Raw genomic sequence first — 57,671 nt, forward strand, 5'->3', positions numbered from 1 at the left:
ACGTCGCCCTGACGTACGGCGCGGTGGTGGTCAAGTATGAGGTCTATGCCATCGCGCCCTACTCCATGGGCCACGTCGAGCTGAAGATCCCCTACCCGCGCCTGAACGGCGTGATCAAGCCTGAGCTGTTTCCCGGCCGCGGCTGAAGCTCAGTAGCGCATGCAGCACACCTGCCAGCACCAGCGCTGGCAGGGTCGCCCCCAGGTCCGGCGCTTGCGCGGCGATCAGATGATAAGCCGCCACCCCCGCGGCCCAGGCCAGCAACGCCTGCCAGTGCAAGCCATCGACCTGCGCCGGCAAGCGGCGGCGGCGGATCACGTAATGGTCCATCAGCACCACGCCGAACAGCGGTGCGAACACCGAACCGATCAACAGCAGGAAGTTTTCGTACTGGGCCAGCGGCGCCAGCAGGGCGATCAGGGTGCACAGCACGCCGATGGCCAGCGCCAGGTGCTCGACCTTCAGTGGCAAAAGCACACCGGTTGAAACCGCTGCCGAATGGATGTCGGCGAAGGCCTTTTCCGACTCGTCCAGCAGAATGAGCAGCAGCGGAATACCCATGCCGGCGCCAGCCAGGGCCAGCAGCAAGGCATTGACTTCGCCACTGGCGGCAAAGGCCAGGGTGTAGGCCACGCCCAGGCTCATCAGCCAGGTGTTGCCGATAAAGTACCCAACTACCGTGCCGCCGAACACATGCTTGCCATTGCGGGCGAAGCGCGAGTAGTCGGCGATCAACGGCAACCAGGACAGCGGCATGGCGATGACGATGTCAAAACCCACCGCCAGCGACATAGAGCCATCCCCGGCGCGGCCCCACAGCTCAGCCAGGTCGGCCTTGGCAAACAGGTTCCAGGTCAGCCACAGGCAAGCGCCCATCAACAACCAGATACCCCAGGCGCGCAGCACCTTGCGCACGAAAGCCAGTGGCCCGCTGACGGCCAACACAGTGGCCAGCGCACCGAAGCACAGGGTCCACAGCACCGGGCTGTTCCAGGCACTGTCTTCACCGAAGGCCCGCGCGCCCAGCAGGCTGGCGGCATCGCGCATGACGATGATTTCGAAGGCGCCCCAACCGACCAGTTGCAACAGGTTGAGCAGTGCCGGCAAACGCGCGCCATGGCTGCCCAGGCTCAGGCGCAGGGTGCCCATGGCAGAAAGGCCGGTGTCGCTGCCGATAACCCCGGCAGCCCCCAGCAACAACACACCCACACCGGTGCCCAGCGCGATGGCCAGTACCGCGCCGGCAAGGCCCAGGCCTGGGGCCAGCATGGCGCCGACCTGCAGCACCATCAGGCCGATGCCGAGGGAGAACCACAGCGCGAACAGGTCACGTGCGCCAAAGATGCGTTGCGGGATGGGGACCGGGTGGTCGGGGGAGAATTGGCTGGGGGTGGTCATGCTGGCAGACACTCGGCATTAAAGGAGGTTGAACACGGTCGCTGTAGGAGCGGCCTTGCGTCGCGAAAGGGGCGCGAAGCGCCCCCCCGGCTTCAGCTTCGCCGCTGATCGTGCCGGGGCCGCTTCGCGCCCCTTTTCGCGACGCAAGGCCGCTCCTACAGAGGGCAGTTTTGCAGTCAGACTTTTTTGTACAGCTGGCTGCCTTCCTGGCGGAACCGCTCGGCCTGCTCACGCATGCCATCTGCAACCGTCACGTCCACGGTTTCGATCTTGGCGGCGTATTCACGCACTTCCTGGGTGATCTTCATCGAGCAGAACTTCGGCCCGCACATCGAACAGAAGTGCGCGACCTTGGCCGACTCCTTGGGCAGGGTTTCGTCGTGGTACGCGCGAGCGGTGTCTGGGTCCAGGCCAAGGTTGAACTGGTCTTCCCAACGGAACTCGAAACGCGCCTTGGACAAGGCGTTGTCACGAATCTGCGCGCCCGGGTGGCCCTTGGCAAGGTCGGCGGCATGGGCGGCGATCTTGTAGGTGATGATGCCGGTCTTGACGTCGTCCTTGTTCGGCAGGCCCAGGTGCTCCTTGGGCGTCACGTAGCAGAGCATGGCGCAACCGAACCAGCCGATCATCGCCGCGCCGATACCCGAGGTGATGTGGTCGTAACCCGGCGCAATGTCGGTGGTCAGCGGGCCGAGGGTGTAGAACGGCGCCTCGTCGCAGCATTCCAGCTGCTTGTCCATGTTCTCCTTGATCAACTGCATCGGCACGTGGCCTGGGCCTTCGATCATGCACTGCACGTCGTGCTTCCAGGCGATCTTGGTCAATTCGCCAAGGGTTTCCAGCTCACCGAACTGTGCAGCGTCGTTGGCGTCGGCAATCGAGCCCGGGCGCAGGCCGTCGCCCAGCGAGAAGCTGACGTCGTAGGCCTTCATGATTTCGCAGATTTCGTCGAAGTGGGTGTACAGGAAGTTTTCCTGATGATGCGCCAGGCACCACTTGGCCATGATCGAGCCACCCCGGCTGACGATGCCGGTGACACGCTTGGCGGTCAGCGGTACATACCGCAGCAGCACGCCAGCATGGATGGTGAAGTAGTCCACGCCCTGCTCGGCCTGCTCGATCAGGGTGTCGCGGAACAGCTCCCAGGTCAGGTCTTCGGCGACGCCGCCGACTTTTTCCAGGGCTTGGTAGATCGGCACGGTACCGATCGGCACCGGCGAGTTACGGATGATCCACTCGCGGGTTTCGTGAATGTGCTTGCCGGTGGACAGGTCCATGACCGTGTCCGAGCCCCAGCGAATGCCCCAGGTCAACTTGGCCACTTCTTCCTCGATCGAGGACCCCAGCGCACTGTTGCCGATGTTGCCGTTGATCTTCACCAGGAAGTTGCGGCCGATGATCATCGGTTCCAGCTCGGTGTGGTTGATGTTGGCCGGGATGATCGCGCGGCCGCGGGCGATTTCTTCGCGGACGAATTCGGGGGTGATTTCTTTCGGGATGTTGGCGCCGAAGCTGTGGCCGGCGTGCTGCTGGTCGAGCAGGCCGGCAGCGCGGGCTTCCTGCAGCTTCATGTTCTCGCGGATGGCCACGTATTCCATCTCGGCGGTGATGATGCCCTGGCGGGCGTAGTGCATCTGCGAGACGTTGACGCCAGCCTTGGCGCGGCGCGGGTTGCGCACGTGGTTGAAGCGCAGCTTGGCCAGCTCTGCATCGTTCAGGCGCTGTTGGCCGAAGTTCGAGGTCAGGCCGCCCAGGCGCTCAGTGTCGCCGCGGGCGTCGATCCAGGCCGAACGGACGTCGGCCAGGCCCTTGCGCACGTCGATGATGACGTCAGGGTCGGTGTAAGGGCCGGAAGTGTCGTAGACCAGCACCGGGGCATTGGTTTCGCCGCCGAAGTCGGTCGGGGTGTCGTGCAGGCTGATTTCGCGCATGGGCACGCGGATGTCCGGGCGAGAGCCCTCGACATAAACCTTGCGCGAACGGGGGAACGGTTGCACGGACTGCTGATCGACTTGTGCCGATTCGCTGAGGTTGATCGTTTTTTCTTGTTTGCTCATCACGGGCTCTCCAGACAGCTTCCTAGCGGATGGAATGTCGGGGAGAACCTGAAAGACGCGGACGCACCCAGAGATGGATGCAGTGCCGGACATGGGGGTGCCTAGCGCTTTTTACAGCGGCGACAATCCCGGACCTGGCACAAGAGGCTCACCGGGAAAGCGAGCAATCTTGTTCCCTACGCAGGCGCTAACCTGATCAGGTTCAACGGGATCCGGAACTTCCGATCTCAGCCTTTGCAACAAGGCACCCCGACAAGAACATGCGCAGTCTAGACTGGAGTGGCCGGCAAAGCCAAGCGGGTAAATGCGGGGATGATGAAAGGCGCACTGAGCGATTGTTGCCAGGGGCGCATGGCACTACACTGGCCCATCGCTCGATACTCAACAGTTCAGTAATTAAATTTCGTACAAGGATTGCCTCTATGCTGCGCAAACTCTCACTGGCGATAGCCGTGTCTTGTGCGTCCAACGGAGTGGTCTGGGCAGCGGATGTGCCCATGACGGTGAAGACCGACCTGGTCAGCGTCTACCAGGAGGCGGTCGACAACAACGCCGACCTTGCAGCGGCCCGCGCCGATTATGGCGCCCGCCGCGAGGTGGTACCGCAGGCCCGCGCCGGCCTGCTGCCGAACCTGTCGGCCGGTGCCGAAATGTTGAACACCCGTACCAAGCTCGACGAACCGTCGATGACTTCCAACCGCAGCGGCAACGCCTGGAGTGCGACCCTGGCGCAGCCGGTGTTCCGTGCCGACCGCTGGTTCCAGTTGCAGGCCGCCGAGGCGGTCAACGAGCAGGCAGCGCTTGAGCTGTCGGCCACCGAGCAGAACCTCATTCTACAGACGGCGCAAAACTATTTTGCGGTGCTGCGCGCCCAGGACAACCTGGCCGCGACCAAGGCTGAAGAATCAGCCTTCAAGCGCCAGCTCGACCAGTCCAACGAGCGTTTCGACGTGGGCCTTTCCGACAAGACCGACGTCTTGCAGTCCCAGGCCAGCTACGACACCGCCCGCGCCAACCGGATCATCGCCGAGCGCCAGGTACAGGATGCCTTCGAAGCCCTGGTGACCCTGACCAACCGCGAATACGCGTCGATCCAGGGCGTTGTCCACACCCTGCCGATTCAGGTGCCCACGCCCAACGATGCCAAAGCCTGGGTCGAGACCGCCGGGCGGCAGAACCTCAACCTGCTGGCGACCAACTACGCCGTCAGCGCCGCTGAAGAAACCCTGCGCCAGCGCAAGGCCGGCCATGCCCCGACCCTGGATGCGGTGGCCAAGTACCAAAAGGGTGACAACGACAGCCTCGGCTTCACCAACCCTTCGCAGCTGGGCGTGCGTTACAGCGGCGACGTCGAGCAGACCAGCGTCGGCCTGCAGCTGAATATTCCGATCTACAGCGGCGGCCTGACCAGTTCGCAAGTGCGCGAGGCCTACCAGCGCCTGAGCCAGAGCGAGCAACAGCGCGAAAGCCTGCGCCGCCAGGTGGTAGAGAACACGCGCAACCTGCACCGTGCGGTGAATACCGATGTGGAACAGGTGCAGGCGCGCAAGCAGTCGATCATTTCCAACCAGAGCGCGCTGGAAGCCACCGAAATCGGCTACCAGGTCGGTACCCGCAACATCGTCGACGTGCTTGACGCCCAACGCCAGCTGTACACCTCGGTGCGTGACTACAACAACAGCCGCTATGACTACATTCTCGACAACCTGAGCCTCAAGCAAGCGGCCGGCACCCTGAGCCCGCAAGACCTGCAGGACCTGGGGCGGTATCTGAAACCGGACTACAACCCGGACAAGGACTTCCTGCCACCAGACCTGGCGGCAGCTGCAGCGAAGAACTTCGAACGCAGGCCTTGAGATGCGTAGGGCTTCTTCGCGGGTAAAACCGCGAGGAAGCCAGAACCAGAATCAGCGAATAAGTGCACCCAGCCCATCCAGCAACCGCTGCAAGGCCCCCTGATTGGCCTGCATCACCGCCCTGCCCGCCTCGCCCATGCGCTGACGATCCTGCGGCAATTCGATCAGCCGCCGTACCGCCTCGGCCAGCCCTTCGACATCCTCGACCTGCTGCAACGCCCCGGCTGCCTTCAGCATCGCGCTGATTTCAAGGAAGTTGAACACATGTGGCCCCATGATCACCGGCAATGCCAGCGCTGCCGGTTCCAGCGGGTTGTGCCCGCCAGTGGCAACCAGGCTGCCGCCGACGAAGGCGATGTCGGCCAGCGCATAGAGGAACAGCAACTCGCCCATGGTATCGCCGAGCAATACGCGGGTCTGGCCATCGACTGCGGCATCGGTTGAACGGCGCACGGTGGCGAACTGCTCGGCACACAGGGCATGCACCGAGTTGAACCGCTCAGGGTGGCGCGGCACCAGGATCAGCAGGGCATCGCCGTGCACCTGCAGCAACGCCCGATGGGCCTGCAGGATCAAGGCATCCTCACCCTCATGGGTGCTGGCGGCGATCCACACCGGGCGCTGGCTTGCGCCCCATTGCTCGCGCAGCGCCCTGGCGCGCGGCAGCAGTTGGTCATCGACCTTCAGGTCGAACTTGATCGAACCGGTCACCTGCACACACGCAGGCAGCGCGCCCAGGTTGCGAAAGCGCTGCGCTTCGGTGTCGGTTTGCACCGCGATCAGGCTCATCTCGGCGAGCATCGGCCGGGTCAGCTTGGCGAAACGCGCATAACCACGGGCGGAGCGCTCGGACAACCGGGCATTGGCCAGCGCCACCGGGATGCCCCGCTTGGCACACTGGTTGATGTGGTTAGGCCACAACTCGGTTTCCATGATGATGCCCAGCTTCGGCTGCACATGGTCGAGAAAACGCCCGGCGGCCCATGGCAGGTCGTAGGGCAGGTAGCAATGCTGCACGCGCGGTTCATCGGCAAACATGGCGCGAATGCGTTCGGAACCGGTCGGCGTCATGCAGGTAAGCGTGATCGGCAGGCCTGGGTAGGCCTTGAGCAGCGCCCGCACCATGGGTGCGGCGGCGATGCTTTCACCCACCGACACGGCATGCACCCAGATGCCGCCCCGCTGCATGGCTGGCAGGTTGAAGGCGAAGCGCTCGCCGATGCGCTGGCCGTAGGCCGGTGCCTTGCGCGCCCGCAGGAACAGGCGCAGCGCAACCAGTGGCAGGCCCAGGTGAAACAGCAAGGTATAGAGAGTTCTGTTCATGGCGGCGAAGTTTACCCGATCGCGCGCAGGTGCACCGCAAAGCGCTCGGCCAGCCATTGCGCGGCCGGCCCCAACGGCTCGTCACGGCGCCAGGCCAGCTCGACGACCAGCGCCGGCGGCCGCCACTCGCTGGCAAGCTCGACCATTTGCGCCTGGTAGGTGGGGTACTGCACCACATGCCGGGGCAGCCAGGCCCACCCCAGGCCGCGCATCAGCAGTTCAGCCATGGCGTAGAAGCTGTCGGCGCGCCAGACCTGCGGGCTGATCGCTTCGCCGCCGGGGTAGCCACTCTGCTGCGGGGTGATCAATAACTGCCGGTGGCGTGCCAACTGCTGGCAGCTGACCCTCGCCTGCTCCGCGAGCGGATGGCCGACCGCGCACACCGTGACCATTTCCACACTGCCCAGGGCACGGCGCTCCAGCGACGCCGGCATGCTTTCATGATGAAAAAACAGGCCAAGGTCGGCGCGCCGCTCCACCAGCTTGCGCGCCACATCACCCTGGGCGGCGCTGGCCAGTTGCACTTCCAGGTACGGGTAGCGACTGGCCAGCTCGTCCAGGCTGTCGATGACGGGCTGATAAGGCATCGCCTCGTCCTGGGCGACCCGCAACAGGGCTTCCTGCCCGCGCATCAGGGCCAAGGCGCGCCCGTCCAGGCGTTCGCATTGGCGCAGCAGTTCACGGGCGTCCTCCAGCAGCGCGGTGCCGTTTTCGGTCAGCTTGGGCTGGCGGCCGCTGCTGCGTTCGAACAGGGTTACGCCCAGGTCCGCCTCCAGCAGGGCGATGGCGTTGCTCACCGCCGACTGGGCCTTGCGCTGTTCACGGGCAACGGCGGAGAACGAGCGCAGTTCAACAACGCGCACGAAAGTGCGTAGTTGCTCGAGGTTCCACTGTTCGGCCATCAACCTATCTCCATGGGTGATAGGTAATGACTTTACCCCATCCCGGCAACGCCTAGAATGCCCGACCAGTCACCGGAGAATCGCCATGAACGCCTACACCTACCTCGCCATCGCCATCTGCGCCGAAGTCATCGCCACTGCCTCCATGAAAGCGGTGAAGGGGTTCAGCACGCCTCTGCCGTTGCTGCTGATGGTGGTCGGCTACGGCATCGCGTTCTGGATGCTGACCCTGGTGGTGCGCAGCATTCCGGTGGGGATCGCCTATGCCATCTGGTCGGGGCTGGGCATTGTGCTGATCAGTGTGGCGGCACTGGTGATCTATGGGCAGAAGCTGGATGTACCGGCAATGCTGGGCATGGCGATGATCGTCGGTGGGGTGGTGGTGATTCAGCTGTTCTCGAAGACTGCCGGGCATTGATACGGGCTGTATACTTGCCAGCTGTCCCAGTCTTCGAGGTACCGCCATGCCAACCGCCATTTCCACTGACGTACTGATCGTCGGCGCCGGGGTCGCAGGCCTCTGGCTCAATGCCCGGTTGCGCCGTCAGGGCTTTTCGACCGTGCTGGTGGAGCGCGCCAGCCTCGGTGGCGAGCAGACCATCAAGTCTCAGGGCATCATCCACGGCGGCACCAAGTACGCCCTGCACGGCGCCCTGACCGGCGCCTCGGAAGCCATCGCCGACATGCCGCGGCGCTGGCGCGAGGCTTTGGCGGGCAATGGCGAACTGCCGCTGGGCAACACCCGCCTGCTGTCCGAGGCACACTACCTGTGGTCCCCCGGCACCCTGGCCGGCAACCTCACCAGTTTCTTCGCCAGCAAGGCCGTGCGCGGCCGGGTCGATCAGGTCAAGGGCGAGCAACTGCCGCCGGCCCTGCAGGACCGCGCCTTCAAGGGCAAGGTCTATCGCCTGGCGGAACTGGTCATCGACGTGCCCAGCCTGCTGGCCAACCTGGCCGAACTGGCCGGCGACAGCCTGCTCGCCGGCGAGCGCATCGAACCCCTGCGTGACGGCGATGAGCTGGTGGGTTTGCGCGTGGACGACCGTGAAATCCGCGCGCAGCGTATCGTGCTCAGCGCCGGCGCCGGCACCGAAGACCTGTTGCATGCGCTAGGCCTGAGCCAGCCGGCCATGCAGCGCCGCCCCTTGCACATGGTCATGGCCAAGGGGCCGAACCTCAAGCCGCTGTATGCGCACTGCCTGGGCGGCGGGCCCAAGCCACGGGTCACCATTACCACCCACCCGGCGGCCGATGGCCAGTGGGTCTGGTACCTCGGCGGCGACCTGGCCGAGGCCGATGGCGTGGCCCGCGAGCCGGCCGCGCAGATTGCCGCGGCGCAAAAGGAAATCGCCAACCTGCTGCCCTGGGTCGACCAAGGTCAGGTCCGCTGGGCAACCCTGCGCGTGGATCGCGCCGAGCCCGCGCAGTCGGGCCTGGTGCGCCCGGACAACGCCTTTATCGCCGACCAGCAACGCCTGCTGGTGGGCTGGCCGACCAAGCTGGCGCTGGCACCGGACTTCAGCGACCGGGTAATCGCCATGTTTGAACGCGACGGCATCCGCCCAGGCGCCCAGCCCGACCTCAGTGGCCTGCCGCGCCCTGCGCTGGGCGTGCCTGCCTGGGAGCGACTGCTGCCATGAGCCTGCCGACCCTGCACGACTTCCATCGCCCCCTGGGCAGTACCGGCCTCAAGGTCTCGCCCCTGGGCCTGGGCACGGTCAAGCTTGGCCGCGACCAAGGCGTGAAATACCCCACCGGCTTCACCATCCCCGATGATGACGAAGCCCGCATGCTGCTGGCCCAGGCCCGCGAACTAGGCATCAACCTGATCGACACCGCGCCGGCCTATGGCCGCAGTGAAGAGCGCCTTGGCCCGCTGCTGCGCGGCCAGCGTGATGCGTGGGTGATCGTCAGCAAGGTGGGTGAAGAGTTCGACAACGGCAGCTCGCACTTCGACTTCAGCGCCGCCCACACCCGCCGCTCTGTGGAGCGCAGCCTGCGCCGCCTGGAAACCGACCACATCGAGCTGGTGCTGGTGCATTCCGACGGCAATGACCTGGCGATCCTCGAGCAGCAGGAGGTCTACCAGACACTTGCGGCCCTTAAGCAAGAAGGCAAGATCCTTGGCTTCGGGCTGTCGGGCAAGACCGTCGCAGGTGGCCTCAAGGCCTTGGAACAGGGCGACTGCGCCATGGTCACCTATAACCTGAACGAGCAGGCAGAACGCCCGGTGCTGGACTACGCTGCCGAACACGGCAAGGCGATCCTGGTGAAGAAGGCCCTGGCCAGCGGGCACATCTGCCTGGCACCCGGGGTCGACCCGGTGCAGGCCAGCTTCGAGCTGCTGTTTTCCCACCCGGGCGTCAGCAGTGCTATCGTCGGCACCATCAATCCGTTGCACCTGGCCCATAACGTGGCCACCGTCGCCCGAATTCTGGGCCAGCATTGAGCCGCCCTCGCGGGCGTCCGACAGGAGGAGGGACCTCGTGCCGCGAACGCTGATCCGCAAGAACCCGAGCAACTTCAAGACACTGCCGCTGCATGTCGAGGCCACCGCCGAAGGCCTGGTTTACCAAAGCATCGGCATGCCGCTGAACTTCGCCCAGACCCAACAGCGGCGCCGTGCCATCCAGCTGCCCGACACGCAGCGCTTCGTGGCCGAGCTTGCCAACCTGGGTGTCTCGGTACGCCTGACCCTGCACTGGCAAAACCGTGACTACTGGGTATTGGTGCGTCAGCGGCGCCAGGACCGCGGCGACGTGGTGCTGAAGCTGATTTCTGGCTATGTCCCCGCCCAAGAACTCAACTTGCCACTGCACACCGCCGTGCAGGAAGTGGCCGAAGAATGCCTGCTGGAAACCCCGGAAGGCTGGCTGGGTGGGCGTTTCAATGACACCTGGCTGCCGGCCCCCTACGCCGCCGCTCTGCACTACCGCGAAGCGCTGCCGTTTGTGCTGACGCCGGAGTCTGGTGCCGCACGGCCGGTGCACTGCGCCAACCTGATGCTGCTCGAACGGCCACGGGCCTATGTGCACTTGCCGACCGCCTCGTTGCAGCTCATCTATGACATGCGCCTGCAGGTGCCCAGGGACGCCAAGAAGCTCAGCCTGTTCCATGTCGATGAACGCCTGGAAGGCGACCAGTTGGTGGCCCGGCTCAATCGCAAACGGCCGGACCTGTACCTGATGCCCTTGAAGGACGGGCAACCGTTGGCCGAACTCTACACGCTGAAAAAGGACGAGCTGGTGCCGGCGAGCACACGCGGGCTGTACCTGGCCGAGAGCTTTGCCCGGCAAGAAGGTTGGGTGGTCAGGGATGAGCGGATTCGCTGGCGGGATTGGGTGAAGCAGCAAGGGTTGGTGGAGGCCAAGCCCGGGCGGGCTTCACATCTGCAGCGGTTTGGCGACAAGGCGCGGGCATTGCTGGCCAAGGCGCGGACTTCGTTGCACAAGTAACACTGGGGCCGCAACGCGGCCCCAGTTACATCAGTTTTTGCGGATCTTCTCGACAATGGCCGTGGTCGAGCTGTTCTCGACGAGCCCCAGCACCTTCACGGTGCCGCCATAGGCCTTGACGATGTCGGCACCCACCACCTGGTCGATGCCATAGTCGCCGCCCTTGACCAGCACATCCGGCTTGACCTGGCTCAGCAGGTTTTCCGGCGTACCCTCGGGGAAGCTGATCACCCAATCCACCGCCCCCAGCCCTGCCAGCACCGCCATGCGGCGGTCGACGCTGTTGATCGGGCGGCCCGGGCCTTTGAGGCGGCTGACCGACGCATCGTCGTTGACCGCGACGATCAGCCGGTCGCCCTGGGCACGCGCCTGCTCCAGGTAGGTGACATGGCCGGCATGCAGAATGTCGAAGCAGCCGTTGGTGAAGACGATCTTCTCGTTGTGCGCACGCGCATCATCGATCGCCAGCAGCAACTGCTCGAGGCCCAGCACCCCGCGCTCGGAGCCCTCTTCGCGCTGGATCGCCCGGCGCAGCTCAGGGGCGCTGATGGCGGCGGTACCCAGCTTGCCGACCACGATACCCGCCGCCAGATTGGCCAGGGCCACCGCGTGCGGCAGATCTTCACCGGCCGCGATGGCTGCCGCGAGGGTGGAGATCACCGTGTCGCCGGCACCGGTGACATCGAACACTTCGCGGGCGCGGGCCGGCAGGTGCAGTGCGGGGTGGCCCGTACGCAACAGGGTCATGCCGTGCTCGCCACGGGTCACCAGCAAGGCGCCAAGGTCCAGGTCCAACAGCAACTGCAGGCCTTTGGCGACCAGCTCTGCCTCATCGGCGCAACGGCCAACGATGGTTTCGAACTCGCTGAGGTTCGGGGTGATCAGGCTGGCGCCGCGGTAAATGGAGAAATCCTTGCCCTTGGGGTCGGCCAATACCGGAATACCCTTGGCGCGTGCAGCCTGGATCAGGCTCTGGTGGTTCTTCAGCGCGCCTTTGCCATAGTCGGACAACACCAGCACCTTGACGCCATCGAGCAGGCTGTCGACCTCCGAACCCAGAGAGAGCGGGTCGGTGGCGAACGGTTCTTCGAAATCGATACGCAACAGCTGCTGGTGGCGGCTCATGACCCGCAGCTTGACGATGGTCGGCTGGTGCGCGATGCGCTGGAACACCGAACGCACGCCCGCAGCTTGCAGGCTGTTGGCCAGGCTGTCGGCCGCCTCGTCCTGGCCGGTAACACCGATCAGCGACGCCGGCGCACCCAGGGCGGCGATGTTCAAGGCAACGTTGGCCGCGCCGCCGGGGCGATCCTCGATCTGATCGACCTTGACCACCGGGACTGGCGCTTCAGGCGAGATACGCGAAGTACCGCCATGCCAGTAGCGGTCGAGCATGACATCGCCGACCACCAGTACCGGGGCTTGATCGAAACGCGGCATGGACAACTTCATGGGCAACCCATATGAAAATAATGAACAGGGGCAGGATATTAGCACAGGGCAAGCGACGGCTTTACGGCCAGATCGGGCCCTTGAAAATTCCGGTGACAATCGGGGCCGGCACGGCCCCGATCAAAGAGGTTCAGGTGATATCGGCCTTGGCCGGCTCATCCAGGCCCATGGCATACAGGCGGGCATAATGGCCATTAGCCTGAAGCAGCTCGGCATGGGTGCCACGCTCGACCAGGCGGCCCTGGTCCATGACCAGGATCATGTCGGCCTTTTCGATGGTCGACAGGCGGTGGGCGATCACCAACGTGGTACGGCCCTCCATCACATGGTCCAGTGCCGCCTGGATGTGCCGCTCGGACTCGGTATCCAGCGCCGAAGTCGCCTCGTCGAGAATCAACAACGGCGCGTCCTTGAGCAGCGCCCGAGCAATGGCCAGGCGTTGGCGCTGGCCGCCGGAGAGCAGCACGCCGTTCTCGCCGACCTCGGTGTCGAAGCCCTTCGGCAGCTTGTCGACGAACTCCTTGGCGTAGGCATCTGCAGCCGCAGCCTCGATGTGTTCACGCGGCGCACCGGCCAGGTCACCGTAGGCAATGTTGTTGGCGACGGTGTCGTTGAACAAGGTGACGTGCTGGGTAACCTGGGAAACATGGCGACGCAAGTTGCGCAGGCGATAGTTTTCGATCTCCACGCCATCGAGCAGAATCTGCCCCTTGTCGTGGTGATAGAAGCGTGGAATCAATGCCGCCAGGGTCGACTTGCCACTGCCAGAGCGGCCCACCAGGGCGATCATCTGCCCCGGCTCGGCGACGAAGCTGATGTCGCTCAACACCTCACGGTCGGTGCCTGGGTAGGTGAAGCTGAGATCACGCACTTCCAGACGGCCTTCGACCTTTGCCTTCTCGATGGTGCCGCTGTCCACTTCAGGCTCTTCGTCGAGCTGCTCGAAGATGCTTTCTGCGCCTGCCAGGCCTTTCTGGATGGTCGAACTGACTTCGGAAAGCTGGCGAATCGGTTTCGGCAACAAGCCCGCTGCGGTGATGTAGGCCACCAGGTCACCGGCGGTGGAGTCACCACGGAGGTACAGCACTAGGAACATCAAGGCGGCCATGGCGCTGTAGATCACCAGCTGCAGCATCGGCGTGTACAGCGAGCCGGTCTTGGTCATGCGCAGCTGCTTGTCGGTGTTGCTCTGGCTGGCGCGGCCAAAGCGCTGCTGTTCGTAGGCCTCGCCACCAAAGCTGCGCACCACGCGATAACCCTGGATGGTCTCGGAGGCGACGTGGGTGACATCCCCCATGGCCACCTGGATTTTCTTGCTCTGCTTGCGGAATTTCTTGCTGGCGACGCTGACCATCACCGCGATCACCGGCAGGATGGCAACCATGACCAGGGTCAGGTGCCAGTTCATCCACAGCAGGTAGGCAAACAGGAAGACAACCGTCAGGCCCTCGCGGATCACCACCTTGATCGCATCGGTCGCGGCACCGGTGACCATGGTCACGTTGAAGGTGATGCGCGAGATCAGATGGCCCGAGTTGTGGTTGTCGAAGTAGCGGTTGGGCAGCACCAGCAATTTGTTGAACAACTCGACCCGCAGGTCATGCACCAGGCACAACGAAACCTTGGCCAGGAAGTAGTTGCCCAGGAACGAGCCCAACCCCTGCCAGGCCGCGATCAGGATGATCAGCAGTGGCACCGCCTGCAGCAACTGCAGGTCGCGCAGGTAGGGCACGGTAGGGAACAACACCGCTTGCGGATTGCTCAGGCCATCGACGAAATACTTGAGAATGCCGGCCAGCATTGGCTGGGTCGAGGCGAAGATCACGAAACCGACGATGCTCAACAGGAAAATGCCGGCATAGGGTTTCACGTAGCTCAACAGCCGGAAGTAGATCTTCAGGCTGGAGGTGTGCTCCGCGGTTCGCGGTGTTTCGGCCATCATCGAGCTCGCTGTTCAGGTTGAACCGGAAATTTTACCACAGGCTTCATTTTCGGCACGCCCCCAGGGCAACAACATGGCCAGGCCGACCGGCAACCAGCTGATGAACCACTCCGCACGCGGCGTACCGGTCAGGCTGGCGGCATCGAACTGCATGGCCAGGGTCGAGTAGACCCAGAAGCACAAGAGTACCTTGCCGAACAGTGTGGCCCGGGCCCGGACGATTTCACCGAGGGTGTACAGCCACACGGTCACCCACAGCAGCATGCCGGGCAGGCCCATTTCCACCGCAACGTGGGTGAACATGTTGTGGGTATGGTCGAAGTGCTTGCCGACTGCGCTCACATCGTACCCAGCGCCCAGGCCCAGGCCTGTCCAAGGATGGGCGGCAATCATGTCCACCACCGCATGGAAAATCTCCGGCCGGTAGGACGAGCCGCGCTTGGCGATCAGGTCGTACATCACATAGAACGCAGCGCCCGTGGCGATGACCGCCAGGATCGAGAACACCCGGCTGTGACGATCACGGAACCACAGCGGCGCCATCACCACCGTGATCACCAGGGCCAGGATCGCCCCGCGGCTCTGGCTGAGCACTGCAAACGCGCCCAGGCAGGCCAGCGCCGCCAGCCACAGCAACTGCATGCCACGCTTTTGCGGCGGCTCGTACAACAGGAACAGCGCGGCGGCCCCGACCACATAGGCACCCAGGATGGGGTGTGAAATTTCACCGATACCTGCCAGCCGGGCCAGCAGCGATTTGCCCTGCAACCCGTAGAAGTTGATGATCGACACCAGCGCGGCGAAGGCCAAAAGGCCACTCCCCAGCAGCAACAACTGGCGGATCCGGGCCAGCCCCAGCTGGGCCAGCAACGGGAACGCCATCAGGAAGACCAGAATGTAGATCAGGCGCTTGATTTCACGCCCCGGCTCTTCGGCCGGCGACCAGGCCAGGCTCAACCCGCTCCAGGCCAGTAGCAACAAGATACTGCCCCACAATGCCGGCTGACGCCGCCAGGCCTGGGCAAACACCTGCCGGGCAGACCACGCCAGCACGAGCGTCGGTAACCACAAAAACAACACCAGCCCTTGCTGGTAGATCTTGTTGCTGGGCGCCAATGCAATCGCCGCCAGGAACCAGACCAGACCCAAACCTAACCAGGCCCGAGCCCAGCGTTTTTCATACAACATCCTTTTCCCCCGATGAATCAAAGACACCATCCATGGTGCTACCGCATTATTTTCGGCATTATTGCCGGTCATTTTGCTCGCCAGACGACAAGGCTCTATTCATGCAATGCTCCCGGCTCACCCAGATCGACTTCGATCAGCTGACACTAGGCGCACAGGTGCTAGAGGCAGACAGCCATGGCGCCAAAGTCTACCTGCTCAAGGATGGTAATTTCCTTAAGGTTTTTCGCCGTAAGCGATTGATTTCATCTGCCCTGTTGCGCCCCTACTCGCAGCGCTTCGTCGACAACGCCGCGCGCCTGGCACAATTGGGCATTCCCACCCTCGAGGTGATCAGCCAGCACAAACTCGACTTGCCCGGCAGAACCGCGGTGCTGTATCGCCCGCTGCCCGGGCGGACCCTGCTGCAGATGTCGCGCGACGCCGACTTCAGCTGGGACACCTATCTGCCGCGATTGATCGAACTCATACGCCAATTGCACCGCGCGGGTGTCTACTTCCGCTCACTGCACCTGGGCAATGTCGTGGTCACCCCCGATCAGCGCCTGGGGTTGATTGATGTGGCCGACATGCGGTTCCTGCGCCCGCCATTGTCTGCCCGCATGATTCGTCGCAACGTGCAGCACATGGTGCGCTACATCGAGCGGGAGAACCTGGGTGACCAGTTCCCCCTCGCCGACTTCGAGGCAGCCCTGCTGGCCCGCTGAGGGTCAACCTCGCAGCAGGTTTTGCGAGCCATTCTGGAAGGCTTGCCAGGCCTGCTCCGGCGCCAGTGCCTGGCGTTGTCGGGCGGCCACGGCTGCGGCGTCTGGCAGGCTGCAGCGCGCTATCGCCTCGGCCCAGGCATGCTCATCGGCAATGGGCAGGTAGCCACCGGTGTCCAGCAACTGCTCACGGAACACCAGCAGGTCACTGCACACCACCGGCACGTCGGCCATCACCGCCTCTTGCACCACCAGCCCCAGGCCCTCCGAACGCGAAGGCACCAGTAGCCAGTCAAATGCCCGGTACAGCCGCTGCAGGTCTTCACGATGGCCGCACAGATGGACCTGCCCGGCCAGGCCCAGTTCGTCGATGCGCGCTTGCAGCACGGCATGCAGAGGGCCTTCACCAATGATTGCCATCTGCAGGTCGGGCTTGTCGACAACGGCCTTGGCAAACGCCTCGATCAGCATTTCAAAGCCCTTGCTTTCGACCAGCCGCCCCACCGCACCGAGCACCTGGCCGTTGCCTGGCCGCAACGCCAGTGCCTGCCTGGCCTGCTCGCGGCTCAACAGCGTTTCGACGAAGGCCCGAGGGTCGAGCGCCATGCGCAGGGTCTGTACCGGCCGCCCAAGGTCATGCTCCAGGGCTTCGGCAAGCGTGTGCGAAACCGCTGCGATGCTCAAGCGCTCGGCGGGCAATGCCCGCAACAGGCGGATATCACTCGCCGTCAGGCGCGTCTTGCCGTGGAACAGTACCTTGGCACGCACCTCGGGAATCTGCTGCAGCAGCGGCAGCACCAGCCTTGCAACGCCGACACCGTCGAGCAGCACGATCTCGGCCTGGGCCTCGGCCAGCGCCTTGCGCAGGCGCATGCGCAGCCACGGCCGCAGCAGGCGCCACAGGTGCCGGCCCTTGAGCGCACGCGGCGGCATGTGCCACTCCCGGGTCGAGCCGAGCCCACAGCACAGCCCGCTGCCCAACAGCAGCCAGTTGCTGATCCTGGCATCGGGCCCGGCGTGGGACAGCACCTGTCGGTGAACCTTGTGGATGGACATGTACGGCGAACCGCCTGCCCACATCATATTGACGATGTTCATGGGGTTAGCGCCCCTCTCCCGCTCAAAGTCAGGTGGGACTGCGACTTCATTGAACAAAAATGGTGATACCCATGCCGATCACGGCACCTGCCACCAGCGTCAATGCCAGCTTTATCCGATCACGTTGACGACGTTTGGCCTTGCGCTCCACTTCTATGGGCAAGGTCACGTGATTACCAAATCCTGTGTGCAATACTGCATCACCCTCCAAGGTGACCGCTGTCAGATTTAACTCAGCATAACGACGGGAAAGCGCCTTTTCTCCAGCATAGGCGGCAAATGGTGCACAGCGCTGATAATCGCTCAAACGACGCAGGCCGGGGTTGAGCGAAAACGCTTGCCACTCCGCTTTTTCGGAAAGCAGTGGGTAGCAAGGCACGCCCGCGATCACCTGACGGTCGCCCAGGTGGATGTAAGGGCTGTGCACGGACAGGTCATGGGCATGGCTGCGCAGCCAGACCTGCAGCAGGTTGGGGCTGACCTCCAGGATCGCCCGGGAATCTTCGACAAAGCCCTGCCGGTAGAAATGCCAGTCATCCTCGCAATGGAAGATGTAAGGCGTCTTGACGTGGCTGTAAGCCAGGTCGATCGACGGCAGCTGGCCCAGCTTCGGCCGATTGACGAACACCTTGCAATGCGGTTTCCAGTGTTCTGGCACTGCCCCATGCACGGCATCGTCACCGGAATCTTCGGTGATGAAGACTTCGCGAATGGGCGCGGTGTTGTAGCGATCGAAACTCTCAAGGGTGTCTTTGAGCAGATCGAACCGCCCACAGCTGGTCACGACCAGCGTGACATCACTCTCATTTGAAAAGCGCACCGGACTCCCTCCGCATTGCGACAATCGACTTCCAGCACCCGCTCCGTAGGCACGAAAGTGCTTTATTAAATGCCCAGTTTCAGACGTAGCCGCTGCCAGGCAGACAACGGCGGATGAGGCCTGAGCGCAGGGCGCATGTGGTCGACGATGCTACGTCCAACTTCACCGAAACTGAAACGAGAAACCGCCAGATGGCGGCCATTTTCAGCAATCCGCTGGGCCAGCGCAGGGTCGGCGCGCAAACTGCGCAGCTTTTCCTGGAGGGTCGGGATGCTGTCATAGAACACCACGTTGTGCATGTCCTGCAGGCCCAGGGCGCGGTTTTCTTCCTCGCCCTGGTCGAACGCCAGCAACACACAGCCACAGGCCATGGCCTCGAAGTTCTTGATCATGTACTCGCCCATGCCGACATCGGCACTGACGAAGAAACGAATACGGTTGAGCGTGTTGCAATAGTCCTCGCCCGACTTGGTGCGGGTCACCACCAGGTTCTCGACCCGCCCCAACTCGTCCAGCAGCGCCTTGCGCCCGCTGTAGGCAACGCTGTTGGTGCTGCCGACGAACGCCAGGTCGATATCGCGCTCACGTCCCTGGTCGGTCAGCAGCTGCTCATCGTAGCCCTTGGGCACGAATACCGCGTCAAAGCCTTCCTGGCGCAGGCGCTCGCTGACCATGTAGCCCGAACTGATCACCCGCGCCCACGGCAGTTTGCGGTAATGCGCGCTGAACTTGCCGGTGTACTTGCAGGGGATGTAGTTCTGGTAGGCATCATGTTCGAGGATGACCAGGTTTGGCACCGTCTGGATGAACGCCACTTGGCGGATTTCCTGCTTGAAGCGCAGGAAGAACACGATGCGGTCGTAACGCTCCACCTGCACTTCACGCTTGAAGTAGCGGCGCAGGTTACGCTGGTCTTCACTGGTCAGCCAGCGCAGGTCACATTCGCAGTTGGCCGCGACGCCATCGTACAGGCGGTCGAGGATCGCCCGCTGTTCCTTCTGCACCAGAAATAAGACTTTCATTGCTTTCCTTGGGCGCGCTGCGCCATCGCGGTCAACCATGGGCATTGTTTACAGCTCACGGCGCCAGAACAGTTCATGCCGGCGCACAGCCTTGCGGAAGAATTCGTTTTCGCCATAGGGCGACGGCCTGCGCCCGGCCAGCCAGCGTTGCAACAACCGCCGCAGGCGGCGTTTGAACGGCGCGGGAGGCTGCAGGTCGTGCATCATGCCCAGGGCCATGGCTTTGTCGTGCTGGGTCGGCACGTCCAGCACCAGCGAGCACGGTGCCCACGGCTGCTCGGCACTCAGTTGTGGTGGCAAGGCCACACCGTCGCCGCTGTCACCCATCGGCCAGCGGTCGTTGTCATGCAGGTGGTTGGCGTAGCACAGCAGCGTTTGCGGCTGCCACGCCAGGCCTTGCAGGGCTTCCAGCACGGCCGCCTGGGCACAGACATGATCGGGGTGCGGGTCGAGTTGCGGGTGCGGCATGACCAGCACCTCGGGCTTGGCCATTGCCAACAGCGCACGCAGGTCGGCCAGCAGGTTGTGCCAGGTCGGCGCACCGTCATTGTCGGCCGGCAGCGGGAACGGATTGAACTGGCGGAACGGGCGGATATCAGCCATGTCGGCTTCGCGTGAAGCCGCCGGTACATCTGGCGCGGCCTGCATGGCGGGCAGTTGCAGGCAGAAGTAGCCCAACTGCACGCAGCGCGATTGCGGCACGCCAGCCCAGCGCGGCACGGCAATGCTGTCCCAGGCGCGCAAGCGCCCTTTCAGGCGTGCCGCCTGGGCCTTGCCCAGGCCCATTTTCTGATAGTGCTCGGCTTCGATCTCGCCGGCAGTAAGGGTGACCACCCAGGTTTCGTCAGCCTGGCTGTACAGCCCATAAGCCGCCAGCTCGGCATCATCGGCATGCGGCGCAATCACCATGACGCGGCGGCGCTGCAACTCGACGCTGGGGGTTATCCACAGGCGCGGTTCACCCTGCAGCCGGCAATGGCGACCACGCACACGCAGCGTGCCGGCCTTGAGCGGCAAGGCCATGCCGGTCAGGTTCAGGAAGCGAACCCCGTCGACGCCGCGCTCGAAGGTTTGCCGATCACTCCGCGCATCCGCAGAAAGCTCCACCCGTGGGTCGAGAAAGCGCCCCAGCCAGGTGCTCTTTATCCGCAGTTCCAGGACGAGGGTCTCGTCACCTTGCAGTGTCGCATCGGCCTGCAGCAGCCCACCCTGCAGGCTGGCCGCCGCCGCGCGGGTTAGCTCACCGAAGTTGTAGGCATAATCCTCGCCGGGTGCGTAGAACAAGTGATCGGCGAACCAGGCCTCATGGGCGGCCCAGACCAACGGCAGCAGCAAGAGCGGCAGCCACCACCAGGCCAGTACCCCCAGCGCGATCAGTGCGACCACGCCGGCAAGCAGGCCCAGGCGCTTGTTGCGCCGATGGCGCTTGAGCAATTGCTGCTTGCGGCTCACGCCTGGAACACCGGCACGGGGTTGCACCAGCGATCCTTGTACTCGCGGTCGGCACGGCCGAACGAGAACCGCAGTGGCTTGTTACGTGCGCGGGCGTCTTCCCAGGCTGCCTGGGTGTTGAGGAAGCTCAGCACGCTACCGGGGCTGAATGCCTTGGTCTCGGGGTCGACGCCGCCGTTGACGTACTCGACGCTGACCCACTCGGGCGCTTCGACCCGGTACACCAGCTGAATCGCGATCGGTTTGTCGTCCAGCAGCAGCACCGAACCGATCAGCAGCTCGCGTAAACGCTCAAGCACCTCGGCCAGGCGCTCGGCGCCGGTAGCCGGGAAGCCCCAGCGGCGCTGGAACAGGTCACGGTACATGGCGGCTATCTGGCCGGCGTCGAAGTCACTGATAGGCCGCACCACCCCGCCCGCCTCTTCCAGCAGGCGCAACTCGCGGCGCTGGTTGTAGCGGAACTTCTTCGACAGGTCTTCATGGGCGCGGGCCATGGCCAACTGCTCGGTCTGTGCCTTGAGGCCGGTAAAACGGCCCTGGTTCAGCTCGGACAGGTAACGCGCGGCATGGCGCAGCGGCGCGCTGGCATCGGCGGCGGCCGGCAGGATGATCTCGGCATTGCCCAGGTCGAACAGGCCCTTCTTGCCCGCGCGCTTGAGCACGTCCTTGGACAGCGCCAGGTGGCGCCCCCAAGTCGGAATCGCCGCTTTCAACTCGCCGTCTTGCAGCCAACCCAGGTAGCGCACGGGGATCTGCGCCAGCTCAGCCAACTGCTCGACCACCCGCGGATGGGTGGCAACGCTGCCACCAAACCGCGCCCAGGCCTCGGCATACGCCTTGGCGTCGATAACTTGCCAGCCGCGCTCGCGGAAGGCTTGAATACGATTGAGCATCACGCCTTCGCCACCAAGGCACGCACCTGCGGCAGTTGCCAGAAGGCCTCGCGTACCGCCGAGTCGGAAAAGCGCTGGTGCAGGCGTTGCAGCATGTGCTCGGCGCACGCCTCGCGCTGCTGGTCGTCTAGCGCAGCCATGTGCTTCAGGCCTTGAGCCAGCTGCGCAGCATCGCCCAGCGGGAACAGCACACCCACACCCTCGACCACTTCGCGTGCCCCACCACAGGCCGTGGCCAGCAGTGGTACGCCCGCGACCATGGCTTCGAGCAGGACCATGCCGAACGGCTCATGATCGGAACTCAGGGCAAACACATCGAACGCCTTGAAATAGCGCCGCGCGTCCGGCACCTGGCCGAGGAAATCCACCTGGCCGGCAATGCCGAGCTCGGCCGCCAATGCCTTGAGTTGGGCTTCGAGGCGGCCTTTACCCAGAATCGCCAGGCGCGCGCCTGCGGGAAGCCCGGGCAGCGCTTCGGCAAAACCACGCAACAGCGTGGCCTGGTCCTTGTCTGGGTGCAGGCGCCCGACATTGCCGACGATCCACGCCTGAGGGTCCAGGCCAAGGGCCTGGCGCGCCGCTTCACGCGGCACCAATGCCGCTTGCAGGGCCTGGATGTCGATACGGTTGTACAGGGTCTGGATGCGTTCGGCCGGCCACTGCGGCAGGCAACGGCGCATGTCGTCACGCACCGCATCCGAAACACCCAGCAGGCTCAGGCGCTTGCTGAACAGGTTGGCAAACAGCCGCCGCCCCTTGCGCTGATAGTCGCCAAAGGCATGGTGCACGCCGATTACCGGTAGGCCGGTACCCAGCAATGCCACATAGATCGGCTTGAACCGGTGGGCGATGCAGAAACTGAAATTGCGCTCGGCGGCAATCCGCCGCAAGGCGCGGATGGCGCCGAGCTTCAGGCCACGCACAGCCTTGGAGCTGAACTCCAGGAACAGCACCTCGTCCGACGCGCAGCCCGCCGCAACCTGCGGGTCGGCGGCGCCGGTGAGAAATACCGTGGTGACCTGGTAGCCACGCCCCTGAAACAGGCTGGCGTACTGACGGGCACAGTCCAGGAACGGCCCGTCATAGCCATGGCAGAACTGCAGGATGCGCGGTTCAGAGCGGCTGGTCATACGCGGCCGCGCCGTCCTTCACTACCAGGATGTCTTCCATGATCAGGTACTGCAGGTCCGAGCCAAAGAACATGTTCAAGGCATCGGTCGGCGAGCAGATCATCGGTTCACCACGGCGGTTCAGCGAGGTGTTCAGCGAGACGCCGTTGCCGGTCAGGTTTTCCAGCGCCTTCATCATGTCGTAGTAGCGCGGGTTGTACTCGCGCTTCAGCACCTGGGCACGCGAAGTGCCGTCCTCGTGGACCACTTCCGGCACACGGGTTTTCCACTCTTCAGCCACTTCGAAGGTGAAGGTCATGAAGGGCGCCGGGTGGTCGACCTTGATCATCTGCGGCGCGACGGTGTCGAGCATCGACGGGCAGAAAGGCCTCCAGCGCTCGCGGAACTTGATCTGGTGGTTGATGCGGTCAGCCACGCCTTCGACGCTCGGGCAACCGATGATCGAACGACCGCCCAGGGCGCGCGGGCCGAACTCCATGCGGCCCTGGAACCAGGCCACCGGGTTGCCGTCGACCATGATCTTGGCGATCTGCTCTGGCATGTTGTCGAGCTTGCGCCACTTCGGCTGGTCCGGGTGACGGGCGCAGGCGGCGATCACGTCCTCGTTGGAGTACGACGGGCCGAGGTAGACGTGTTCCATCTTCTCGACCGGCACGCCACGGGCGTGGGAAACATAAGCAGCAGCACCCACCGCAGTACCGGCGTCACCGGATGCGGGCTGGACGAACAGCTCCTTCACATCCGGGCGGGCGATGATCTTCTGGTTGAGCTTGACGTTCAGCGCGCAGCCGCCGGCGAAAGCCAGCTTGCCAGTCTGCTTCAAGGTGTCGCCCAGGTAATGGTCGATCATCTGCAGGGCCAGCTTTTCGAACAGCGCCTGCATGCTGGCTGCGTAGTGGATGTACGGCTCGTCGGCAATGTCGCCTTCGCGCTTGGGGCCCAGCCATTCGATCAGCTTCGGCGAGAAGTAGAAGCCCTTGCCCTTCTCTTTATAGCGGCGCAGGCCGATGACGTTGGCGTATTCGGTGTTGATCACCAGTTCGCCGTTCTCGAAGCTGGCCAGGCGCGAGAAATCATACTTGCTGGCATCGCCGTACGGCGCCATGCCCATGACCTTGAACTCGCCGTCGAGCATCTCGAAACCGAGGAACTCGGTGATCGCGCCATACAGACCGCCCAGGGAGTCCGGGTCGAAGAACTCCTTGATCTTGTGGATCTTGCCGTTTTCGCCGTAGCCGAAGAAGGTGGTGGCGTACTCGCCCTTACCGTCGATGCCGAGGATCGCGGTCTTTTCCTTGAAGCCCGAGCAGTGGTAGGCGCTGGAGGCGTGGGCCAGGTGGTGCTCGACCGGCTCGATCTTGACCTTTTTCGGGTCGAAACCCAATTGCTCCAGGCACCAGACGATCTTCTTGCGGTAGCGCTTGTAGCGGCGGTTGCCCATCAGGATCGCGTCGAGGGCGCGGTCCGGGGCGTACCAGTAACGCTTGGCATAGTGCCAGCGGGCCTTGCCGAACAGGCTGATCGGGGCAAACGGAATGGCTACCACGTCGACGTCCGACGGTTTGATGCCCGCCTGCTCCAGGCAGAACTTCGCCGACTCGTAGGGCATGCGGTTCTTCGCATGCTTGTCACGCACGAAGCGCTCTTCTTCGGCGGCGGCAATCAGCTTGCCGTCAATGTACAGGGCCGCGGAAGGGTCATGGCTAAGGGCGCCGGACAGGCCAAGAATCGTCAATGCCAAGGGATTAGCCTCTTCATTCGGTAGAGATGCGCCAGCGGCCTTGTGGGCGGATGGCGGCTAAAGGGCGGGATTATAACGCAAACAACAAGGACACACCGCCCCTTGTAGGCGCCTGGTTATTCGGCGATCAGCCAGTCCATCCGGTAGCTGCCAGCGGTTTGCGCCAGCTCTTTGGCCAACCACGGCAGCAGCTCGCGGAGCTCTTCTTCCAGCCCCCACGGCGGGTTGGCAATGGCCAGGCCAGAGCCATTGAGCCCCTGCGGGCTGTCCTGGTGGTGCACGTACAACTCGACACGCAACAGCTTGGGCGCGCCGGTGCTGGTCAGGTCCTGATAGAAGCGGGTCAGCGAGCGCTGATCCTTGATCGGGTACCAGATGGCCGCGACCGTCTGGCGCATGCGCCCGATTGCCTCTTTCATCGAGTTGGTGCAGCGCTTGAGCTCATCGGCCTGCTCGAACGGCGGGTCGATCAGCATGATCGCGCGTTTTTCCTGTACCGGCAGCAGGGCACGCGGCACATGCCAGCCCTCGCCCAGGTGCACGAATACGCGCGGGTCCTTCTTCATGTTCTCTTTGAGCAGCGGCCCGTCTTCGGGGTGCTTCTCGTTGAGCAGGGCGCGGTCCTGCTGACGCATCAGGCGGCGGGCGAGCTCTGGCGAGCCTGGGTAGTAACGCAGTTCGCCATCGGCATTGAGCCGCTTGATGATGCGCAGGTAATCGCCAGCCATGGCCGGCAGGTCGTCGCGATTCCACAGCCGGGCAACGCCCTCGAGGTATTCACCGGTGCGGGTCGCCTGGTCGCCCTGCAAGTCATACAGACCAAGGCCTGCGTGGGTGTCGATATAGGCGAACGGCTGCTCCTTGCGCGACATCAGGGCGATGAGGCGGGTCAGCACGATGTGCTTGAGGACGTCGGCGTGGTTGCCGGCGTGGAAGGCGTGACGATAATTCATGGCAACTCCTGCGGGGGTGGCAAGTTTACCTTGCCTTGCAGGCGGAGTCAGGCCTGGCTGTCGATCAGCGGTGCCCGCGAAGCAGGCACCGCTCATTCAACAGGTATTACTTGTCAGCGTGATACGCCGCGTCGGCCGTCTCGAAGCGCTGCACCATCGCCTGCGATGGGCTGCCCAGCTTGCTCACCAGAATGATGGCGATGCTGCCCAACAGGAAGCCCGGGATGATTTCGTACAGGCCCCAGACATCGATCTGCTTCCACACGATCACGGTCAGCGCGCCCACCACGATACCGGCCAAGGCACCGTTACGGGTCATGCCCTTCCACAGTACCGAGATCAGCACCACCGGACCAAAGGCAGCCCCGAAGCCTGCCCAGGCATAAGCCACCAGGCCCAGTACACGGTTGTCCGGGTCGGCTGCCATGGCGATGGCGATCAGCGCAACGGCCAGCACCATCAGGCGGCCGATCCAGACCAGCTCGCGCTGCGAGGCATTCTTGCGCAGGAAGGCTTTATAGAAGTCTTCGGTCAAGGCACTGGAGCAAACCAGCAACTGGCAGCTCAGGGTGCTCATCACCGCCGCCAGGATGGCCGACAGCAGCACACCGGCGATCCATGGGTTGAACAGGATTTTCGCCAGCTCGATGAACACGCGCTCGCGGTTCTCGGTGACCGGGCCTGCCAGGTCAGGGTGCGCCGAGAAGTAGGCGATGCCGAAGAAGCCCACGGCGCAGGTGCCAGCCAGGCACAGGATCATCCAGGTCATGGAGATGCGGCGTGCCTTGGCGATCGACTTGACCGAGTCGGCGGCCATGAAACGCGCCAGAATGTGCGGCTGCCCGAAGTAACCCAGGCCCCAGCCCATCAGCGAGATGATGCCGACGAAGGTTGCACCTTTGAGCATGTCGAAGTTGGCCGGGTTCTGCGCCTCGATGGCCAGGAAGGTGGTGTCGACGCCACCGGTGGAGATCAGCACGATGATCGGGGTAAGGATCAGCGCGAAGATCATCAACGTAGCTTGCACGGTATCGGTCCAGCTCACCGCCAGGAAGCCACCGACGAAGGTGTAGGCGATGGTCGCCGCAGCACCGGCCCACAGCGCGGTTTCATACGGCATGCCGAACGTGCTTTCGAACAGACGAGCACCGGCCACGATGCCAGAGGCGCAATAGATGGTGAAGAACACCAGGATGACGATGGCCGAGATGATCCGCAGCAGGCCGCTTTGGTCTTCGAAACGGCTGGCGAAGTAGTCCGGCAGCGTCAGTGCATCGCCGTTGTGTTCTGTCTGCACCCGCAGGCGGCCGGCAACGAACAGCCAGTTCAGGTAGGCACCAACGGTCAGGCCGATGGCGATCCAGGCTTCGGAAAGGCCCGAGAAGTAGATGGCGCCCGGCAGGCCCATCAACAGCCAGCCGCTCATGTCGGAGGCACCGGCGGAAAGCGCGGTAACCACACTGCCCAAGCTGCGCCCGCCAAGGATGTAGTCGGAAAGGTTATTGGTGGCGCGATAGGCGGCGAAGCCGATCAGCACCATTACCGCGATGTAGATCACGAAGGTGATCGTTAGTGGATTGCCCATGCGTGTGCCCTGGCGTTTGTTTTTATTTCATGCACAACCACAACGAGGTGGTTGCACCCAGGCGACGAATCCTATGCAACAACACAAACGAGGTGCAACCATTTTTCTTCCTGTAGTTGCACCTACTTGTGCATTTTCAGTTATTGCCTACTTTTTGCTCCTTTTGGGAGCAAAAACCTCGTTTTTCAGATTAAAACGCACCATAAACAACCCTTTATTCAGTGTAGGAATGTTCGCCGGACGAGTTGCACCTTTTCTGCCAAAAAAACGGGTTGCACCTGGTTGCACCCGAATTGCCCTACAGATACTCTTGGCATCAGCTTAGGCCACAACCGTGGCAATAACGAGGATAAGAAATGGCGACGACCACCCTTGGGGTCAAACTTGATGACCCTACCCGTGAGCGACTCAAAGCAGCTGCGCAGTCCATCGACCGCACGCCGCACTGGTTGATCAAGCAAGCGATCTTCAACTACCTGGAGAAGCTCGAGGGTGGCGCCACCCTGACCGAACTGAACGGTCAGGCCAGCAACCTGGCCGACGACGCGGGCGAAATCCAGCCCGACCATGCTCACCAGTGCTTCCTTGAGTTCGCCGAGAGCATCCTGCCGCAATCGGTCCTGCGTTCGGCCATCACTGCCGCCTATCGCCGCCCCGAGCAGGAAGTCATCCCGATGCTGCTGGAGCAGGCTCGCCTGAGCGCGCCGCTGGCAGAGGCCACCAACAAACTGGCCGCCGGCATCGCCGAGAAACTGCGCAACCAGAAGAGCGCAGGCGGGCGTGCCGGCATCGTCCAAGGGCTGCTGCAAGAGTTCTCGCTGTCGTCCCAGGAAGGCGTGGCGCTGATGTGCCTGGCCGAAGCCTTGCTGCGCATCCCCGACAAAGGCACCCGTGACGCGCTGATCCGCGACAAGATCAGCAACGGCAACTGGCAGCCGCACCTGGGCAACAGCCCGTCGCTGTTCGTCAACGCCGCCACCTGGGGGCTGTTGCTGACCGGCAAGCTGGTGTCTACCCATAATGAGTCCGGCCTGACCTCGTCGCTTACCCGCATCATCGGCAAAAGCGGCGAGCCGATGATCCGCAAGGGCGTCGACATGGCGATGCGCCTGATGGGCGAGCAGTTTGTCACCGGCGAAACCATCGCCGAAGCCCTGGCCAACGCCAGCCGTTTCGAGGCCAAGGGTTTCCGTTATTCCTACGACATGCTCGGCGAAGCCGCACTGACCGAGCACGACGCCCAGAAGTACCTGGCGTCCTACGAGCAGGCCATCCACTCGATCGGCAAAGCCTCCCATGGCCGCGGCATCTATGAAGGCCCGGGCATCTCGATCAAGCTGTCGGCGCTGCACCCACGCTACAGCCGCGCCCAGTACGAGCGCGTGATGGAAGAGCTGTACCCGCGCCTGCTGTCGCTGACCCTGCTGGCCAAGCAATACGACATCGGCCTGAACATCGACGCCGAAGAGGCCGACCGCCTGGAGCTGTCGCTCGACCTGCTCGAGCGCCTGTGCTTCGAACCTTCGCTGGCTGGCTGGAACGGCATTGGTTTCGTTATCCAGGCCTACCAGAAGCGCTGCCCGTACGTCATCGACTATGTCATCGACCTGGCCAAGCGCAGCCGCCACCGCCTGATGATCCGCCTGGTGAAAGGCGCCTACTGGGACAGCGAGATCAAGCGCGCCCAGGTTGAAGGCCTGGAAGGCTACCCGGTCTATACCCGCAAGGTGTACACCGACGTTTCCTACGTTGCCTGTGCACGCAAGCTGCTGGCAGTACCCGAAGCCATCTACCCGCAGTTCGCCACGCACAACGCCCACACCCTGTCGGCCATCTACCACATCGCCGGCCAGAACTATTACCCAGGCCAGTACGAGTTCCAGTGCCTGCACGGCATGGGCGAGCCACTGTACGAACAAGTGGTCGGCAAGATCTCCGAAGGCAAGCTGAACCGCCCGTGCCGCGTGTACGCGCCGGTCGGCACCCACGAAACGCTGCTGGCCTACCTGGTCCGCCGCTTGCTGGAGAACGGCGCCAACACCTCGTTCGTCAACCGCATTGCCGACCATTCCATTTCCATCCAGGAACTGGTCGCCGACCCGGTCGCCAGCATCGAGCGCATGGGCACCCAGGAAGGCAGCCTCGGCCTGCCGCACCCGCGCATTCCGCTGCCGCGTGAGCTGTATGGCAGCGAGCGGGCCAACTCGGCCGGTATCGACATGGCCAACGAACACCGCCTGGCGTCGCTGTCCTGCGCCATGCTGGCCACCGCCCATAACGACTGGAAAGCCACCCCGCTGCTGGCCTGCGCCGCCAGTGAAGCTGCCGTAGCACCGGTACTGAACCCGGCAGACCACCGCGACGTGGTCGGCCATGTTCAGGAAGCCACCGTTGCCGACGTCGACAACGCCATCCAGTGCGCACTCAACGCCGCGCCGATCTGGCAGGCCACCCCGCCCGCCGAGCGCGCTGCGATCCTTGAGCGCACTGCCGACCTGATGGAAGCCGAGATCCAGCCGCTGATGGGCCTGCTCATCCGCGAAGCCGGCAAGACCTTCGCCAACGCCATCGCCGAAGTGCGCGAGGCCGTGGACTTCCTGCGCTACTACGCAGTGCAGGCACGCAACGACTTCAGCAACGACGCCCACCGCCCGCTGGGCCCGGTGGTCTGCATCAGCCCGTGGAACTTCCCACTGGCGATCTTCACCGGCCAGGTGGCCGCTGCCCTGGCGGCCGGTAACCCGGTCTTGGCCAAGCCTGCCGAACAGACCCCGCTGATCGCGGCCCAGGCCGTGCGCCTGCTGCTTGAGGCCGGCATTCCCGAAGGCGTCCTGCAACTGCTGCCAGGCCGTGGCGAGACCGTGGGTGCTGGCCTGGTCGGTGACGAGCGCGTCAAAGGCGTGATGTTCACCGGCTCCACCGAAGTCGCCCGTCTGCTGCAGCGCAACGTCGCCGGGCGCCTGGACAACCAGGGCCGGCCGATCCCGCTGATCGCCGAAACCGGCGGCCAGAACGCGATGATCGTCGACTCCTCGGCGCTGACCGAGCAGGTGGTGATCGACGTGGTGTCCTCGGCCTTCGACAGCGCCGGCCAGCGTTGCTCGGCCCTGCGCGTACTGTGCCTGCAGGAAGATTCTGCCGACCGCGTGATCGAAATGCTCAAGGGTGCCATGGCCGAAAACCGCCTGGGCAACCCGGACCGCCTGGCCGTGGACATTGGCCCGGTGATTGACGCCGAAGCCAAGGCGGGTATCGAAAAACACATCCAGGGCATGCGTGAAAAGGGCCGCTCGGTGTACCAGGTCGCCATCGCCGATGCTGGCGAGGTCAAGCGCGGCACCTTCGTCATGCCGACCCTGATCGAGCTGGACAGCTTCGATGAGCTCAAGCGCGAGATCTTCGGCCCGGTGCTGCACGTGGTGCGCTACAACCGCCGCAACCTCGACCAGTTGATCGAGCAGATCAACAACTCCGGCTACGGCCTGACCCTCGGCGTGCACACCCGCATCGACGAGACCATCGCCAAGGTGGTGGAGAACGCCAACGCCGGCAACATGTACGTCAACCGCAACATCGTTGGTGCGGTGGTGGGCGTGCAGCCGTTCGGTGGTGAAGGCCTGTCTGGTACCGGCCCGAAAGCTGGTGGCCCGCTGTACCTGTACCGCCTGCTGTCGACCCGCCCGGCTGACGCGATTGGCCGTCACTTCCAGCTTCAGGATGGCGAAGGCAAGCCGGACCGTACCCTGCACGAGCAGTTGATCAAGCCGCTGCACAGTCTCAAGGCCTGGGCCGAGAGCAACCAGCAGGCCGACCTGGCCGCGCTGTGCACACAGTTCGCCGGCCAGTCGCAGAGCGGCATCGCCCGCCTGCTGCCAGGGCCTACCGGCGAGCGCAACAGCTACACCATCCTGCCGCGCGAGCACGTGCTGTGCCTGGCGGACAACGAGGCTGACCTGCTGGCGCAGTTTGCCGCGGTGCTGGCCGTTGGCAGCTCGGCGGTGTGGGTGGATGGCGAGCCAGGCAAAGGCCTGCGCGGCCGCCTGCCGAAGGAGCTGCAGGGCAAGGTCAAGCTGGTGGCGGACTGGAACAAGGATGACGTGGCGTTCGATGCCGTGATCCACCATGGTGACTCGGACCAGCTGCGTGGCGTTTGCCAGCAGGTGGCCAAGCGCGCCGGGGCGATCGTCGGGGTGCACGGGTTGTCCAGCGGGGATCATCAGATTGCGCTGGAGCGCTTGGTGATCGAGCGGGCGGTGAGTGTGAATACCGCTGCTGCTGGTGGTAATGCCAGCTTGATGACCATTGGTTGATAGCTGACGGTTGGTGAAGAAGGAGAGCTTAGGCTCTCCTTTTTTTATGGGTTTGGTGTTACGGCCACCAGGTGCATGCCACTGGCTTCCCGGGCGCGCTCGAGATCGAGCGCCGCGCGGGCGGCGCTGGATCTGAGGACCAGCCAATACGTCACGGCTAGCGCCTGCCCGCCCCCACACCTTCTAAACCCATATCACCCCCACCTATTAACCTGTCTCCCACCCCTATTTAAATCCTAGACTCGGTCCAACCCCGCCCAAGGACCGCCCCGATGCCCGAGACCCTGCTCAGCCCCCGCAACCTCGCCTTCGAACTCTACGAAGTGCTCGACGCCGAAGCCCTGACCCAGCGCCCGCGCTTCGCCGAGCACAGCCGCGAAACCTTCGACGCGGCCCTGACCACCGCCCGCACCATCGCCGAAAAGTACTTCGCGCCCCACAACCGCAAGGCCGACGAAAACGAGCCGCGCTATGTGGACGGCCGCGCCGAGCTGATCCCGGAGGTCAAACCGGCAGTCGATGCCTTCCTCGATGCGGGGTTTCTCAACGCCAACCGCGACTTCGAAGCCGGCGGCATGCAGCTGCCCAGCCTGGTCTCGCAAGCCTGCTTCGCCCACTTCCAGGCTGCCAACGCCGGCACTACGGCCTACCCGTTCCTGACCATGGGCGCGGCCAACCTGATCGAAAGCTTCGGCAGCGAGGAGCAAAAGCGCCTGTTCCTGCAGCCGATGATCGAAGGCCGCTACTTCGGCACCATGGCCCTGACCGAACCGCATGCTGGGTCTTCACTGGCCGATATCCGCACCCGCGCCGAACCCGCGGGCGATGGGAGCTACCGGCTCAAGGGCAACAAGATCTTCATCTCCGGCGGCGACCACGAACTGTCGGAAAACATCGTGCACATGGTCCTGGCCAAGCTGCCGGACGCTCCACCTGGGGTGAAGGGCATCTCCCTGTTCATCGTGCCCAAGTACCTGGTCAATCCGGATGGCAGCCGTGGCGAACGCAACGACGTGCTGCTGGCTGGCCTGTTCCACAAGATGGGCTGGCGCGGCACCACCTCTACCGCGCTCAACTTCGGTGACAACGGCCAGTGCGTCGGCTACCTGGTCGGCCAGCCGCACCAGGGCCTGGCCTGCATGTTCCAGATGATGAACGAGGCACGTATCGGCGTCGGCATGGGCGCGGTGATGCTCGGTTACGCCGGCTACCTGTATTCGCTGGAATACGCGCGCCAACGGCCGCAGGGGCGCCTGCCAGACAGCAAGGACCCGCTGAGCCCCGCCGTCCCTATCATTGGGCACAGCGACGTGAAGCGCATGCTGCTGACCCAAAAAGCCTACGTGGAAGGCGCCTTCGACCTGGGCCTGTACGCCGCGCGCCTGTTCGACGACACCCAGACCGCCGCCGACCAGAGCACCCGGCAACAGGCCCAGACACTGCTCGACCTGCTGACCCCTATCGTCAAATCCTGGCCGTCGGCGTACTGCCTCAAAGCTAACGAACTGGCCATCCAGATCCTCGGCGGGCACGGCTACACCCGCGAATACCCGGTCGAGCAGTACTACCGCGACAACCGCCTGAACCCGATCCACGAGGGCACTGAGGGCATCCAGTCACTCGACCTGCTCGGCCGCAAACTGGCACAACACAACGGCGCCGGGCTCAAGCAACTGATCCGCCTGATCGCCAGCACGGCCGAGCGCGCCAGCCACCACCCCGGCCTCGACACCCTGCGCCGGCCACTGGAGCAACTGGTCAATCGCCTGCAGGCCGTCACCCTCGCCCTGCTGGGCGATCTCGCCCAAGGCAAGGTCAATGCCGCCCTGGCCAACTCGGCCCTGTACCTGAAGGCGTTCGGCCATTGCGTGATCGGTTGGCGCTGGCTGGAGCAAGCCCTCCACGCTGAACTTGGCCTGCTCAAGGGCAATGCCGCAGACCGCGACTTCTACCAGGGCAAACTGCAGGCCGCCCGTTATTTCCTCACCTGGGAAGTGCCTGGCTGCCATAATGAGCTGGCATTGCTAGAGGCCCGCGACGATACGTGCCTGAGCATGCAAGAGGAGTGGTTCTAGGGGGAGCCACCACTGACTCGGAGGTTCCCGCATGTTCGATTCCAGCGCCCTGCTGCGCCAGCGCTTCGCCGCGCTGCGCAGCACGGCGGAATTGTTTTCCCTGCGCCATGTGAAACAGTCGCACCAGGCGCTGTCGGTGCGCCGCAATGTGACCGAGCCACCGTTCTTCAGCCAGGACGAGGGCGCCATGCTCACCGTGCGGGTCAATGGCGTGGAGGCTTATGCAGCCACCGCAGACTTGTCCCAGCACGGCCTGCAACAGGCACTCGAACGCGCCGAAGCCCTGGCCCGGCAGATCGCCGGGCATAGCCTGCTGGACCTGCGCGAGCAACCGGTGACCAGCGCGCGCCACGACCACGTTTCGCCCCACTTCGATCAACCCTTGCCCAGCCTTGCCGACTGCCTCGGCCTGCTCGCCGCCGAATCGGCCAGCGTGCCCAAGGACAGCCGCCTGGTGGATTGGCAGGCCGGCCTGGGCATGAGCGTGGTCGAGCAAACCTACCTCAACTCTGCCGGCGCCGAACTGCGCCACGCCCAGCGTTTCCTGTTCCCAGGCCTGAGCGTGACCGCCAGCGACGGCCAGGACAGCCAGAGCCGCAGCCTGGGCCGGGACAACTTCGGCCAGCAGGGCGGTTTCGAGATCGTCGAGCGCTGTGGCCTGGTCGGCGCCGCCAGTCGCGTCGCCGACGAAGCGCTGCAACTGTTGCTGGCACCCAATACACCCAGCGGCCCGCGCGACCTGCTGCTGATGCCCGACCAGATGATGCTGCAGATTCACGAGTCCATCGGCCACCCACTGGAGATGGACCGCATTCTCGGCGACGAGCGCAACTACGCCGGCACCAGCTTCGTCAAAGCCAGCGACTTCGGCCACCTGCAATACGGCTCGGCGCTGCTCAACGTGACCTTCGACCCGACCATCGGTGAAGAGCTGGCCAGCTACAGCTACGACGATGACGGCACCCAGGCCAGCAAGCAATTCCTGATCCGCGACGGCTTGCTGCTGCGCCCACTGGGCGGCGCCCTGTCGCAGTTCCGCTCGGGCCTGGACGGCGTGGCCAACAGCCGTGCCTGTGGCTGGAACCGCGCACCGATCGACCGCATGGCCAACCTCAACATCGAGCCAGGCGACCGCTCGCTGGCACAATTGGTCAAGGGCGTCGAGCACGGCATCCTGATGCGCACCAACCGCTCGTGGTCCATCGACGATGCACGCAACAAGTTCCAGTTCGGCTGCGAGTGGAGCCAACTGATCGAGAACGGCGAACTCAAGGGCGTCGTCAAAAACCCCAACTACCGCGGCATCTCGGCGCAGTTCTGGCGCAACCTGTCGGCAATCGGCGACCGCAGCACCTTCCAGGTGCTGGGCACGCCCAACTGCGGCAAAGGCGAACCCAACCAGGTGGTACGAGTCGGCCACGCCTCGCCGGCCTGCGTGTTCCGCCAGATCGACGTATTCGGAGGCGACGCCTGATGAGCGCCACACCCCAGCAACGCTTCGAAACCCTGCTTGGCGCCCTGCGCGATACCCTTCAGGTGGGCGAGCAGTTCACCCTTGGTTACAGCGCCGAACAGTCGCAGTTCATCCGCTTCAACCACGCCCAGGTGCGCCAGGCCGGCGAGGTCAGCCAGGCCAGCGTGCAAGTGCGCCTGATGCGTGACGGCCGCCAGGCCGAGCAGCAGATCACCCTCGGCGATGATGCCGTGCTGGACCGCACGCGCCTGGCCGATGCCCTCAGCCAACTGCGCCAGACCCTGCCGCTGTTGCCGGTCGACCCCTACCTGCGCCTGGACGATACCCCATGGCACAGCCATAGCCAGCAGGATCACCCGCTGCCGGAGCTGGATGAGGTCCTTGCCCTGATCGAACGTGAAGCCGGCGACCTGGACTTGGTCGGCATCTATGCCGCCGGGCCGATCTGTCGCGGTTTCGCCAGCTCGTTCGGCGCCTTCGGCTGGCACCAGGCCAACAGTTTCAACATGGACTGGAGCCTGTTCCACAGCAACGGCCAAGCAGTGAAAGCCAACTATGCCGGGCAGGTGTGGCACGCCGACGACTTCACCGCTCGCCTGCGCCAGGCCCGCGAACAGCTGGCCTTCCTCGGCCGCCCGGCGATTACCTTGAAGCCGGGCAGCTACCGCGCCTACCTGGCGCCTGCGGCCATGGACGAGATTGCCGGCATGCTGTGCTGGGGCGGTTTTTCCGCGCAGGCGCTGGCCACCGGCAACAGCGCCCTGCAACGCCTGTACAACGGCGATGCCCGCTTGAGCCCGCTGGTCAGCTTCGACGAGCAGGTCAGCGGCTCGCTGAGCCCGGCGTTCTCGGATGAGGGTTCACCGCGCCTCGATGTGCCGCTGATCACCCAAGGCCAGGCCGTGCAGCGTTTGATCAGCGCGCGTAGCGCGGCCGAGTTCGCACTGCAGGCCAATGGCGCCGACAGCTACGAGTCGCCCTGCGCCTTGAGCCTGGCGGCGGGCAACCTGGCCAGTGAGGCGATCCTCGAACGGCTTGGCACCGGGCTGTATATCAGTAACCTGTGGTACCTGAACTACTCGGACCTGCCAGCGGCGCGCATGACCGGCCTGACCCGCTTTGCCACCTTCTGGGTAGAGAATGGCGAGATTCAGGGGCCGGTGAGCACCATGCGCTTCGATGACAGCCTGTACAGCCTGCTGGGCAACCAACTGGAAGACCTGACCCGCGAGCGCGAGATGATCCTTTCCACCAGTACCTATGGACAGCGCAGTACCGGGTCGAGTCATTTGCCGGGGGCTCTGGTCAAAGGCCTTACCCTGACATTGTGATTGGCGTTGCTGGCCTCTTCGCGGGGCAAGCCCGCGAAGAGGCCGGTACTGACAAACGAGGACGTCATGCCCGAACGCACCCCGCTCGACCCCGTCACCGCCCGCTGGATCCCGTGGGTAGTGGCCATCGCTTTCTTCATGCAGTCCCTGGACGGCACCATCCTCAACACCGCGCTGCCGGCCATGGCCCGCTCGCTGGAAGAGGACCCGCTGCGCATGCAAGGCGTGATCATCGCCTATATGCTCACCGTGGCCTTGCTGATCCCCGCCTCCGGCTGGATCGCCGACCGCTTCGGTACCAAGCGCATCTTCTTCAGCGCCATCCTGTTGTTCAGCTTTGGCTCGCTGCTGTGCGCGGCCGCCAACAGCCTGGGCTTTCTGATCCTGGCGCGGGTCGTCCAGGGCCTGGGCGGCGCGCTGATGCTGCCGGTCGGGCGGCTGGTGGTGCTGCGCGCCTATCCACGCACCGAACTGGTGCGCATCATGAGTTTCATCACCATCCCCGGCCTGCTCGGCCCTCTGCTCGGCCCTACGGTCGGCGGCTGGCTGGTGGAGATTCTCAGCTGGCACTGGATCTTCCTGCTCAACCTGCCGGTGGGCGCCATCGGTTGCTATGCCGTGTGGAAGTTCATCCCCGACCTGCGCGGTGCCGAGCGCACCAGCTTCGATGGCCCGGGTTTTCTGCTGTTCGGCGCGGCGATGGTGCTGATCACCATCGCCATGGAAGGCTTGGGCGAGCTGCACTTGCCACACCTGCGGGTAATGTTGCTGCTGTTCGCCGGCATGGCCTGCCTGGCCGCATACTGGCTGCGTGCCGGGCGCGACCCAGAGCCGCTGTTCTCGCCCAGCCTGTTCCGTGTACGCACCTTTGCCATCGGCATCCTCGGCAACCTGTTCGCCCGCCTGGGCAGCGGTGCCCTGCCCTTCCTGGTGCCCTTGCTGTTGCAGGTGGCGCTGGGCTATTCGCCGGCCCAGGCCGGCATGAGCATGATCCCGCTGGCAGCGGCGGCGATGCTCGCCAAATCCATCGCCCGGCCGCTGATCGAGCGCCTTGGCTACCGCATCATCCTCACCGGCAACACCCTGTTGCTGGGGCTGATGCTGGCCAGCCTGGGGCTGATTGATGAACAAACGCCCTACGCCGTACTGCTGATACACCTTGGCCTGCTCGGCGCGGTCAACTCCATGCAGTTCACGGCCATGAACACGGTGACCCTGATCGACCTCGACGATGCCAGCGCCAGCAGCGGCAACAGCCTGCTGTCGGTGGTCGCCCAGTTGGCCCTTAGCCTGGGCGTGGCCTGCGCCGGGGCATTGCTCGGCGGCTTCACCGCCGCGGGCAGTGCCGAAGGCGTGGAAAGCACCTTGGGGGCGTTCCAGCTGACCTTCGTCACCATCGGCATCATGTCGATGCTGGCAGCGGCGATCTTCCTGCAACTGGCGCCGACAGACGGAAGGCGTGCCCGTCGTCCGGAACAACACATGGAGTCGTAGGGCGAATGGCCACGAGGCTGGTAGACTGTGCGGCATTTTTCGCTTCGCTACACAGGCCCGCCTCGTGACCACCGAAACCACCGCCTTTGCCACTCTGCCGCTGTCCGCCGCCATGCTGGCCAACCTGGACGCCCTCGGCTACGCCTCGATGACGCCGATCCAGGCCCAGAGCCTGCCGGTCATCCTCAGGGGCCAGGACCTGATCGCCCAGGCCAAGACCGGCAGCGGCAAGACCGCTGCGTTCGGCATCGGCCTGCTGAACCCGATCAACCCGCGTTACTTCGGTTGCCAGGCACTGGTGCTGTGCCCGACCCGCGAGCTCGCTGACCAGGTCGCCAAAGAGCTGCGCCGCCTGGCCCGTGCCGAGGACAACATCAAGATCCTGACCCTGTGCGGCGGCGTCTCGCTCGGCCCGCAGATTGCCTCGCTGGAGCACGGTGCGCACATCATCGTCGGCACCCCGGGGCGCATCCAGCAGCACCTGGAAAAGGGCACGCTGGTACTCGACGGGCTCAACACCCTGGTGCTGGACGAAGCCGACCGCATGCTCGACATGGGCTTCTTCGACGCCATCGCCAGCATCATCGGCAAGACCCCGGCGCGTCGCCAGACCCTGCTGTTCTCGGCCACCTACCCGGCCGGCATCGAGCAACTGGCCGCAGACTTCATGCGCAAGCCGCAGCAGGTCAAGGTCGAGAGTCTGCACACCGACAACCAGATCGAACAACGCTTCATCGAAATCGACGCGCAGCAGCGGCTGGATGCGGTGACCCGCGTGCTCGGCCACTACCGCCCACAATCGTGCGTGGCGTTCTGCTTCACCAAGCAGCAGTGCGAAGACGTGGTCGCCCACCTCACCGCCAAAGGTATCGTCGCCCAGGCCCTGCACGGTGACCTCGAACAGCGCGACCGCGACCAGGTGCTGGCGATGTTCGCCAACCGCAGCAGCTCGGTGCTGGTGGCGACCGACGTGGCCGCACGCGGCCTGGACATCGACGGCCTGGACATGGTGCTCAACGTCGAACTGGCGCGGGATGCCGAAATCCATGTGCACCGTGTCGGCCGCACCGGCCGTGCGGGTGAGAAAGGCGTTGCGGTCAGCCTGGTGGCCCCGGCCGAAGGGCATCGCGCCCAGGCCATCGAGGCACTGCAGAAGAGCCCGTTGCGCTGGGACCAGCTCGACAGCCTGAAAAACAAGGGCGGTGAGCCGCTGCTGCCGGTGATGAGCACCTTGTGCATCGCTGCCGGGCGCAAGGACAAGCTGCGCCCGGGTGACATCCTGGGTGCACTGACCGGTGATGCCGGCATCCCGGGCAAGCAGGTGGGCAAGATCGCCATCTTCGACTTCCAGGCCTTTGTGGCGGTGGAGCGAGCACTGGCCAAGCAGGCCATGCAGCGGCTGAACAGCGGCAAGATCAAGGGCCGCGTTCTGAAAGTTCGTATTCTCTGAAATCCTTTGGGGCCGCTTTGCGGCCCGTTCGCGACACAAGGCCGCTCCTACAGGGGCATGCATATCCCTGCCGCAGCCCAGCAATCTCCAAGAGGTACCCCGTGCATTCCACCGACGTGATCATCCTCGGCGCCGGCGCCGCCGGCCTGATGTGCGCCCAGCTCAGCGCCCGCCGTGGCCGCCGGGTGCTGCTGCTCGACCACGCTAACAAGCCAGGCAAGAAGATCCTCATGTCCGGCGGCGGGCGCTGCAACTTCACCAACATGTACACCGAGCCGGCCAACTTCCTCTCGCACAACGCGCATTTCTGCAAGTCGGCCCTGGCCCGCTACACCCAGTGGGACTTCATCGAGCTGGTGGCCAAGCACGGTGTGCCCTACCACGAGAAAAAGCTCGGCCAGCTGTTCTGCGACAACAAGGCCAGCGACATCCTCAACATGCTGCTGGCCGAGTGCGACGAAGCCGGTGCCGAGTTGCGCATGGACACCAGCATCTCGCACATCGAAAAGACCGAAACCGGCTACCTGCTGCAGACCAGTGCCGGGCAGTTCGCCTGCCAGTCGCTGGTGATCGCCACCGGCGGCCTGTCGATCCCGACCCTGGGCGCCAGCGGTTTCGGCTACCAGGTGGCTCGCCAGTTCGGCCACACCCTGCTGCCGACCCGCGCCGGGCTGGTGCCCTTCACCATCACCGAGCCCCAACTCAAGGCACTGTGCACAGAACTGTCGGGCACCTCGCTGGACTGCACCGCCAGCTGCAACGGCACCCATTTCCGCGAAAACCTGCTGTTTACTCACCGCGGCCTGAGTGGCCCGGCGATCCTGCAGATTTCTTCGTTCTGGGAGGCGGGCGACACGGTGGAGATCAACCTGCTGCCCGACCGTGACGCCCTGACCTGGCTGCAACAGCAGCAGGCCGAGCGCGCCAATGCAGAGCTCAAGACCGTGCTCGGCGAGGTGTTCACCCGCAAGCTGGCCAACCTCTTGGCCGAGCAGTGGTTCGAATCGAAGCCGATGAAGCAGTACACCCCGGCCGAACTGACGCAGATCGCCGACAAACTGGCGGCCTGGCAGGTCGTACCTGCCGGCACCGAGGGCTATCGCACCGCCGAGGTGACCTTGGGCGGCGTGGATACCCGCGAGGTGTCGTCCAAGACCATGGAGTCGCTCAAGAGCCCAGGGTTGTACTTCATTGGCGAGGTGCTGGATGTGACCGGCCACCTGGGCGGGTTCAATTTCCAGTGGGCGTGGGCATCGGCTAACGCAGCGGCACAGTTCGTGTAGAGTAGAATCCATTCAGCAGCACGGAACGCTTCTTGCTGGTCCGTGCGGCAATGTATTCATTCGATCACAGCCCAAGGCCATCATGTCATCGAGCTCGTTCCGTCAGTCACTGCGTCGCCTGTGGGGCCAAGACAAGTTCAGCTATAGCATCCGGGTAACGGTCGCCCTCACCGGCAGCATGGCCTTGTGCTGGTACCAGGATGAAATGGCCCTGCTGATCCCGTTGTTCCTGGGCATCATCGCCAGCGCACTGGCCGAGACCGACGACAGTTGGCAGGGCCGTCTCAGTGCCCTGGCCGTGACCCTGGTGTGCTTTGCCATCGCTGCCCTGGCCGTGGAGCTGCTGTTCCCCTACCCGTGGGTGTTCGCCATTGCCCTGGCCCTGGCGGCGTTCGGCCTGACCATGCTGGGCGCCTTGGGCGAGCGCTATGGCGCAATCGCCTCGGCAACGCTGATCACGGCGGTGTACACCATGATCGGCGTGGACCAACGCGGCGGCCTGGTCACCGACTTCTGGCACGAGCCGATGCTGCTGGTGGCGGGCGCAGCCTGGTACGGCCTGCTGTCGGTGCTGTGGCAGGCGCTGTTCTCCAACCAGCCGGTACAGCAAAGCCTGGCCAAGCTGTTTTTCGAGCTGGGGCGCTACCTCAAGCTCAAGGCCAACCTGTTCGAGCCGATCCGCCACCACGACCTGGAGGCCCGGCGCCTGGAACTGGCCCAGCAAAACGGCAAGGTGGTCGCGGCGCTCAACGCCGCCAAGGAAATCATCCTGCACCGGGTCGGCAACAGCCAGCCAAATTCCAAGGTCAGCCGCTACCTGAAGCTGTACTTCCTGGCCCAGGACATCCACGAGCGGGTGAGCGCCTCGCACTACCCCTACAACGCACTGGCCGAAGCGTTCTTCCACAGCGATGTGATGTTCCGCTGCCAGCGCCTGCTGCGCCATCAAGGCTCGGCCTGCCAGGACCTGGCGCGCTCGATCCGCATGCGTCAGCCGTTTGTCCTCGACAGCCGATTTGCCGACACCCTGGAAGACCTCAACGCCTCCTTGGAGCACCTGCGCAACCAGAACAACCCAGCCTGGCGCAGCCTGCTGCGTTCGCTGCGGGCCCTGGCGGCCAACCTGGCCACCCTGGACCGCCTGCTGGGTGCCGCCAGCAACCCGGACAGCCTGGCCGATGCCAGTGACAGCAGCCTGCTCGACCGTTCGCCACGCTCCCTGAAGGACGTCTGGAGCCGCCTGCGCACCCAGCTCACACCCACCTCGCTACTGTTCCGCCATGCCTTGCGCCTGCCCTTGGCACTGTCGATCGGCTACGGCATGGTGCACCTGATACACCCCACCCAGGGCTACTGGATCATCCTCACCACACTGTTCGTCTGCCAACCCAACTACGGTGCCACCCGGCGCAAGCTGGTGCAGCGGATTTTCGGCACGGCCATCGGCCTGACGGTTGGCTGGGCGCTGTTCGACCTGTTCCCCAACCCGATCATCCAGTCGATGTTCGCCGTGGTCGCCGGGGTGGTGTTCTTCGTCAACCGGACGACCCGTTACACCCTGGCCACGGCGGCGATCACCTTGATGGTGCTGTTCTGCTTCAACCAGATCGGCGACGGCTACGGCCTGTTCCTGCCGCGCCTGTTCGATACCCTGGTGGGCAGCCTGATCGCCATTCTGGCGGTGTTCCTGTTCCTGCCCGACTGGCAAGGCCGGCGCCTGAACAAGGCGTTGGCCAACACCTTGGCCTGCGCCAGCGTGTACCTGCGCCAGATCATGCAGCAGTATGCCCATGGCAAGCGCGACGACCTCGCCTACCGCCTGGCTCGGCGCAACGCCCACAACGCCGATGCAGCGCTGTCCACCACGCTGGCGAACATGCTCATGGAGCCAGGGCACTTCCGTAAGGAGGCGGACGTCGGCTTCCGCTTCCTGGTGTTGTCGCACACCCTGCTCAGCTACCTCTCGGGGCTGGGCGCACACCGTGATACCGCCCTGCCGGCGGAGGTTCAGGAGCAATTGATCGAGGGCGCCGGGCAAAGCCTGGCCAACAGCCTGGACGAAATCGCCAACGGCCTGGCAGCGCGGCTACCGGTCGCCATCCACAGTGATGCCGAAGAGGCGCTGGCCAACGACCTGGAGCAGATGCCGGAAGAGCTGGATGAACATCAGCGGCTGGTGCAGACCCAGCTGGCGCTGATCTGCCGGCAACTGGCACCGTTGCGCACGCTGGCGGCGCACCTGGTCAAGGAAAGCCCTACGGCCTGAGTGCTTTGTGGCCTGGGTCAAAAACCATGCTGGCGCAGCAGGCGCGCATAGCTGCCATCCGCCTTCATCGCCGCTATCGCCCGCTCGAAACGTTCGACGATCTGCTGGTGCTGGGGGTGCTTGAGGCTGACCAGAATATGCAGGCTGTTCTCCCCCAGAGGCGGCTCGACCATCTCCACGCCATCGCGCACCGCCTGCGGTTCACGTTGCAGGTTGTAACGGGCCACGTATTCATCCTCCACCGCCAGGTTCACCCGGCCGGCTGCCAGCATGCGCACGGCCGACGAGAAGTTGCGCACCGCCACCTTGTGCAAGCGGGTGTCGCTGTCGAACTCGGGTGAATAGGCATAATCGCGCACCACGGCGATGCTGTAGGGGTACAAATCGGACGGCTGCTGGTAGGCGAAGGCCTCACCCTTGCGTTTGAGCAGGTGAATCTTGTTGTTCAGATAAGCGTTGGAAAAATGCCCGATGCGTGTACGTGAGTCGTTGTACCAGGCATTGATCAACACGTCGTAGCGCCCTTCGCTGACGCCCATCAAGGCCCGTGCCCATGGCGCCTCCTCAAACCCGCTGGCGTAGCCGGCCCGGGTCAGTGCCGTGGTAACGATGCTGGTCGCCAAACCGCCGCCCGGCATGCTTGCATCGGTGAACGGTGGCCATTTGTCTGCCACCAGCCGCAGCTTGTCTTCACCCAGGGCTGGCGCAGCCAGCAGGGCTGCCAGCAATCCCAGAACACCAAGCAGTGGCCGCATGCTCAAGTCCTTTTGCAATGGAGGGCGCACACTGTGTAGGCGGCCTTTGCCGCGACTGCGGATGAGAGTACACAAAGCCGTGGCTCACGGCAGCGGGCAATAGTGTCATTTTGCCTCTATTTTGGCCGAGACGCGCAGGCAATGCCCTGCAGCAATCATCCACTCGTCCACAGCCACAGGATTTGCGATGATCGACGGCCCATTCAAGGAGTTCGCCAATGTCTATCGACTGGCTCTGCAAGCACCACACCGACCTGAGCAAGGACCAGCTCTACGCCATCCTGCAATTGCGCACCGAAGTGTTCGTGGTCGAGCAGCGCTGCAGTTACCAGGAAGTCGATGGCCAGGACCTGGCCGGCGATACCCTGCACTTGATGGCGTGGCAGGATGACAAGCTGGTGGCCTACCTGCGCCTGCTCGACCCGCAATCCCAGGGGGGTGATGTGGTGATCGGGCGCGTGGTGACCTCACCGGCGGCGCGTGGGCTGAAGCTTGGGCATGCGTTGCTGCTGAAAGGGCTGGATGCTGCCGAGCATTGCTGGCCGGGGACGCCGGTGTATCTGTCGGCGCAGGCGCATCTGCAAGGGTTTTACGCAGGGCATGGGTTCGAAGCGGTTGGCGAGCAATACCTGGAGGATGACATACCGCACATCGGCATGCGTAAGGGCTGAGAAAGCCGGGGGCGTTTTGCGCCCCCACAATCACCGATACCCCAGCACTTCTCGGATCTGCCGCAAATGCTGGATGATCCACTGCTTGTCGATCGCGCCCCAGTCATGAATGCGGTAGTGCCCGGCATGATTGCGCGCGCCCTCCTGCTGCTCGAACTCGCAGATGATATCCAGGTCGGCCAGGGCGGCGATGGTGTCCTGGGCGGTGCGCCGTGGCATGCCGGTGGCCTCCATCAGGGCCGGCACGCTGGTCGCAGTCTGGCTGTCGATCAGCCAGGCCACGTACAGGCGCCGGTAGAAGCTGCTCTTGGTCTTGCTCACTTCCATGCTGCGTGGTCCTTAACAGTTGCCCGGCAGCTCCCGATAGGTCAGGTAGACGCGCAGGTCGAATTCCAGTTGGTGGTAGTCCGGCTCCATGTGCTGACAGAGCTGGTAAAACGCCTTGCTATGGTCGCGCTCACGCAGGTGCGCCAACTCGTGCACCACGATCATGCGCAGAAACTGCGGCGCGGCCTCCTTGAACAAGGAGGCGATGCGGATTTCCTTCTTCGCCTTGAGCTTGCCACCCTGAACCCGCGATACCGCCGTGTTGAGCCCCAGGGCACGGTGGGTCAGGTCGAGGCGGTTGTCGAACAGCACCTTGTCCAGGCTGGGCGCGCTGCGCAGGTACTGCTGGCGCAAGTCCTGGGCATAACTGTACAACGCCTTGTCGCTCTGCACGTCATGGCGGTCGGAGTAGCGACGCTGCAGGTAGCCCCCCAGGCGGTCGCTGTCGATCATCTGCCGTACCTGCTCCTGCAGGTGTGGCGGGTAGGCTTGCAAGTAACGTAATACGGTCATGGCACTGCATTCGGCGGGGCGAATGGCGATTCTAGCCAATCATGGCCGGGGCCAGGAGAAAATTGCCGGGAAGCCGCTGGCATCCGCCGCCGTCATCGGGTGTGCAACCAGAAACCCCTGCACGTAGGCACAGCCATTGGCCTTGAGCCAGTCGGCCTGGGCCGGGGTTTCCACGCCTTCGGCAATCACCGTGATGCGGTAGTCGGCGCACAAGCCGATCACACTGCGCACCAGCGCGGCGTCTACCGCAGAGCCCGGCAAGCGCGCAACCAGGTGGCGGTCGAGCTTGAGGGTGTCGATCGGCAAGTCACGCAGCATGCGCAACGAGCAGTCACCGGCGCCAAAATCATCCAGCGCCACCCGCACGCCCAGTTCGCGCAGCCGGTGTATCTGCTTCACGGCCGCGTCGATGTTGTACATCAACGACGTCTCTGCCACCTCGACCTCTAGCTGCGCCGGGTCCAGCTGGTAGTCCTGGATCACCCGCTGCAGCTCCTCGACCAGGCCCGGCATGACGAACTGGGCGCGGCTCAGGCTGATGCCCAGCACCAGCCCCTGGGCAAAACGTTCGCACCAGACCTGGCGCTGGGCCGCGCCCTGGCGGTAGATCCAGCTGGCCAGGCGGTTGATCAGCCGCGCCTCTTCCAGCAAGGGGATGAACAGCCCCGGGGGCACATCGCCAACACTGGGGTGCTGCCAGCGCAGCAACGCCTCGAAACCGCGCAGGTGGCCGTCGGCAAAAGCCACCTGGGGCTGATACACCAGGCTGAAATCGTGCTGCTCGATAGCGGCGCGCACGCTGTCTTCGAGCATCAACCGTGAGCGCGCCCGGCCGTTGAGCTCCTGGTCATAGAAGCGATACTGCTGACGCCCGGCCTGCTTGGCCGCATACATCGCCGCATCCGCAGCCCGCAACAGGCCTTCGACCGTTGCGCCACAGTCAGGAAAGGTGGCGATGCCAATGCTGACGCCAAGGCATACATCCAGCCCTTCTATCTGCTGGCTGATCGAAACGCGCTCGAGCAGTCGCTCGGCGTAACGCCCGGCCTGCTCGGGGTACGGCAGGCTGTCGAACAACGCCGTGAACTCGTCACCGCCCATCCGCGCCAATAACGCCTCGCTGCCCAGGCAGTCCTTGAGCTGTTCTGCCACCCAGCGGAGCACGCGATCGCCCGCCTCATGACCCAACGAGTCGTTGATCCGCTTGAAGCCATCCAGGTCCATGTACATCAGCGCCTGGGCCTTGTCCGAACGCTCGTTGCGCAGCAGCACGCCCTCGGCAGACTGATAGAAGCCGCGGCGGTTGAGCAGGCCGGTGAGTGGGTCGGTCACCGCCTGGTACTCAAGCTGTTGGTGCAGGTTGCGCACCACCGACATGTCCAGCACCGTCACCACCATCGCCTGCTGATCGGCCGGCAACGGCGCACAGGACAGCGCGACCGGCACCAGTTGGCCACCCAGGGTGCGCAACTGGGCATCGTGCACGCGAAAGATCTGCCGCCCCAGGTAGGCCTGGTAGAAGTCCGACTCGTTCCACAGATTGGCATTGGCCATCTGCACCAGGTCAAGCAACTGGGCGCCCTGCAATTGCTCCACCGCAGCGGCCAGCAAGCGTGAAATGGCCGGGTTGGCGAAACTGATGGTACCTGCGGCATTCACCACCAGAATGCCTTCGGCAGCGTTCTCCAGGATCGAGGCGTTGAATGCCCTCGCCGCTTCCAGCTCGCGGCTCAGGCGTTGCAGCATGCGCCGGTTACGCTGCTGGTCGAGCAGGGCCTGGACCTTGGGCTTGAGAATTTGCGGGTCGAACGGCTTGAACATGTAGTCCACGGCGCCACTGGCGTAACCCTTGAGCACAGCGGCATCGGACTGCTCGTTGGCGGTGAGGAAAATGATCGGGGTCAGCCGTGTACGCTGGCTGCCGCGCATTAGCCGGGCGACTTCGAAGCCGTCCATTTCCGGCATTTGTACATCCAGCAAAACCAGGTCGACGTCGTGCTCGAGCAACGCGGTCAGGGCTTCTGTCCCTGAACTGGCAGTCAACACTTGCCAATCCTGCCGGGCCAGCAAAGCCCGCATACTGATGAGGTTTTCGGGGTAATCGTCTACTACCAGCAGAACCGAGCTGCCATCCACTGGCTGAGGTTGAGGGTGAGCGCCATCCATGCTGCTTCTCTATTTGTGACCGACTTCACATCGCGGTTGGATCCGATAATTACTCTAGACCCGAGTTTGTAACAAGCAATGCAATCAGAACGCTATCAGTGCCTAAACTGTACGGTAGCCGACTAACGGTTGCTCTGCCGTGAATATCTGCGCGCTTGAGCGCAGGCATAAAAAAACCCGCATCGCTGCGGGTTTTTTCAGTGCGGCCTGCGAATCAGTTGACCTTGGCGGCCAACTCACCTTTCAGGTAGCGCTGGTACATGCCTTCCAGGGAGATCGGTTTGATCTTGGAGGCATTGCCGGCAGTACCGAAGGCTTCGTAACGGGCGATGCACACGTCACGCATGGCCTTGACGGTTTCACCGAAGAACTTGCGCGGGTCGAACTCACTTGGGTTCTGCGCCATCAGGCGACGCATGGCACCGGTGGACGCCAGGCGCAGGTCGGTGTCGATGTTGACCTTGCGCACGCCGTGCTTGATGCCTTCGACGATCTCTTCGACCGGTACACCGTAGGTCTCTTTGATGTCGCCGCCGTACTGGTTGATGATCGCCAGCCACTCTTGTGGCACCGAGGACGAACCGTGCATGACCAGATGGGTGTTGGGGATGCGCTTGTGGATTTCCTTGATGCGGTCGATCGCCAACACGTCACCGGTAGGTGGCTTGGTGAATTTGTACGCACCGTGGCTGGTACCGATGGCGATGGCCAGGGCATCGACCTGGGTCTTCTTGACGAAGTCGGCCGCTTCTTCCGGGTCGGTCAGCATCTGGCTGTGGTCCAGCACGCCTTCGGCGCCGATACCGTCTTCTTCACCCGCCATGCCGGTTTCCAGCGAACCCAGGCAGCCCAGCTCGCCTTCTACCGAAACGCCACAGGCGTGTGCCATGGCAACGGTCTGCTGGGTAACGCGGACGTTGTACTCATAGTCGGTCGGGGTCTTGCCGTCTTCGCCCAGCGAGCCGTCCATCATCACCGAGCTGAAGCCCAGCTGGATCGAACGCTGGCACACGTCAGGGCTGGTGCCGTGGTCCTGGTGCATGCACACCGGGATGTGCGGGAACTCTTCGATGGCGGCCAGGATCAGGTGACGCAGGAAGGGCGCGCCGGCGTACTTGCGGGCACCGGCCGAAGCCTGGACGATCACGGGGGAATCGGTCTTGTCGGCCGCTTCCATGATGGCGCGCATCTGCTCGAGGTTGTTGACGTTGAAAGCTGGAACGCCGTAACCGAACTCGGCGGCGTGGTCCAGCATCTGGCGCATGCTAATGAGTGCCATTGTGTATCTCTCTCCCGACAAGCGTCGTTTGTTTCGTGCAAGCCTGCCGCAGGGGCGGTTGCTGTTCAAGTAGTGTGGGCCACCATGGCGGCCCGGCCAGTCACGGTGCCTTGCAGCCCCGCCCAATCAGATCGTTGGTTGCCACCCAGTACACCAGGCCTTCTTCGCCCTTGGTGTGGAAGGCCAGCACGCCATCGCTGTACATCGCGCCCGACGCGCTCGGCTCGGATTTGAGCCGGTAGACTTTGTCGCCACCACCGAGGCGGACGTCGACCGAGTCCTGCTGCGGGTCAGCGAAGCGCCACAGCACCTCGGCCTGGCTGTCACAGACCCAACGGGTCCAGTCGTCTGCCGGGGCGGGTTGCGCCGGCTGCAGCAGTGAGCATCCTGCCAGTGTCGCCAGGGCCATCAAGGCCATCAGCGCTTTCATTACGTATCCTCTAGATGACCACACAACGGTCGCTTGGTTGCCTGCTCCGACGAAGCGCATCGGTTCAAGGGCAGCCTGGAGCCTTGCGCTGGTGGTCTTCGTCATACTTCTCCAGGCCTTCAGGGCCCACGCGCTTGTTGATGACCGGTACGGTTTCGGCCTGCCACTCGGACTGGTAGCAACCGCCCTTGGGCGGCTGCGCCGGGTCATCGTCCGAAGAGGGGCTGCCGGAGCAGGCGCTCAGCAGGCCGGCCAGGATCATCACAGGCAATTGCTTGACCATCAGGTCGCTCCCTTTGCCAGGCGCCGCCATTGTCAGGCTTTAGCCCGCTCTTCCAGGATCGCCACAGCCGGCAGTACCTTGCCCTCGACGAACTCGAGGAAGGCACCACCACCGGTAGAAATGTAGGAGATTTCCTTGCTGACGCCATATTTGTCGATCGCCGCCAGGGTGTCACCGCCACCGGCGATGGAGAACGCAGGGCTTTCGGCGATGGCCTTGGCCAGCACCTTGGTGCCATTGCCGAACTGGTCGAACTCGAACACGCCGACGGGGCCGTTCCACAGGATGGTCTTCGACGACTTCAGCAGCTCGGCGAAGTTGGCTGCAGTCTGTGGGCCGATGTCCAGGATCATGTCGTCAGCGGCAACGTCGGCGATAGCCTTGACGGTGGCTTCAGCGTTTTCGGCGAATTCCTTGGCGACCACCACGTCGACTGGCAGCGGCACGCTGACCTTGGCGGCGATGGCTTTTGCGGTGTCGACCAGGTCAGGCTCGTACAGCGACTTGCCCACAGGGTGACCAGCAGCGGCCAGGAAAGTGTTGGCAATACCGCCACCTACGATCAGTTGGTCGCAGACGCTGCTCAGGCTGTTCAGCACGTCCAGCTTGGTGGAAACCTTGGAGCCGGCAACGATGGCCGCCATTGGCTTGGCCGGGGCCTTCAGGGCCTTGCCCAGGGCGTCCAGCTCGGCAGCCAGCAGTGGGCCAGCGGCGGCAACCTTGGCGAACTTGGCCACGCCATGGGTCGAACCCTCGGCGCGGTGGGCAGTACCAAAGGCGTCCATCACGAACACGTCGCACAGGGCAGCGTATTGCTGCGCCAGTTCGTCGGCGTTCTTTTTCTCGCCCTTGTTGAAGCGCACGTTCTCGAACAGCACCAGGTCACCGGCCTTGACCTCGACACCGGCCAGGTAGTCAGCGACCAGCGGCACGTCGCGGCCCAGGGCCTTGCTCAGGTACTCGGCGACCGGCTTAAGGCTGTTTTCGGCCGAGAATTCACCTTCGGTAGGGCGGCCCAGGTGCGAGCAGACCATTACCGCCGCACCCTTCTCCAGGGCCAGCTTGATGGTCGGCAGCGCTGCCAGGATACGCGCGTCGCTGGTTACCACACCGTCCTTCACAGGCACGTTGAGGTCTTCGCGGATCAGTACGCGTTTACCTTGCAGGTCGAGGTCGGTCATCTTCAACACGGTCATGAATGCAGTCCTTCAGGGCTGTTTGTTGCGGGTTGGGTGAACGACGTGCAGAAAGTGTTCGGCGACGTCGAGCATACGGTTGGCGAACCCCCATTCGTTGTCGAACCAGGCCAGCAGGTTCACCAGGCGGGGGCCGGAAACACGGGTCTGGCTGGCATCGACGATCGCCGAATGCGGGTCGTGGTTGAAATCACAGCTGGCGTGGGGCAGCTCGGTGTAGGCCAGCAATCCTTTGAGCGGGCCTTCCAGCGCTGCCTCGCGCAGCACCCGGTTGACCTCGGCGGCACTGGTGTCGCGGGCGGTCTGCAGGGTGATGTCCAGGCACGACACGTTGACGGTCGGCACGCGTACCGCTTTGGCCTGGATTCGCCCGGCAAGTTCCGGCAGCAACCGCTCGATGCCGCGTGCCAGCCCGGTGGACACCGGGATCACCGACTGAAACGCCGAACGCGTGCGGCGCAGGTCTTCGTGGTGGTAGGCGTCGATCACCGGCTGGTCGTTCATCGCCGAGTGGATGGTGGTGATCTGCACGTATTCGATGCCGAACGCCTGGTCCAGCACACGCAACAGCGGCACGCCGCAGTTGGTGGTGCACGACGCGTTGGACACCAGGCGCTCGCTGCCGGTCAGGCACGCCTGGTTGATGCCGTAGACCACCGTGGCGTCCACGTCCGCCTCGCTGGCCATGGGCTGCGAGAACAGCACGCGTGGCGCGCCGGCATCCAGAAAACGCTGGCCATCGGCGCGGGTGTTGTAGGCGCCGGAGCACTCCAGCACCAGGTCGATGCCCAGGGCGGCCCAGTCAATGCCTTCCGGGGTGGCACTGCGCATTACCTTCACGCAGTCACCATTGATATGCAGACAATCGCCGTCGACCTTCACCTCACCGGGGAAACGCCCGTGGGTGGAGTCGAAGCGTGTCAGGTATTCAAGGCTGGCCTGATCGGCCAGGTCGTTCAGCGCGACAATCTCGAAACCGGCCTTCGCCCCCCGCTCGAACAACGCGCGCAGGACACAGCGGCCGATGCGGCCATAACCGTTGAGTGCAACTTTGTAGGGACGCGGGTGGGACATAGGTAGCTCTTGAACTCCGGCGGTTGAACGGAGCCGCCATGCGGCCCATTCGCGGCACAAGGCCGCTCCCACAGGGTACTGCGGTTTATGCAGATCCTCTGGGAGCGGCCTTGTGCCGCGAATGAGGGCCTGCGGCCCTCACTTTGCCTGTATCAGTCTTCCAGCAGCTCTTCGGCGGTACCCAGGATGTTCTCCAGGGTGAAGCCGAACTCTTCGAACAGGGCAGAGGCCGGGGCCGACTCACCGTAGGTGGTCATGCCGATGATACGACCTTCCAGGCCGACGTACTTGTACCAGAAGTCGGCATGGGCAGCTTCGATGGCGATGCGCGCGCCCACTTCCAGAGGCAGTACCGACTGCTTGTAGGCAGCGTCCTGGGCATCGAACACGCTGGTGCACGGCATGGAGACCACGCGGACCTTGCGGCCCTGCTCGGTCAGCTTGTCGAAGGCCTGAACCGCCAGGCCCACTTCGGAACCGGTGGCAATCAGGATCAGCTCAGGCTCGCCAGCGCAGTCCTTGAGGATGTAGCCACCGCGGCTGATGTCGGCGATCTGCTGGGCGTCGCGGTCCTGGTGCTGCAGGTTCTGGCGCGAGAAGATCAGCGCCGATGGGCCGTCGTTGCGCTCCAGGGCGTTTTTCCAGGACACGGCCGCTTCGACCGCGTCGGCTGGGCGCCAGGTGTCCAGGTTCGGCGTGCTGCGCAGGCTGGTCAGCTGCTCGATCGGCTGGTGAGTCGGGCCGTCTTCGCCCAGGCCGATGGAGTCGTGGGTGTAGACGTGGATCACGCGCTGCTTCATCAGGGCCGACATGCGCACTGCATTGCGGGCGTATTCCATGAACATCAGGAAGGTCGCGCCGTAAGGCACCAGGCCGCCGTGCAGGGCAACGCCGTTCATGATCGCGGTCATGCCGAACTCGCGCACGCCGTAGTACACGTAGTTGCCGCTGGCGTCATGGGCTTCGACGCCCTTGCAGCCTTTCCACAGGGTCAAGTTGGAACCGGCCAGGTCAGCCGAGCCGCCGAGGAACTCAGGCAGCAGCGGGCCGAAAGCGTTCAGGGCATTCTGGCTGGCCTTGCGGCTGGCGATAGTCTCGCCTTTGGCAGCGACTTCATTGATGTAGGCCTGGGCCTTTTCCGAGAAGTCGGCCGGCAGCTCGCCGCTGTCACGGCGCTTGAACTCGGCAGCCAGCTCCGGGTGTGCCTTGGCGTAGGCGTCGAAGCGCTGGTTCCACTCGGCCTCAGCCTTGGCACCGGCGGCCTTGGCGTCCCACTCGGCATAGATGTCGGCCGGGATTTCGAACGGGCCGTGGTTCCAGTTCAGTGCTTTGCGGGCCAGGGCGATTTCGTCGTTGCCCAGCGGGGCACCGTGGCAGTCTTCCTTGCCCTGCTTGTTCGGCGAGCCGAAGCCGATGATGGTCTTGCAGCAGATCAGGGTCGGCTGCTCGCTCTTGCGCGCGGTCTCGATCGCCATCTTGATTTCTTCGGCATCGTGGCCGTCGACGTTGCGGATCACCTGCCAGTTGTAGGCTTCGAAACGCTTGGGCGTGTCATCGGTGAACCAGCCTTCGACTTCACCGTCGATGGAGATGCCGTTGTCGTCGTAGAACGCGATCAGCTTGCCCAGGCCCAGGGTGCCAGCCAAAGCGGCGACTTCGTGGGAGATGCCTTCCATCATGCAGCCGTCGCCGAGGAACACGTAAGTGTTGTGGTCGACGATGTTGTGGCCGTCACGGTTGAACTGCGCGCCCAACACTTTCTCGGCCAGGGCAAAGCCCACGGCGTTGGCCAGGCCTTGGCCCAACGGGCCGGTGGTGGTCTCGACACCCGGGGTGTAGCCGTATTCCGGGTGGCCCGGGGTACGGCTGTGCAACTGGCGGAAGGCCTTGAGGTCGTCGATCGACAGGTCGTAGCCGGTCAGGTGCAGCAGCGAGTAGATCAGCATCGAGCCGTGGCCGTTGGACAGCACGAAGCGGTCACGGTCGGCGAAGCTCGGGTTGCTCGGGTTGTGCTTCAGATAGTCGCGCCAAAGCACTTCGGCGATATCCGCCATGCCCATAGGGGCACCTGGGTGGCCGCTGTTGGCCTTTTGCACGGCATCCATGCTGAGTGCACGAATGGCGTTGGCACGTTCACGACGGCTGGGCATCGCTGATCTCCTGGGGCTTGAATAAGTAGTGAAACGAAAAAAGGCGGTCATTTTCGCCCACTGGGGGGGCTGGGGGCAAACATTAAAGCTGCGAGCGGCAAGCTTTAAGCTGCAAGCGAAAGCAGACCCGCGCGCGGAACGCTCTATTCTTGCAGCTTGAGCCTTGCGACTCGCAGCTCATCGCCAATATCAAAACTTTTTGATATTGGTCTTGCGGGGGCAACGATGCCTGTCTAGACTGCCGCCCCATGAACCTCCGTGCGCAATCGATCCCCGAGCGAAGCGACACACTGGCTGCCCTGTGCAAAGCCAGTGGCGATGCGCTGCGCCTGAATGTCTTGCGTGCACTGGCCAGCGATTCGTTTGGCGTACTGGAACTGGCGCAAATCTTCGACATCGGCCAGTCCGGCATGAGCCATCACCTCAAGGTACTGGCCCAGGCCGAGCTGGTGGCTACCCGCCGCGAAGGCAACGCCATCTTCTACCGCCGCGCCCTGCCCGACAGCCTGCGCCTTGGCGGGCGCCTGCACACGGCGCTGCTCGAGGAGGTCGACGACCTGACCTTGCCACCGGCGGTACAGGCACGTATCGCCCAGGTGCAGCAGCGCCGTGCGGCCACCAGCCAGGACTTCTTCCAGCGCGTGGAAGAAAAATTCCGCGCCCAGCAAGACCTGATCGCCGGCCTGCCGCAGTACCGCGAAAGCCTGCTGGCCATGCTCGACAAACTCAATTTCGGCCCGGCTGCCAGTGCACTGGAGGTAGGCCCCGGCGACGGCGGCTTCCTGCCGGACCTGGCGCGGCGCTTCGGCACGGTGACCGCGCTGGACAACAGCCCGACCATGCTCGAGCTGGCCCGCCAGGTCTGCCAGCGTGAAGGCCTGGACAATGTGAACCTGCAGTTGGCCGATGCACTGGATGCAACGGATGTGGCAGCCGACTGCGTTGTGCTGAACATGGTCCTGCACCATTTCAGCGACCCGGCCCTGGCCCTGCGCCTGCTGGCCAAACGGGTGAAAGCGGGCGGCAGCCTGCTGGTCACCGAACTGTGCAGCCATGACCAGGGGTGGGCGCGGGATGCCTGCGGCGACCTCTGGCTGGGCTTCGAACAGGACGACCTGGCCCGTTGGGCCAACGTTGCCGGGCTGGTCCCCGGGGACAGCCTCTACGTGGGCTTGCGTAACGGTTTCCAGATACAGGTCCGCCACTTTCAGCGGGCGACTGGCGACATACACCATCGGTAAATTTTAGGAACCCTTCGAGATGAGCGAATACTCCCTTTTCACCTCCGAGTCCGTGTCCGAAGGGCATCCGGACAAGATCGCCGACCAGATTTCGGACGCTGTCCTTGATGCCATCATCGCTCAGGACAAATACGCCCGCGTAGCCTGCGAAACCCTGGTCAAGACCGGTGTCGCCATCATCGCCGGCGAAGTGTCCACTTCCGCCTGGGTCGACCTCGAAGAGCTGGTACGCAAGGTCATCATCGACATCGGCTACAACAGCTCCGACGTCGGCTTCGACGGCGCCACCTGCGCCGTGATGAACATCATCGGCAAGCAGTCGGTAGACATCGCCCAAGGCGTCGACCGCTCCAAGCCGGAAGACCAGGGCGCTGGCGACCAGGGCCTGATGTTCGGCTACGCCAGCAACGAAACCGACGTGCTGATGCCGGCGCCGATCTGCTTCTCGCACCGCCTGGTCGAGCGCCAGGCCGAAGCGCGCAAGTCCAAGCTGCTGCCGTGGCTGCGCCCGGACGCCAAGTCGCAGGTCACCTGCCGCTACGAAAACGGCAAGGTGGTCGGTATCGATGCCGTCGTCCTGTCCACCCAGCACAACCCTGAGGTGTCGCAAAAAGACCTGCAGGAAGCGGTGATGGAGCTGATCGTCAAGCACACCCTGCCGGCCGAGTTGCTGCACAAGGGCACCCAGTACCACATCAACCCGACCGGCAACTTCATCATCGGTGGCCCGGTGGGTGACTGCGGCCTGACTGGGCGCAAGATCATCGTCGACTCCTACGGCGGCATGGCCCGTCACGGTGGTGGCGCGTTCTCCGGCAAGGACCCGTCCAAGGTCGACCGTTCGGCCGCCTATGCCGGCCGCTACGTGGCCAAGAACATCGTTGCTGCCGGCCTGGCCGAGCGCTGCGAGATCCAGGTGTCCTACGCCATCGGCGTGGCCCAGCCGACGTCCATCTCGATCAACACCTTCGGTACCGGCAAGGTCTCGGACGAGAAGATCGTACAGCTGGTGCGCGAGTGCTTCGACCTGCGCCCGTACGCCATCACCAAGATGCTCGACCTGCTGCACCCGATGTACCAGGAAACCGCTGCCTACGGCCACTTCGGCCGCACGCCACAGCAGAAGACTGTCGGCGACGACACCTTCACCACCTTCACCTGGGAGCGCACCGACCGCGCCCAGTCGCTGCGTGACGCTGCCGGGCTGTAATTTTCCTACAGCGGTAAACGAAAGCCCCTGCCGAGCGATCGGCAGGGGCTTTTGCTTTTCAGGTTTTCGCCGTGAGCGTTGTGACATATCGACTGACAACTGCTCACAGCGACCAGCGCGCTACCTGCCTAGGCTGAAGGCTCCTCCCGCCATGCAAGGATGCTGGCCATGCCGTTCATACTGCTATTTGCACTGCTGCTCTCACTGCAGGCCTCGCTGGCAAAGGCCGCGTCATGCCCCGACTGGCCCATGCAACAAGCCGAAACCGAAGTTGCCCACCTGCGCGACACACTTGCCCAATGGGATGACCACTACCACCGCCTGGGCATCGCGCTGGTGGCAGATGAGCTGTATGACCAAAGCCGACAACGCCTGCACCACTTGCAGCAATGTTTCGGCCTGCTGGCAGGTCTTGACCCCCTGGCGACTGCACGTGGCCCGGTCCCCCACCCCATCCCGCATACCGGCGTCGACAAGCTCGCCGACGAGCAGGCCGTTGGCCGCTGGATGGCTGGCAAGACGGGCCTGTGGATACAGCCCAAGGTCGATGGCGTGGCGGTCTCCGTTCGCTATCGGCAGGGGCAGCTGGTGCAGTTGCTGAGCCGCGGTGATGGGGTGCAAGGGCACGACTGGAGTCGCCATATCCCTCGGCTCGGCGCCATCACGCGGCAGCTGCCCCAAGCGCGCGACCTGGTGCTGCAAGGTGAGCTGTACCTGCGCCTGGGCGCACATATCCAAGCCCAGGCTGGCAGCGCCAATGCGCGCGGGACCGTGGCCGGGCTGCTCGCCCGCAAGCAGTTCAGCGTGGAACAAGGGGCCGGCATCGGCTTGTTCGTCTGGGACTGGCCACAAGGCCCCGTTAGCCAGGCCGAACGGGTCTCGCAACTGGCGCAACTGGGCTTCCCAGACAGCCAGCGCTACAGCATCGCGATCGACTCCGCCACCCAAGCCGCGCACTGGCGCCAGCACTGGTACCGCTCACCCCTGCCCTTCGCCACCGATGGCGTGATTCTGCGCCAGGGTACGCGGCCGCCCGCCGAGCGCTGGCAGGCCAAGGCCCCTTACTGGCTCGCAGCCTGGAAACACCCTTACGCCCAAGCCCTGGCAGACGTGCGCGAAGTTAGCTTGCGGGTCGGCCGCACCGGGAGGATCACACCGGTGCTGCAGCTTCAACCGGTCAAACTGGACGACCGGCTGATCACCCAGGTAAGCCTGGGGTCACTGGCCCGCTGGCAGCACCTCGACATTGCCCCGGGTGACCAGGTGGCAATCAGCCTGGCAGGGCTGACCATCCCGCGTTTCGAGCGCGTGGTGCATCGCGCGGCCGTGCGCCAGCCGGTGGAGGTGCCGCCGCCAGGGCGCTATCACCCGCACAGTTGCTGGCACGCAGGCGATGGCTGCAACGAGCAGTTCATCGCACGGCTCACATGGCTCAGTGGCAAGCAGGGGCTGGCCATGCCACGCACCGGGCCAGGTACGTGGCGGCGCCTGGTCGATGCGGGGGTGGTTACCTCGATGACTGACTGGCTGCACCTCGATGCCCAGCGCCTGAGTGAGGTGCCAGGTATCAGCGAAGCGATGGCCGCACAGCTGGTGAACAGCTTCGAGGGCGCGCGGTCACAACCCTTTGCCCGATGGCTGCGGGCGCTTGGCGTACCCGCCCCCGGCGGCATGCAACTGGAAGGTGACTGGGCTCAGCTATCCTTGCGTACTGCCGGTGAC

45 protein-coding genes and 1 riboswitch (2 of these 46 running past the window's edge) are annotated in these 57,671 nt (G+C 64.0%); of the genes, 19 read left to right on the forward strand and 26 right to left on the reverse strand.

What is annotated here, in order from left to right; translation table 11 throughout:
• On the forward strand, positions 1–146 hold the 3' end of the coding sequence (locus LOY26_RS24345; protein WP_258714193.1) for an RsiV family protein. The gene continues 601 nt to the left of window position 1, outside the view; the window shows 146 of its 747 coding nt (coding positions 602–747); the start codon falls outside the window, past its left edge; its stop codon occupies positions 144–146.
• Here the strand turns inward: LOY26_RS24345 and cytX are convergent.
• Both cytX and thiC read right to left on the reverse strand, forming a co-directional pair.
• Positions 115–1,398: a putative hydroxymethylpyrimidine transporter CytX gene (gene cytX / locus LOY26_RS24350; protein WP_186652776.1), complete on the reverse strand. Its 1,284-nt coding sequence runs from the start codon at positions 1,396–1,398 to the stop codon at positions 115–117. The genes LOY26_RS24345 and cytX overlap by 32 nt on opposite strands.
• 176 nt (positions 1,399–1,574) lie before the next feature.
• The gene (gene thiC, locus LOY26_RS24355; protein WP_033701840.1) at positions 1,575–3,455 is read right to left on the reverse strand and encodes a phosphomethylpyrimidine synthase ThiC; all 1,881 of its coding nucleotides are present in this window, start codon (positions 3,453–3,455) and stop codon (positions 1,575–1,577) included.
• Positions 3,456–3,611: 156 nt separating this feature from the next.
• A riboswitch (TPP riboswitch) is annotated at positions 3,612–3,717 on the reverse strand.
• A 160-nt stretch (positions 3,718–3,877) separates the two neighbouring features.
• On the opposite strand from thiC, the gene LOY26_RS24360 reads away from it, so the two are divergent.
• A complete protein-coding gene (locus LOY26_RS24360; RefSeq protein ID WP_186652780.1) occupies positions 3,878–5,311 on the forward strand; it encodes a TolC family outer membrane protein in 1,434 nt (477 codons plus the stop codon).
• Positions 5,312–5,362: 51 nt separating this feature from the next.
• Here LOY26_RS24360 and waaA read toward each other — a convergent pair whose 3' ends face one another.
• On the reverse strand, positions 5,363–6,634 hold the full coding sequence (gene waaA, locus LOY26_RS24365) for a lipid IV(A) 3-deoxy-D-manno-octulosonic acid transferase (protein ID WP_258714194.1): 1,272 nt from the start codon (positions 6,632–6,634) through the stop codon (positions 5,363–5,365).
• Between the two features lie 11 nt (positions 6,635–6,645).
• Positions 6,646–7,536 carry a LysR family transcriptional regulator gene (locus LOY26_RS24370; RefSeq protein WP_258714195.1) on the reverse strand — a complete coding sequence of 297 codons (891 nt, stop codon included), beginning with the start codon at positions 7,534–7,536 and terminating at the stop codon, positions 6,646–6,648.
• Positions 7,537–7,621: 85 nt separating this feature from the next.
• Here LOY26_RS24370 and LOY26_RS24375 point away from each other — a divergent pair, with 85 nt between their 5' ends.
• Genes LOY26_RS24375 through LOY26_RS24390 form a run of 4 tightly spaced genes read left to right on the forward strand, consistent with a single transcriptional unit; the run spans position 7,622 to position 10,991 of the window.
• A complete protein-coding gene (locus LOY26_RS24375) occupies positions 7,622–7,954 on the forward strand; it encodes a multidrug efflux SMR transporter (protein WP_033701845.1) in 333 nt (110 codons plus the stop codon).
• Positions 7,955–8,000: 46 nt separating this feature from the next.
• Complete coding sequence (locus tag LOY26_RS24380) at positions 8,001–9,176, forward strand: FAD-binding oxidoreductase (RefSeq protein ID WP_186652790.1); 1,176 nt, start codon at positions 8,001–8,003, stop codon at positions 9,174–9,176.
• Positions 9,173–9,985 (forward strand): aldo/keto reductase, encoded by an 813-nt coding sequence (locus LOY26_RS24385; protein ID WP_033701847.1) that lies wholly within the window; start codon positions 9,173–9,175, stop codon positions 9,983–9,985. The genes LOY26_RS24380 and LOY26_RS24385 overlap by 4 nt, the downstream gene beginning before the upstream one ends.
• A gap of 37 nt (positions 9,986–10,022) precedes the next feature.
• Entirely contained in the window at positions 10,023–10,991 is a 969-nt protein-coding gene (locus LOY26_RS24390; protein WP_033701848.1) for a hypothetical protein, read from the forward strand.
• A gap of 30 nt (positions 10,992–11,021) precedes the next feature.
• On the opposite strand, the gene hldE is transcribed toward LOY26_RS24390, so the two are convergent.
• The 3 genes from hldE to LOY26_RS24405 all read right to left on the reverse strand — a co-directional run bounded on the left by hldE (position 11,022) and on the right by LOY26_RS24405 (position 15,573).
• Positions 11,022–12,443: a bifunctional D-glycero-beta-D-manno-heptose-7-phosphate kinase/D-glycero-beta-D-manno-heptose 1-phosphate adenylyltransferase HldE gene (hldE, locus tag LOY26_RS24395; protein WP_156311299.1), complete on the reverse strand. Its 1,422-nt coding sequence runs from the start codon at positions 12,441–12,443 to the stop codon at positions 11,022–11,024.
• A gap of 130 nt (positions 12,444–12,573) precedes the next feature.
• A complete protein-coding gene (msbA, locus tag LOY26_RS24400) occupies positions 12,574–14,382 on the reverse strand; it encodes a lipid A export permease/ATP-binding protein MsbA (RefSeq protein WP_186652795.1) in 1,809 nt (602 codons plus the stop codon).
• 15 nt (positions 14,383–14,397) lie between these two features.
• Entirely contained in the window at positions 14,398–15,573 is a 1,176-nt protein-coding gene (locus LOY26_RS24405) for an O-antigen ligase (RefSeq protein ID WP_033701850.1), read from the reverse strand.
• A gap of 101 nt (positions 15,574–15,674) precedes the next feature.
• Here LOY26_RS24405 and LOY26_RS24410 point away from each other — a divergent pair, with 101 nt between their 5' ends.
• Positions 15,675–16,280, forward strand: coding sequence for a lipopolysaccharide kinase InaA family protein (locus LOY26_RS24410; RefSeq protein ID WP_033701851.1), 606 nt, complete (start codon positions 15,675–15,677; stop codon positions 16,278–16,280).
• A 3-nt stretch (positions 16,281–16,283) separates the two neighbouring features.
• On the opposite strand, the gene LOY26_RS24415 is transcribed toward LOY26_RS24410, so the two are convergent.
• The 9 genes from LOY26_RS24415 to putP form a co-directional block, all read right to left on the reverse strand.
• The gene (locus LOY26_RS24415) at positions 16,284–17,375 is read right to left on the reverse strand and encodes a glycosyltransferase (RefSeq protein ID WP_186652796.1); all 1,092 of its coding nucleotides are present in this window, start codon (positions 17,373–17,375) and stop codon (positions 16,284–16,286) included.
• A 46-nt stretch (positions 17,376–17,421) separates the two neighbouring features.
• On the reverse strand, positions 17,422–18,195 hold the full coding sequence (locus LOY26_RS24420) for a glycosyltransferase family 2 protein (RefSeq protein ID WP_033701853.1): 774 nt from the start codon (positions 18,193–18,195) through the stop codon (positions 17,422–17,424).
• A 65-nt stretch (positions 18,196–18,260) separates the two neighbouring features.
• Positions 18,261–19,217 carry a glycosyltransferase gene (locus LOY26_RS24425; protein ID WP_095063881.1) on the reverse strand — a complete coding sequence of 319 codons (957 nt, stop codon included), beginning with the start codon at positions 19,215–19,217 and terminating at the stop codon, positions 18,261–18,263.
• Between the two features lie 48 nt (positions 19,218–19,265).
• Complete coding sequence (locus LOY26_RS24430) at positions 19,266–20,669, reverse strand: PIG-L deacetylase family protein (RefSeq protein ID WP_258714929.1); 1,404 nt, start codon at positions 20,667–20,669, stop codon at positions 19,266–19,268.
• Positions 20,666–21,562: an antimicrobial resistance protein Mig-14 gene (locus LOY26_RS24435; RefSeq protein WP_186652800.1), complete on the reverse strand. Its 897-nt coding sequence runs from the start codon at positions 21,560–21,562 to the stop codon at positions 20,666–20,668. Before LOY26_RS24435 ends, LOY26_RS24430 begins: the two co-directional genes overlap by 4 nt.
• Positions 21,562–22,692, reverse strand: a complete 1,131-nt coding sequence (locus tag LOY26_RS24440; RefSeq protein ID WP_186663510.1) for a glycosyltransferase — start codon at positions 22,690–22,692, stop codon at positions 21,562–21,564. Before LOY26_RS24440 ends, LOY26_RS24435 begins: the two co-directional genes overlap by 1 nt.
• Positions 22,676–24,433 (reverse strand): carbamoyltransferase, encoded by a 1,758-nt coding sequence (locus tag LOY26_RS24445; RefSeq protein ID WP_027592485.1) that lies wholly within the window; start codon positions 24,431–24,433, stop codon positions 22,676–22,678. The genes LOY26_RS24440 and LOY26_RS24445 overlap by 17 nt, the downstream gene beginning before the upstream one ends.
• A 116-nt stretch (positions 24,434–24,549) precedes the next feature.
• Positions 24,550–25,386 (reverse strand): 23S rRNA (adenine(2030)-N(6))-methyltransferase RlmJ, encoded by an 837-nt coding sequence (locus LOY26_RS24450; RefSeq protein ID WP_186652807.1) that lies wholly within the window; start codon positions 25,384–25,386, stop codon positions 24,550–24,552.
• Positions 25,387–25,492: 106 nt separating this feature from the next.
• The gene (gene putP / locus LOY26_RS24455; RefSeq protein ID WP_186663509.1) at positions 25,493–26,971 is read right to left on the reverse strand and encodes a sodium/proline symporter PutP; all 1,479 of its coding nucleotides are present in this window, start codon (positions 26,969–26,971) and stop codon (positions 25,493–25,495) included.
• A gap of 356 nt (positions 26,972–27,327) precedes the next feature.
• On the opposite strand from putP, the gene putA reads away from it, so the two are divergent.
• From putA to yccS, 8 genes are all read left to right on the forward strand, one after another.
• Positions 27,328–31,281: a trifunctional transcriptional regulator/proline dehydrogenase/L-glutamate gamma-semialdehyde dehydrogenase gene (gene putA, locus LOY26_RS24460; RefSeq protein ID WP_033701860.1), complete on the forward strand. Its 3,954-nt coding sequence runs from the start codon at positions 27,328–27,330 to the stop codon at positions 31,279–31,281.
• Positions 31,282–31,553: 272 nt separating this feature from the next.
• Positions 31,554–33,356, forward strand: coding sequence for an acyl-CoA dehydrogenase (locus tag LOY26_RS24465; RefSeq protein ID WP_258714196.1), 1,803 nt, complete (start codon positions 31,554–31,556; stop codon positions 33,354–33,356).
• A 31-nt stretch (positions 33,357–33,387) separates the two neighbouring features.
• Positions 33,388–34,830, forward strand: a complete 1,443-nt coding sequence (locus LOY26_RS24470) for a TldD/PmbA family protein (protein WP_258714197.1) — start codon at positions 33,388–33,390, stop codon at positions 34,828–34,830.
• Entirely contained in the window at positions 34,830–36,161 is a 1,332-nt protein-coding gene (locus LOY26_RS24475) for a TldD/PmbA family protein (RefSeq protein WP_186663506.1), read from the forward strand. Before LOY26_RS24470 ends, LOY26_RS24475 begins: the two co-directional genes overlap by 1 nt.
• A 66-nt stretch (positions 36,162–36,227) precedes the next feature.
• Positions 36,228–37,655, forward strand: coding sequence for a multidrug transporter subunit MdtD (mdtD, locus tag LOY26_RS24480; RefSeq protein ID WP_186663505.1), 1,428 nt, complete (start codon positions 36,228–36,230; stop codon positions 37,653–37,655).
• A 112-nt stretch (positions 37,656–37,767) separates the two neighbouring features.
• Entirely contained in the window at positions 37,768–39,105 is a 1,338-nt protein-coding gene (gene dbpA, locus LOY26_RS24485) for an ATP-dependent RNA helicase DbpA (protein WP_236643895.1), read from the forward strand.
• A 101-nt stretch (positions 39,106–39,206) separates the two neighbouring features.
• Positions 39,207–40,388: an NAD(P)/FAD-dependent oxidoreductase gene (locus tag LOY26_RS24490; RefSeq protein WP_186652814.1), complete on the forward strand. Its 1,182-nt coding sequence runs from the start codon at positions 39,207–39,209 to the stop codon at positions 40,386–40,388.
• An 82-nt stretch (positions 40,389–40,470) separates the two neighbouring features.
• On the forward strand, positions 40,471–42,654 hold the full coding sequence (yccS, locus tag LOY26_RS24495; RefSeq protein WP_186652816.1) for a YccS family putative transporter: 2,184 nt from the start codon (positions 40,471–40,473) through the stop codon (positions 42,652–42,654).
• A 17-nt stretch (positions 42,655–42,671) separates the two neighbouring features.
• Here the strand turns inward: yccS and LOY26_RS24500 are convergent, their stop codons facing one another.
• Positions 42,672–43,409 (reverse strand): ABC transporter substrate-binding protein, encoded by a 738-nt coding sequence (locus LOY26_RS24500; RefSeq protein ID WP_186652819.1) that lies wholly within the window; start codon positions 43,407–43,409, stop codon positions 42,672–42,674.
• 218 nt (positions 43,410–43,627) lie between these two features.
• On the opposite strand from LOY26_RS24500, the gene LOY26_RS24505 reads away from it, so the two are divergent.
• Positions 43,628–44,080 (forward strand): GNAT family N-acetyltransferase, encoded by a 453-nt coding sequence (locus tag LOY26_RS24505; protein WP_258714198.1) that lies wholly within the window; start codon positions 43,628–43,630, stop codon positions 44,078–44,080.
• A gap of 30 nt (positions 44,081–44,110) precedes the next feature.
• Here the strand turns inward: LOY26_RS24505 and LOY26_RS24510 are convergent, their stop codons facing one another.
• The 9 genes from LOY26_RS24510 to tkt form a co-directional block, all read right to left on the reverse strand.
• Positions 44,111–44,407, reverse strand: a complete 297-nt coding sequence (locus LOY26_RS24510; RefSeq protein ID WP_033701873.1) for a helix-turn-helix domain-containing protein — start codon at positions 44,405–44,407, stop codon at positions 44,111–44,113.
• 12 nt (positions 44,408–44,419) lie between these two features.
• On the reverse strand, positions 44,420–44,920 hold the full coding sequence (locus tag LOY26_RS24515) for a M48 family metallopeptidase (protein WP_186663502.1): 501 nt from the start codon (positions 44,918–44,920) through the stop codon (positions 44,420–44,422).
• A 39-nt stretch (positions 44,921–44,959) separates the two neighbouring features.
• On the reverse strand, positions 44,960–47,086 hold the full coding sequence (locus LOY26_RS24520) for a bifunctional diguanylate cyclase/phosphodiesterase (RefSeq protein ID WP_186663501.1): 2,127 nt from the start codon (positions 47,084–47,086) through the stop codon (positions 44,960–44,962).
• Between the two features lie 214 nt (positions 47,087–47,300).
• Positions 47,301–48,365 (reverse strand): class II fructose-bisphosphate aldolase, encoded by a 1,065-nt coding sequence (gene fba / locus LOY26_RS24525; protein ID WP_016501943.1) that lies wholly within the window; start codon positions 48,363–48,365, stop codon positions 47,301–47,303.
• Positions 48,366–48,465: 100 nt separating this feature from the next.
• Positions 48,466–48,795, reverse strand: a complete 330-nt coding sequence (locus tag LOY26_RS24530; RefSeq protein WP_258714199.1) for an MliC family protein — start codon at positions 48,793–48,795, stop codon at positions 48,466–48,468.
• Positions 48,796–48,859: 64 nt separating this feature from the next.
• Positions 48,860–49,078, reverse strand: coding sequence for a hypothetical protein (locus LOY26_RS24535; RefSeq protein ID WP_033702581.1), 219 nt, complete (start codon positions 49,076–49,078; stop codon positions 48,860–48,862).
• Positions 49,079–49,110: 32 nt separating this feature from the next.
• Positions 49,111–50,274: a phosphoglycerate kinase gene (locus tag LOY26_RS24540; protein ID WP_186652829.1), complete on the reverse strand. Its 1,164-nt coding sequence runs from the start codon at positions 50,272–50,274 to the stop codon at positions 49,111–49,113.
• A 12-nt stretch (positions 50,275–50,286) separates the two neighbouring features.
• Complete coding sequence (epd, locus tag LOY26_RS24545) at positions 50,287–51,348, reverse strand: erythrose-4-phosphate dehydrogenase (protein ID WP_033701881.1); 1,062 nt, start codon at positions 51,346–51,348, stop codon at positions 50,287–50,289.
• Between the two features lie 152 nt (positions 51,349–51,500).
• Entirely contained in the window at positions 51,501–53,498 is a 1,998-nt protein-coding gene (gene tkt, locus LOY26_RS24550; protein WP_033701882.1) for a transketolase, read from the reverse strand.
• A 248-nt stretch (positions 53,499–53,746) separates the two neighbouring features.
• Between tkt and LOY26_RS24555 the strand changes: the two genes are divergently transcribed.
• The 3 genes from LOY26_RS24555 to ligB all read left to right on the forward strand — a co-directional run.
• A complete protein-coding gene (locus LOY26_RS24555) occupies positions 53,747–54,739 on the forward strand; it encodes a metalloregulator ArsR/SmtB family transcription factor (protein ID WP_033701883.1) in 993 nt (330 codons plus the stop codon).
• Positions 54,740–54,758: 19 nt separating this feature from the next.
• Positions 54,759–55,949 carry a methionine adenosyltransferase gene (metK, locus tag LOY26_RS24560; RefSeq protein ID WP_033701884.1) on the forward strand — a complete coding sequence of 397 codons (1,191 nt, stop codon included), beginning with the start codon at positions 54,759–54,761 and terminating at the stop codon, positions 55,947–55,949.
• Between the two features lie 168 nt (positions 55,950–56,117).
• Positions 56,118–57,671: the 5' portion of an NAD-dependent DNA ligase LigB gene (gene ligB / locus LOY26_RS24565; protein ID WP_258714200.1), read on the forward strand. It continues 147 nt past the right edge of the window; the window shows 1,554 of its 1,701 coding nt (coding positions 1–1,554); its start codon is at positions 56,118–56,120; its stop codon lies off the right edge, out of view.

The organism is Pseudomonas sp. B21-047 (assembly GCF_024748775.1).
GTDB lineage: Bacteria > Pseudomonadota > Gammaproteobacteria > Pseudomonadales > Pseudomonadaceae > Aquipseudomonas > Aquipseudomonas capeferrum.

Bases quoted from the DNA above. Each gene is read 5' to 3' on its own strand.
- cytX (WP_186652776.1), bottom strand. From the start codon at position 1,398: ATGACCACCCCCAGCCAATTCTCCCCCGACCACCCGGTCCCCATCCCG.
- thiC (WP_033701840.1), bottom strand. From the start codon at position 3,455: ATGAGCAAACAAGAAAAAACGATCAACCTCAGCGAATCGGCACAAGTC.
- LOY26_RS24360 (WP_186652780.1), top strand. From the start codon at position 3,878: ATGCTGCGCAAACTCTCACTGGCGATAGCCGTGTCTTGTGCGTCCAAC.
- waaA (WP_258714194.1), bottom strand. From the start codon at position 6,634: ATGAACAGAACTCTCTATACCTTGCTGTTTCACCTGGGCCTGCCACTG.
- LOY26_RS24370 (WP_258714195.1), bottom strand. From the start codon at position 7,536: ATGGCCGAACAGTGGAACCTCGAGCAACTACGCACTTTCGTGCGCGTT.
- LOY26_RS24375 (WP_033701845.1), top strand. From the start codon at position 7,622: ATGAACGCCTACACCTACCTCGCCATCGCCATCTGCGCCGAAGTCATC.
- LOY26_RS24380 (WP_186652790.1), top strand. From the start codon at position 8,001: ATGCCAACCGCCATTTCCACTGACGTACTGATCGTCGGCGCCGGGGTC.
- LOY26_RS24385 (WP_033701847.1), top strand. From the start codon at position 9,173: ATGAGCCTGCCGACCCTGCACGACTTCCATCGCCCCCTGGGCAGTACC.
- hldE (WP_156311299.1), bottom strand. From the start codon at position 12,443: ATGAAGTTGTCCATGCCGCGTTTCGATCAAGCCCCGGTACTGGTGGTC.
- msbA (WP_186652795.1), bottom strand. From the start codon at position 14,382: ATGGCCGAAACACCGCGAACCGCGGAGCACACCTCCAGCCTGAAGATC.
- LOY26_RS24405 (WP_033701850.1), bottom strand. From the start codon at position 15,573: ATGTTGTATGAAAAACGCTGGGCTCGGGCCTGGTTAGGTTTGGGTCTG.
- LOY26_RS24410 (WP_033701851.1), top strand. From the start codon at position 15,675: ATGCAATGCTCCCGGCTCACCCAGATCGACTTCGATCAGCTGACACTA.
- LOY26_RS24415 (WP_186652796.1), bottom strand. From the start codon at position 17,375: ATGAACATCGTCAATATGATGTGGGCAGGCGGTTCGCCGTACATGTCC.
- LOY26_RS24425 (WP_095063881.1), bottom strand. From the start codon at position 19,217: ATGAAAGTCTTATTTCTGGTGCAGAAGGAACAGCGGGCGATCCTCGAC.
- LOY26_RS24435 (WP_186652800.1), bottom strand. From the start codon at position 21,562: ATGCTCAATCGTATTCAAGCCTTCCGCGAGCGCGGCTGGCAAGTTATC.
- LOY26_RS24440 (WP_186663510.1), bottom strand. From the start codon at position 22,692: ATGACCAGCCGCTCTGAACCGCGCATCCTGCAGTTCTGCCATGGCTAT.
- LOY26_RS24450 (WP_186652807.1), bottom strand. From the start codon at position 25,386: ATGAATTATCGTCACGCCTTCCACGCCGGCAACCACGCCGACGTCCTC.
- putP (WP_186663509.1), bottom strand. From the start codon at position 26,971: ATGGGCAATCCACTAACGATCACCTTCGTGATCTACATCGCGGTAATG.
- putA (WP_033701860.1), top strand. From the start codon at position 27,328: ATGGCGACGACCACCCTTGGGGTCAAACTTGATGACCCTACCCGTGAG.
- LOY26_RS24465 (WP_258714196.1), top strand. From the start codon at position 31,554: ATGCCCGAGACCCTGCTCAGCCCCCGCAACCTCGCCTTCGAACTCTAC.
- LOY26_RS24470 (WP_258714197.1), top strand. From the start codon at position 33,388: ATGTTCGATTCCAGCGCCCTGCTGCGCCAGCGCTTCGCCGCGCTGCGC.
- LOY26_RS24475 (WP_186663506.1), top strand. From the start codon at position 34,830: ATGAGCGCCACACCCCAGCAACGCTTCGAAACCCTGCTTGGCGCCCTG.
- mdtD (WP_186663505.1), top strand. From the start codon at position 36,228: ATGCCCGAACGCACCCCGCTCGACCCCGTCACCGCCCGCTGGATCCCG.
- dbpA (WP_236643895.1), top strand. From the start codon at position 37,768: ATGCTGGCCAACCTGGACGCCCTCGGCTACGCCTCGATGACGCCGATC.
- yccS (WP_186652816.1), top strand. From the start codon at position 40,471: ATGTCATCGAGCTCGTTCCGTCAGTCACTGCGTCGCCTGTGGGGCCAA.
- LOY26_RS24500 (WP_186652819.1), bottom strand. From the start codon at position 43,409: ATGCGGCCACTGCTTGGTGTTCTGGGATTGCTGGCAGCCCTGCTGGCT.
- LOY26_RS24505 (WP_258714198.1), top strand. From the start codon at position 43,628: ATGTCTATCGACTGGCTCTGCAAGCACCACACCGACCTGAGCAAGGAC.
- LOY26_RS24510 (WP_033701873.1), bottom strand. From the start codon at position 44,407: ATGGAAGTGAGCAAGACCAAGAGCAGCTTCTACCGGCGCCTGTACGTG.
- LOY26_RS24515 (WP_186663502.1), bottom strand. From the start codon at position 44,920: ATGACCGTATTACGTTACTTGCAAGCCTACCCGCCACACCTGCAGGAG.
- LOY26_RS24520 (WP_186663501.1), bottom strand. From the start codon at position 47,086: ATGGATGGCGCTCACCCTCAACCTCAGCCAGTGGATGGCAGCTCGGTT.
- fba (WP_016501943.1), bottom strand. From the start codon at position 48,365: ATGGCACTCATTAGCATGCGCCAGATGCTGGACCACGCCGCCGAGTTC.
- LOY26_RS24530 (WP_258714199.1), bottom strand. From the start codon at position 48,795: ATGAAAGCGCTGATGGCCTTGATGGCCCTGGCGACACTGGCAGGATGC.
- LOY26_RS24535 (WP_033702581.1), bottom strand. From the start codon at position 49,078: ATGGTCAAGCAATTGCCTGTGATGATCCTGGCCGGCCTGCTGAGCGCC.
- LOY26_RS24540 (WP_186652829.1), bottom strand. From the start codon at position 50,274: ATGACCGTGTTGAAGATGACCGACCTCGACCTGCAAGGTAAACGCGTA.
- epd (WP_033701881.1), bottom strand. From the start codon at position 51,348: ATGTCCCACCCGCGTCCCTACAAAGTTGCACTCAACGGTTATGGCCGC.
- tkt (WP_033701882.1), bottom strand. From the start codon at position 53,498: ATGCCCAGCCGTCGTGAACGTGCCAACGCCATTCGTGCACTCAGCATG.
- LOY26_RS24555 (WP_033701883.1), top strand. From the start codon at position 53,747: ATGAACCTCCGTGCGCAATCGATCCCCGAGCGAAGCGACACACTGGCT.
- metK (WP_033701884.1), top strand. From the start codon at position 54,759: ATGAGCGAATACTCCCTTTTCACCTCCGAGTCCGTGTCCGAAGGGCAT.